Raw genomic sequence first — 56,170 nt, 5'->3', positions numbered from 1 at the left:
GGGCCCGCCGTCGTTCCCGGGGACGGGCGGTCGGGCCGGGCAGTCGGGACCGGGGGTGCGGCGGACATGGTTGCGGAACCGGGACCTGCGGGGATGGGAACGGTCGGTCGAGTCGTCGTACGCTCTGCCGGTCAGATCATGTGGAGAACCCGTGACCGCCGGAGTGAGTCGTGCCGCCCGCCCTTCGCCCCGCCGCCCCCGCCCGGGCGGCGGCCCTGCTGCTGCTCGGCGCCACCACCGGATGCAGCCTGCTGGCCGCCCCCGCCACCGGCATCCCCGGGCAGCCCGCGCCGGTGCCGCCGAAGCAGGTGGTGCTCACCGCCGCCCAGGCGCTGGACGACTCCGGCACCGCCCGGATCGACGTCGTCCAGGAGGGCCCGGCCGGCCGGCGCACCGCGAGCGGCACGCTCACCTGGGGAGCCCGGGACGAGGCCGCGCTGACCGTCACCGATGAACTCGGAGCCGGGCGGCTGACCGTCCGGGACGGCGCGGTCGACCTCGCGTACCAGGACGGCCGGGCCAAGCACGCGGACCGCGCCACGGCCGAGTCGCTCGACCCCGCCGCGGGGGCCGCCGGCGGCTGGGCGGGCGGCTGGACGACGGCGCTGATCACCAACCCGGGCAGCCGCGCGTACGCCGTCGCCCAGGCCGGCACGCTCGGCTCGCTCGGTGGCGAGGACGTCGCCGGGACGACCGCGGCGCACTACCGGGGCTCCACGCCGGTGGCCGAATACTTCGGCGCGGAAGGGGAGTTGGGGCCGGACCGGCTGGCCGCGGTGCTCGACTGGTACCAGCGGCACGGGGTGAAGACGATCGACTGGGACCTCTGGGTCGGGCCCGGCTCCCGGCTGCTGAGACTGCGCGAGACCGTCACCGGCGACACCGGGACCACCGTCACCACGACCGAGGTCTCGGGCGCCGCTTCCTCGGACCCCACCGCTGCCGCGACGGGGTGACGAGCGCCGAATTCCGGTGTCCCGGGCGGCGGTTGATCGCATAGAGTCCGCACAAGGAGCACCACCGGCTCACCGGGGGAGGGGAGTCGGGAATCCTCAGTGGGGGGAACCATGGGAATTCGTAGCAAGTCCGCCGCCGTCGTCGTGCTCGCCGCCCTGGCGCTGACCACGACGGCCTGCGACGACGAGAAGAAGGACGGCGGCAAGGCCGCGGCACCGGCCGCGACGGCCGCGGCGACCGCCGAGGACACGCCGTCCGCACCGCCGGCCAAGGTGACTCCGGCGATCTTCCTGGAGAAGGTCACGGAGAAGACCGGGGCGGCGAAGTCCGCGAAGATCGACGAGTCGATCACGATCGGCGCGACCACCATCAAGGGCAAGGGCGCGGCCTCCTGGGCCCACGGCCTCCAGGCCGACATCACCATGGACGTGTCGGGATCGCCGCTGGCCAAGACGCTCGAACCCGTGACCGGCGGCCCGAGCGTGCACTACCTGTACACCGACATCGGTATGTACATGAAGCTGGGCCCGGACGCGTCCGCCGAGCTCGGCGGACACCGCTGGCTGCGGTACACGAAGGAGGACCTGGCCAAGGCCACCGGCGCGCAGACCACCCAGTTCACCAGCATGGACCCGGTCCAGGGCGTGCGGGCGCTGATCGCCGGCGGCAAGGTGACCGAGGTCGGCCAGGACACGGTGAACGGCAAGGCCGCCACCCACTACACCGGTGAGCTCGACCTGGCTGACATGATCAAGGTGACCGGCTCCAGCGTGACCCAGGAGCAGATCGAGAAGATCAAGCAGGGCCTGACGGCCAACGGCGTCACCCACGAGACGCTCGACGTCTGGGTCGACGCCGACATGCTGGTGGTCAAGCGGGTCGAGCAGGCCGACACCAAGGCCGGGGCGCTCAACGTCACCGTGGGCTACTCCGACTACGGCACCCCGGTCCTCGCGGCCGAGCCGTACGACTACGTCGACATGAGGGAACTGCAGAAGCATTCCGAGGGGGCCACCGCGTCCTGAGGCCGGGGTGGATGGCAAGGTGGCCCGGGTGAGAGAGGAACGGACGATGGTGGGACGGCAGCGGCGGGCGGGAGTGGCCGCCGTCGCGCTGCTGGCGGTCGGGCTCACCGGGTGCGGCGGGGGCGAGGACCGGGCGGCCGTGCCGTCCGGCAGTCCGAGCGCGACCAGTGCCCCGGCCACCGTGGCCACCCCGACCGGGCCGGCCAAGCCCACCGACCGCTCTCCGCACGGCGTCCTGCTCTCCGCCGAGCTGGCCATGCAGACCGCCCGCCGGGCCAAGGTCAGCTACCGGCTGGGCGCGGACGCCGGCGCCGGCCCGCTGTTCTGGGCGCCGAAGACGGCGCTGCAGGTCAAGCGCTCGACCGCGGGCGGCCCGGAGCAGCTGATCGTCGTGGACACCGTCGCCTACCAGGGCGGCGACGCGGCCACCGCGGCCCGCCAGGGCGGCCGGCACTGGGAGCGCTTCACCGTCCCGCCGGACCCGGACGGCCGCAAGGAGGTCCCGTACGCCGGGCTGATCGACTCGCTGAACCCGGTGGAGGCGCTGGCCGCCGCCACCGCGGACGGGGTGGTGCCCGCCTTCCTCGGCGAGGAGAAGCTGGAGGACTCGACCGTCGAGCACTACCGGGTCACCACCACCGCGGAGAAGTACGCCGCCGCCCAGGCCCAGCTGACCCAGGCCCGCCGGGACGGCCTGCGGGCCGCCCTGGCCCCCGGCGGCTCGCACTCGCTGACCCTGGACCTCTGGCTCAACGACAAGGACCAGCTGGTCAAGCTGCAGCGCACCGGGAGTGGCGACGGCGGCGGCCGGGCGGACGACCTGGTGCTCTACTCGGACTTCGCCGGGGCGCTGCTCTCGGCCCAGGCCCCGGCCGAGCCGGACACCGTGGACACCGGCGTCCGGACGGTCTCCCCGCTCGCCCGCTGAGCCGCGCCGGGCCCGCCGGGCTGCTCCGTCCGAGGGCGATTTGCGTCGTACGGGTGCGTCCGTCTAATCTGGCGGAAGCCAAAGACCGCTGGTTGTCGCCGCGCCCGTCAGGGAGCAGGCGGCCGAAGGATCTGTGATTCGTCGCAGGCAGCCCGCGCAGGTGTGTCTGGAGCTTTCGATTTCCGGGTGCCGCGTCCGCGCGGAGCCCGTCGAGGTCACTGCGAGCCCCGTGCGCCCTGCGCATCGGGGCTCATTGCTTTTGCAGGAGCTTTCCTTCCGCCCTGGTGGTCCGAGGTGTGAATGGTCGACTTTCGCGGTCGGCCGGACTTCGACATCACGGAAGGAGGCGTAAGCCTATGGCCAGGCCCGACAAGGCTGCTGCCGTCGCTGAGATCACGGACAAGTTCCGTGGTTCCTCCGCGGCGCTGCTGACCGAGTACCGCGGTCTCTCGGTGAAGCAGGTCAAGACCCTGCGTCGCTCGCTCGGCGACAACGCCGAGTACGCCGTGGTGAAGAACACGCTGACCAAGATCGCGGCCAACGAGGTCGGGATCACGGAGCTGGACGACCTGTTCAACGGTCCGACGGCTGTCGCCTTCGTCACCGGTGACCCGGTGGAGTCGGCGAAGGCTCTGCGTGACTTCGCCAAGGAGAACCCCGCTCTCATCATCAAGGGCGGTGTCCTTGACGGTAAGGCGCTGTCCGCCGATGAGATCAAGAAGCTCGCGGACCTCGAGTCCCGCGAGGTGCTGCTCGCCAAGCTGGCGGGTGCCCTGAAGGCCAAGCAGTCCCAGGCTGCCGCGCTCTTCCAGGCCCTGCCGTCGAAGCTCGTCCGCACCGTGGACGCGCTGCGCGACAAGGTCGAGCAGGGCGGTGCCGGTACGCCGGCTCCCGCCGCCGAGGACGCCGCCGCCGAGTAATCGGCAGGCTCACGCCTCGCTGCGGGCCCGTACGCCCGCCAACCCGTACATCCGGCACCACCTGCCGATTTAGTGGAAGGACGCCATCATGGCGAAGCTGACCCAGGACGAGCTGCTCGCGCAGTTCGAGGAGCTCACCCTCATCGAGCTCGCCGCCTTCGTGAAGGCCTTCGAGGAGAAGTTCGACGTCACCGCTGCCGCCCCGGCCGCTGCCGTCGTCGTTGCCGGCGGTGCCGCCGGTGGCGCCGAGGCCGTTGAGGAGCAGGACGAGTTCGACGTCATCCTCGACGCCGCCGGCGACAAGAAGATCCAGGTCATCAAGGAGGTGCGCACCCTGACCTCCCTCGGCCTGAAGGAGGCCAAGGACCTCGTTGACACCGCTGGTGCCAAGGTCCTGGAGAAGGTTGCCAAGGACGTTGCCGAGAAGGCCAAGGCCGCCCTCGAGGGTGCCGGCGCCAAGGTCACCGTCAAGTGACTTCTCGCCCCCTCTGAGGGGGCCTGAGGCCGGGCCGATCACCCTTGCGGGTGGTCGGCCCGGCTTTTTCGCGTTCCGGGGGCAGGGCGCCGGAGCCGGGGGACGCCCGCCGCCCGGCCGGTCCGGACCACCGGTGTGGCCGATCGCTCACTCGGCACTGTCGGTCGCGAGGAGTAAGGTGATCACGGTCATCGACGGTGGCCCCCACCACGGCTTCTGTAACGCCGGAGGGGTCACGGGCGATGGAGAGGGCGAGGTCCGCCCCGCCGGCGGGCCCTTGACGAACCCGACGCGGCGCGCGATTCTCAAGGCGCGAGTCCGCCGGGTTGGTCCACTGCTGGATGCATAACCAGTGGCTCCGGCGGGAAATGACTCGACGTGAGTTAGAGCAGTACCCGGTGGGCGTCCGCGCTCGCCGGCTACCGGGAGGAGTCTCCGATTCGGTTTCCGAATCAGAGCTGGACAGCAGTGTGGCCTTTGGCTACACTGTCCCTTTGCGCTGCCTGTTAGCTTCTCCGTGACTCGTCGCCCGGAGTTTGCGTTGCCCTGAAGGGGTCTGGCATCGCCTCCGCAAAGCGGCTCTGACCTCGGGTTTCGACCCCGGCAGAGGCCAGTGGCGAGGGAGGCGGGACCAAGGCTCAAGCAGGCCCGGCTGGTACGCGCGTAGTGAGCTCCGAGCCCTCGGAAGGACCCCCCTCTTGGCCGCGCCGCGCAACGCCTCGAACAATTCCGCCGCATCCACCGCCCCGCTCCGCGTCTCGTTCGCGAAGATCAAGGAGCCCCTCGAGGTCCCGAACCTCCTGGCCCTGCAGACCGAGAGCTTTGACTGGCTGCTCGGCAACGCGGCCTGGAAGGCCCGGGTCGAGGAGGCGCTGGAGTCCGGTCAGGACGTCCCCACCAAGTCCGGTCTGGAGGAGATCTTCGAGGAGATCTCCCCGATCGAGGACTTCAGCGGGTCGATGTCGCTGACCTTCCGCGACCACCGTTTCGAGCCGCCGAAGAACTCCATTGACGAGTGCAAGGACCGCGACTTCACGTACGCGGCCCCGCTCTTCGTCACGGCCGAGTTCACCAACAACGAGACCGGTGAGATCAAGTCTCAGACGGTCTTCATGGGCGACTTCCCGCTCATGACCCACAAGGGCACGTTCGTGATCAACGGCACCGAGCGTGTCGTCGTGTCGCAGCTCGTCCGCTCCCCGGGTGTGTACTTCGACTCCACCCTGGACAAGGTGTCCGACAAGGACATCTACTCCTGCAAGGTCATCCCCTCGCGTGGTGCCTGGCTGGAGATGGAGATCGACAAGCGCGACATGGTCGGCGTCCGCATCGACCGCAAGCGCAAGCAGTCCGTCACCGTGCTGCTGAAGGCTCTCGGCTGGACCAACGAGATGATTCTCGAGGAGTTCGGCGAGTACGAGTCGATGCGCAACACCCTGGAGAAGGACCACACCCAGGGCCAGGACGACGCGCTGCTCGACATCTACCGCAAGCTGCGTCCGGGCGAGCCGCCGACGCGTGAGGCCGCGCAGACGCTGTTGGAGAACCTGTACTTCAACCCGAAGCGCTACGACCTCGCGAAGGTCGGCCGCTACAAGCTCAACCGCAAGCTGGGCAACGCCGAGTCGCTGGACTCCGGCGTGCTCACCGAGCCCGACATCATCGGTGCGATCAAGTACCTGGTGAAGCTGCACGCCGGTGAGACCGAGTGGCGTGACGAGACCGGCCGCGACATCGTGGTCGAGGTCGACGACATCGACCACTTCGGCAACCGCCGCCTGCGCAACGTCGGCGAGCTCATCCAGAACCAGGTCCGTACGGGTCTCGCCCGCATGGAGCGCGTCGTGCGCGAGCGCATGACCACCCAGGACGTCGAGGCGATCACGCCGCAGACCCTGATCAACATCCGGCCGGTCGTCGCCTCCATCAAGGAGTTCTTCGGCACCAGCCAGCTGTCGCAGTTCATGGACCAGACGAACCCGCTGTCGGGCCTGACCCACAAGCGCCGTCTGTCCGCCCTCGGCCCCGGTGGTCTGTCCCGTGAGCGGGCCGGCTTCGAGGTCCGAGACGTGCACCCCTCGCACTACGGCCGCATGTGTCCGATCGAGACCCCGGAAGGCCCGAACATCGGTCTGATCGGGTCGCTGGCCTCGTACGGCCGGGTCAACGCCTTCGGCTTCATCGAGACCCCGTACCGCAAGGTCGTCGACGGTGTCGTCACCGAGCAGGTGGACTACCTCACCGCCGACGAGGAGGACCGCTACGTCATCGCCCAGGCGAACGCGCCGCTGACCGCGGACCTGCACTTCGCCGAGCCGCGCGTCCTGGTCCGCCGCCGTGGCGGCGAGATCGACTACATCCCGGGCTCCGAGATCGACTACATGGACGTCTCGCCGCGCCAGATGGTGTCGGTCGCGACCGCCATGATCCCGTTCCTCGAGCACGACGACGCCAACCGCGCGCTCATGGGCTCGAACATGATGCGCCAGGCGGTGCCGCTGCTGAAGAGCGAGGCTCCGCTGGTCGGCACCGGCATGGAGTACCGCTGCGCCGTCGACGCCGCGGACGTCATCACCGCCGAGAAGTCCGGTGTCGTCCAGGAGGTCTCGGCCGACTACGTCACCGTGGCCAACGACGACGGCACGTACACCACGTACCGCGCCGCCAAGTTCACCCGCTCCAACCAGGGCACCGCCTTCAACCAGAAGGTGCTCGTGGACGAGGGCGCCCGGGTCGAGGTCAACCAGGTGCTGGCCGACGGCCCCTGCACCGACGAGGGCGAGATGGCCCTCGGCAAGAACCTGCTCGTGGCGTTCATGTCGTGGGAGGGTCACAACTACGAGGACGCGATCATCCTGTCGCAGCGCCTCGTGCAGGACGACGTCCTCTCCTCGATCCACATCGAGGAGCACGAGGTCGACGCCCGTGACACCAAGCTCGGCCCCGAGGAGATCACCCGGGACATCCCGAACGTCTCCGAGGAGGTCCTGGCCGACCTCGACGAGCGCGGCATCATCCGGATCGGCGCCGACGTCGTCACCGGTGACATCCTCGTCGGCAAGGTCACCCCGAAGGGTGAGACCGAGCTGACCCCCGAGGAGCGCCTGCTCCGCGCGATCTTCGGCGAGAAGGCCCGTGAGGTCCGCGACACCTCGCTGAAGGTCCCGCACGGTGAGTCCGGCAAGGTCATCGGCGTCCGCGTCTTCGACCGTGAAGAGGGCGACGAGCTGCCCCCGGGCGTCAACCAGCTGGTCCGCGTCTACGTGGCCCAGAAGCGCAAGATCACCAACGGTGACAAGCTCGCCGGCCGCCACGGCAACAAGGGTGTCATCTCCAAGATCCTGCCGGTCGAGGACATGCCCTTCCTGGAGGACGGCACCCCGGTCGACATCATCCTCAACCCGCTGGGTGTCCCGTCCCGAATGAACCCGGGACAGGTCCTGGAGATCCACCTCGGGTGGCTCGCCAAGCAGGGTTGGGACGTCTCCGGCCTCGCCGACGAGTGGGCCCAGCGCCTGCAGGCGATCGGCGCCGACCAGGTCGAGGGTGGCACCAACCTCGCCACCCCGGTCTTCGACGGCGCCCGCGAGGACGAGATCACCGGCCTGCTGGACAACACCACCCTCACCCGTGACGGTGAGCGCCTGGTGAACTCCACCGGCAAGGCCCGGCTGTTCGACGGCCGCTCCGGCGAGCCGTTCCCGATGCCGGTCTCGGTCGGCTACATGTACATCCTCAAGCTGCACCACCTGGTCGACGACAAGCTGCACGCCCGTTCGACCGGTCCGTACTCGATGATCACCCAGCAGCCGCTCGGTGGTAAGGCGCAGTTCGGTGGTCAGCGCTTCGGTGAGATGGAGGTGTGGGCCCTCGAGGCGTACGGCGCTGCGTACGCGCTGCAGGAGCTGCTCACCATCAAGTCCGACGACGTCCTGGGCCGCGTGAAGGTCTACGAGGCGATCGTCAAGGGCGAGAACATCCCCGAGCCCGGCATTCCCGAGTCCTTCAAGGTGCTCATCAAGGAAATGCAGTCGCTCTGCCTCAACGTGGAGGTGCTGTCCTCGGACGGCCAGTCCATCGAGATGCGGGACTCCGACGAGGACGTGTTCCGCGCCGCCGAGGAGCTCGGCATCGACCTGTCCCGGCGCGAGCCGAGCAGCGTCGAAGAGGTCTGACGGAGGCCGGGCCGGCTGCCCCGCGCAGCCGGCCCGTCCCCCAGGCCCCCCTCAGACCACAGACAAACTCTCGAATCACGAAAGAGGGCTTGACGACCAGTGCTTGACGTCAACTTCTTCGACGAGCTCCGCATCGGCCTGGCCACCGCCGACGACATCCGCCAGTGGTCGCACGGCGAGGTCAAGAAGCCGGAGACCATCAACTACCGCACCCTGAAGCCCGAAAAGGACGGACTCTTCTGCGAGAAGATCTTCGGCCCCACCCGGGACTGGGAGTGCTACTGCGGTAAGTACAAGCGCGTCCGCTTCAAGGGCATCATCTGCGAGCGCTGCGGCGTCGAGGTGACCCGCGCCAAGGTGCGTCGCGAGCGGATGGGCCACATCGAGCTGGCCGCCCCGGTCACGCACATCTGGTACTTCAAGGGCGTGCCGTCCCGCCTGGGCTACCTGCTCGACCTGGCGCCGAAGGACCTCGAGAAGGTCATCTACTTCGCCGCCTACATGATCACCTGGGTCGACGACGAGCGCCGCCAGCGCGACCTGCCGTCCCTGGAGGCGCACGTCTCGGTCGAGCGCCAGCAGATCGAGAACCGCCGCGACTCCGACCTCGAGGCCCGCGCCAAGAAGGCCGAGACCGACCTGGCCGAGCTGGAGGCCGAGGGCGCCAAGGCCGACGTGCGCCGCAAGGTGCGCGAGGGTGCCGAGCGCGAGATGAAGCAGCTGCGCGACCGCGCGCAGCGCGAGCTGGACCGCCTCGACGAGGTGTGGGCCCGCTTCAAGAACCTCAAGGTCCAGGACCTCGAGGGCGACGAGCTGCTCTACCGCGAGCTGCGCGACCGCTTCGGCACCTACTTCTCCGGCTCGATGGGCGCCGCGGCCCTCAAGGACCGCCTGGAGACCTTCGACCTGGCGGCCGAGGCCGAGCGCCTGCGCGAGATCATCCGCACCGGCAAGGGCCAGAAGAAGACCCGTGCGCTCAAGCGCCTCAAGGTCGTCTCCGCCTTCCTGCAGACCAGCAACAAGCCCAACGGCATGGTGCTGGACTGCGTCCCGGTCATCCCGCCGGACCTGCGTCCGATGGTGCAGCTGGACGGTGGCCGCTTCGCGACCTCCGACCTGAACGACCTGTACCGCCGCGTCATCAACCGCAACAACCGCCTGAAGCGCCTGCTCGACCTCGGTGCCCCCGAGATCATCGTGAACAACGAGAAGCGCATGCTCCAGGAGGCCGTCGACGCGCTGTTCGACAACGGCCGCCGCGGCCGTCCGGTCACCGGCCCGGGCAACCGCCCGCTGAAGTCCCTCAGCGACATGCTGAAGGGCAAGCAGGGTCGTTTCCGCCAGAACCTGCTCGGCAAGCGAGTCGACTACTCGGCCCGTTCGGTCATCGTCGTCGGCCCGCAGCTCAAGCTGCACCAGTGCGGTCTGCCGAAGGCCATGGCGCTGGAGCTCTTCAAGCCGTTCGTGATGAAGCGCCTGGTCGACCTGAACCACGCGCAGAACATCAAGTCGGCCAAGCGCATGGTCGAGCGCGCCCGCCCGGTCGTGTGGGACGTGCTCGAAGAGGTCATCGCCGAGCACCCGGTCCTGCTGAACCGTGCGCCCACCCTGCACCGCCTCGGCATCCAGGCCTTCGAGCCGCAGCTGGTCGAGGGCAAGGCCATCCAGATCCACCCGCTCGTCTGCACCGCGTTCAACGCGGACTTCGACGGTGACCAGATGGCCGTCCACCTGCCGCTCTCCGCGGAGGCGCAGGCCGAGGCCCGCATCCTGATGCTGTCCTCGAACAACATCCTGAAGCCGGCCGACGGTCGCCCCGTCACCATGCCGACCCAGGACATGGTGCTCGGTCTGTTCTTCCTGACCTCGGACCGCGAGAACGTGAAGGGCGCCGGCCGCACCTTCTCGTCGACCGCCGAGGCGATCATGGCCTTCGACGCCCGCGAGCTGGACGTCCAGGCCCCGATCGAGCTGCGCCTCGGCGCCGGCACCGTCCCGCCGCGCGGCTGGACCGCCCCGGTGGACGAGGACGGCCAGCCGACCTGGTTCGACGGCGAGCCCTTCCGCCTGAGCACCACCCTGGGCCGCGCGCTCTTCAACGAGCTGCTGCCCGAGGACTACCCGTTCGTCGACTACGAGGTGGGCAAGAAGCAGCTCTCCGCGATCGTCAACGACCTGGCGGAGCGCTACCCCAAGGTCGTCGTCGCGGCGACCCTGGACAACCTGAAGGCGGCCGGCTTCCACTGGTCGACCCGTTCCGGTGTCACCGTCTCGATCTCGGACGTCATCGTCCCGCCGAGCAAGCCCCAGATCCTGGAGGGCTTCGAGGCGAAGGCGGAGAAGGTCCAGAAGCAGTACGAGCGCGGTCTGATCACCAACGACGAGCGCAAGCAGGAGCTCGTCGGCATCTGGACCCAGGCGACCAACGAGGTCGCGGACGCCATGGCGGCGAACTTCCCGAAGACCAACCCGATCTTCATGATGGTCGACTCGGGCGCCCGAGGGAACATGATGCAGATGCGCCAGATCGCCGGTATGCGTGGTCTGGTGTCGAACGCCAAGAACGAGACCATCCCGCGACCCATCAAGGCGTCGTTCCGTGAGGGTCTCACCGTGCTGGAGTACTTCATCTCCACCCACGGTGCCCGTAAGGGTCTGGCCGACACCGCCCTCCGTACCGCCGACTCCGGCTACCTCACCCGTCGTCTGGTCGACGTCTCCCAGGACGTCATCATTCGTGAGGAGGACTGCGGCACCGAGCGCGGCCTGAAGCTGTCGATCGGCTCCGTGGGCGCCGACGGCGTGCTGCGCAAGGCCGACGACGTCGAGACCAGCGTGTACGCCCGCATGCTCGCCGAGGACATCACCGTCGACGGCAAGCTGCTGGCCACCGCCAACACGGACCTCGGCGACGTCCTGATGGACGAGCTGATCCGCCACGGCGTGTCCGAGGTCAAGGTCCGCTCGATCCTGACCTGTGAGTCCGCGGTCGGCACCTGCGCCATGTGCTACGGCCGTTCGCTGGCCACCGGCAAGCTGGTCGACATCGGTGAGGCGGTCGGCATCATCGCCGCCCAGTCCATCGGTGAGCCCGGCACCCAGCTGACCATGCGTACCTTCCACACCGGTGGTGTGGCCGGTGACGACATCACCCAGGGTCTGCCGCGTGTCGTCGAGCTCTTCGAGGCCCGTACCCCCAAGGGTGTGGCCCCGATCTCCGAGGCCACCGGCCGCGCGCGGATCGAGGACACCGAGAAGACCCGCAAGATCGTCATCACGCCGGACGACGGCAGCGACGAGATCGCCTACCCGGTCTCGAAGCGCGTGAAGCTGCTCGTCAGCGAGGGCGAGGCGGTCGAGGTCGGCCAGAAGCTGACCATGGGTGCCACCAACCCGCACGACGTCCTGCGCATCATGGGCCAGCGTGCCGTCCAGATCCACCTGGTCGCCGAGGTCCAGAAGGTCTACAACTCGCAGGGTGTGTCGATCCACGACAAGCACATCGAGATCATCATCCGGCAGATGCTCCGCCGCGTGACGATCATCGAGTCGGGCGACGCCGAGCTGCTCCCGGGCGAGCTCGTCGAGCGCGGCCGCTTCGAGCAGGAGAACCGTCGCGTGGTGTCCGAGGGCGGTCACCCCGCCTCCGGCCGTCCGCAGCTGATGGGTATCACCAAGGCCTCGCTGGCCACCGAGTCCTGGCTGTCGGCCGCCTCCTTCCAGGAGACGACCCGGGTCCTCACCGACGCGGCGATCCACGCCAAGTCGGACCCGCTGCTGGGCCTCAAGGAGAACGTCATCCTCGGTAAGCTCATCCCGGCCGGTACGGGCCTGCCCCGCTACCGCAACATCCGGGTCGAGCCGACCGAGGAGGCCAAGGCCGCCATGTACTCGGCCGTCGGCTACGACGACTACGACCTGTCGCCCTTCGGCGCCGGCTCCGGCCAGGCCGTCCCGCTGGACGACTACGACTACGGCCCGTACACCGGCTGAGTCGCGCGTCACTGATCGCTCGCAGGGCGGTCACCCCTCACGGGGTGGCCGCCCTGCGGCGTTTCCGGGCCCTCCTCCGTCGTGCGGGGGAGGGGGTGGAACCGCTCGGCGGAGGGAGGTGGGGGAGGGGGCCGGTGCGGGAGGCTTCTCGGTGTCGGGACGACGGGGCTGGCGAAGGGGGCCGGGGATGAAGCGGGTGCTGGGCGTGGTGGCGATCACCGCGGGGATCGTGCTGGGGATGCAGGGGTGCCTGCCGTTCGGGGACGACAAGGAGCACCGGACGGTGGACTACGGGGTGTCGGAGCCGGTGAAGGAGCTGGTGGTCGAGGGGCACACCGGCGGGGTCGTGGTGACCGGTGGCGGCGACACGGTGCACGTCACGGAGAAGCAGGACTACGAGGACGCGCCGCCGAACACCACGCACGAGGTGAAGGACGGCGTGCTGCGGCTGACGTACGACTGCGGCGGCTGCGGCGTCGGGTACACCGTGCGGGTGCCGGCCGGGACGAAGGTGCGGATCAAGGAGGAGACCGGCGGGGTGCGGCTGAGCGGGCTGGCCGCCGAGGTGGAGGCCGAGGTGGACACCGGCGGGGTCGAGGCCACCGGGCTGACCTCGCAGCAGGTGCGGCTGAGCGCCCGGACCGGCGGGGTGCGGGCCGAGTTCGCGGCCGCGCCGGTGAAGGTGGAGGCGAAGACCGAAACCGGCGGGGTCCGGGTGAAGGTGCCGGCCGACGAGGCGTACGCGGTGGACGCGAACGCCGGGACGGGCGGCGTGGACGTCGGCATCCCCTCGCAGGCGGGGGCGGCGCGCCGGATCACCGCGCGGACGGACACCGGCGGGGTGACGGTCAGCGGTGTCTGACCGGGCCGTTCCGGAGGTACTGCCGGTAGGGCATGATCTCCTCCGCGGGGGCGGCGTCCCCGGCTACGGGGGAGGTACGGCGGTGGAGCGCGTGATGCGCTGGCGGACCTGGACGGGCGGGCTCAGCCCGTACGTCCTGGACACCTTCCTTGCGGTCTGCTCGGCGGTGGTGTCGCTCTGGGCGGTCTACAACGACGACGTCGACTGGCCGTGGTGGGTCTACCTGCTGGCGGCGTCCACCGCGCTGTACCTGCCCTGGCGGCGGGTCGCCCCGCTGCCGGTGCTGCTGGCCCTGAGCGTGCCGGTCTCGCTGCTGCTGTCGGCGGTCGCGCACTCGGCCGACCCGCAGGTGCCGTTGTACGCCGTGATCGGGATGTACACGGTGGCGGAGCGCTTCCCGGACCGGCAGCGCTGGCCGATGCTGGTGGTGGCGGTGGCCGCCAACGTGCTGGGTACCCACTCGCCGAACGGCGCGCTGTTCAGCGTGCTCACCTCGGTCGGCGGCTTCGTCTTCGGCTCGCTGGTCCGCTCCCAGCGGCGGCTGGCCCACCTGGAGGCCGAGCGGGCCCGCGAGGCCGGGGAACGGGCGGCCAGCGAGGCGGCCCGTGCGGTGGCGCAGGAGCGGGCCAGGATCGCGCGGGAGATGCACGACATCCTGGCGCACGCCGTCTCCCTGATGGTGATCCAGGCCGAGGCCGGGCCGCTGGTGGTGCACGGCGACCCGGACCGGGCGGTCCGGGTCTTCGACACCATCGCCGACTCCGGCCGTGACGCGATGGTCCAACTCCGGCGTGTCCTGGGAGTGTTGAAGGAGGAGGGCGCCGGCCCGGAGCTCGCGCCGCAGCCCCGGCTGGCCGAACTCGCCGAGGTGGCCGAGCGGGTGCGTGGCGCGGGGCTGTCGATGGACCTCGAACTGCCGGACGGGACGGGTTCGTTGCCCGCGGACGTGCAGGCCTCGGCGTACCGGATCGTGCAGGAGGCGCTGACCAACACCGTCAAGCACTCCGGCGCCACGCGCGCCTCGGTGCGGGTGGTCCGCGCCGGCGACGTGCTGGAGGTGGTGGTCGCCGACAACGGGCGCGGGGTGGCGGCGGCGGCCGACCGCGCGGTGGCGGGCTGGTCCGGCGGCCGCGGACTGGTCGGCATCCGGGAGCGGGCGGCGGCCTGCGGCGGGCGGGCCGAGGCCGGCCCCGGCCCGGAGGGCAAGGGTTTCCTGGTGACCGCCCGGCTTCCGCTGGGGGCGGCGGGGGTGAGGGAGGGAGTGGGCGGATGACGCCGATTCGGGTGGTCGTCGCGGACGACCAGGAGCTGGTGCGGGCCGGGTTCGGGATGATCCTGGACGCGCAGCCGGACATCGAGGTGGTGGCCGAGGCCCGCGACGGCGCCGAGGCCGTCGAGGCGGTGCGGGAGCACGGCCCGGACGTGCTGCTGCTGGACGTCCGGATGCCGGTGATGGACGGACTGGAGGCGGCCCGCCGGGTGTGCGCCGAGTTCCCCTCCACCAAGGTGATCATGCTGACCACCTTCGACGTCGACGACTACGTCTTCGACGCGCTGTACGCGGGCGCCAGCGGCTTCCTGCTCAAGGACGTCCGGCGGGACGACCTGGCGCACGGGGTGCGGATGGTGGCCTCCGGCGAGGCGCTGCTCGCCCCCTCGGTGACCAGGCGGCTGATCGGCGAGTTCGCCGCCCGCCGCCCGGGCGCGCCGGACCGGGCGGTGCGCCCGCCGTCCCGGCTGCTGGAGCAGCTGACGCTGCGCGAGCACGAGACGCTGAAGCTGATCGCCCGCGGGCTGTCCAACGCGGAGATCGCGGCCGAACTGGTGGTCAGCGAGCACACCGTGAAGACGCACGTCAGCAACGTGCTCGGCAAGCTCGGGCTGCGCGACCGGGTGCACGCGGTGGTGTTCGCGTACGAGGCCGGCGCGGTGGTGGCGGGGGAGAGCTGAGGCGCGGCTTCGGGGAGGGCCGAGGCGCGTCTGCGGGGGAGGGCCGCCGGGGCGCGGTTTTTCGGTGGCCCCGGCCGGGTCCGGGGCCGTACCGTCCCGGGTATGAACGCGAAGCGTCCGCTGATCGCCGTGCTGACCGGCGCGGGTGTCTCGACCGACTCCGGCATCCCCGACTACCGCGGCCCGCAGGGGCTTTGGCGCAAGGACCCGAGCGCCGAGGAACTGGTCACCATCGGGCCGTACCGGGACGACCCCCGGGTGCGCGCGCGGGCCTGGCGGATGCGGCTGGAGACCGGCGCGCTGGCCGCCGGGCCGAACGCCGGGCACCGGGCGCTGGTGGACCTGGAGCGCTCCGGGCTGCCGGTGCGGGTGCTCACCCAGAACATCGACGGGCTGCACCAGGAGGCCGGGCTGCCCGCCCGCAAGGTGCTCGAACTGCACGGCAACACGCGGGAGACGCAGTGCCTGCGCTGCCGGGTGGTCGGGTCGATGGCCGAGGCGCTGGCGCGGGTCGAGGCGGGCGAGCCGGACCCGGACTGCCGGGCCTGCGGCGGCATCCTGAAGCCGCGGATCGTGATGTTCGGCGAGAACCTGGACCCGGAGGTGCTCGGGCAGGCCGACGCGATCGCCCGCGCCTGCGACCTGTTCATCGCGATCGGCACCAGCCTGCAGGTGTTCCCGGTGGCCGGGCTGCCGTACACCGCGGTGAAGAGCGGCGCGAAGCTGATCATCGTGAACGCCGAGGAGACGCCGTACGACGTGGCCGCGTCCGAGGTGATCCGGGAGCCGATCTCCACCTCACTGCCGAAGCTGGTCCGGCGGCTGGTCGTGGAACGGGCGTGAGGACCCTTTACGGACGTACCGCATGCATACGATGATCTTCCCGGCTTCCCCCCACGGCCTGGAGTGATCGAGCGATGACGACGACGGCGAAGTTCGACCCCTGGTCGGCCGCGTTCGTGGCCCACCCGTACGACGCGTACGCCGAACTGCGCGCGCAGGCGCCGGTGACGTACTTCGAGCCGACGAACCAGTGGCTCGTCCCGCGCCACGAGGACGTCAGCGCGCTGCTGCGCGACCGGCGGCTCGGCCGCACCTACACCCACCGGTTCACCCACCAGGAGTTCGGCCGCCCCGAGCCCGACCCGGCGCACGAGCCCTTCCACACCCTCAACGACCACGGGCTGCTCGACCTGGAGGCGCCCGACCACACCCGGATCCGCCGGCTCGTCTCCAAGGCCTTCACCCCGCGCATGGTCGAGGGCCTGCGCCCGACCGTCCGGCGCCTCGCCGGCGAACTGGTCGACGGGCTGCTCGCGGACGGCGGCGGCGACCTCATCGCCGCCGTCGCCGAGCCGCTGCCCGTCGCCGTGATCGCCGAGATGCTCGGCGTCCCGGAGGGCGACCGGCACCTGCTGCGGCCCTGGTCCGCCGACATCACCGGCATGTTCGAGCTCAACCCGAGCGAGGAGACCGCCCGCCGGGCCGTCACCGCCAGCACCGAGTTCTCCGATTACCTGCGCGCCCTGATCCGCGACCGCCGGGCGAACCCGGGCACCGACCTGGTCAGCGCGCTGATCCAGGCCCAGGAGGGCTCCGACGCGCTCAGCGAGCAGGAGATGGTCTCCACCTGCGTGCTGCTGCTCAACGCCGGGCACGAGGCCACCGTCAACACCACCGGCAACGGCTGGTGGGCGCTGTTCCGCCACCCCGAGGAGCTGGCCCGGCTGCGCGGCGCCGTCGACGAGCTGCTGCCCACCGCGATCGAGGAACTGATGCGCTGGGACACCCCGCTGCAGATGTTCGAACGGTGGGTCCTGGAGGACGTCGAGATCGGCGGCGTCACCGTCCCGCGCGGCGCCGAGATCGCCCTGCTCTTCGGCTCCGCCAACCGCGACCCGGCCCGCTTCGCCGACCCGGACCGGCTCGACCTCGGCCGCACCGACAACCCGCACGTCACCTTCGGCGCCGGAATCCACTTCTGCCTGGGCGCCCCGCTTGCCAGACTGGAGCTCACCGAGTCCTACGGCACGCTGCTGCGCCGGGCCCCGGGCCTGCGGCTGGTCCGCGAGCCCGAGTGGAACCCCGGCTACGTGATCCGCGGGCTCAAGGAACTGCTGGTCGAGGCGTAGGACGGGAAGAGGGGGGGCGGCCGTGGGCAAGGCGACGGGGGCACTGCTGGGGCTGGCGATCGGGGACGCGCTCGGCCGGGAGACCGAGTTCCAGGCCGTCGAGGAGATCACCGCCCGCCACCCGGACTGGCGGCGGCTCCCGCTGCCGAAGAAGGCCCTGGTCACCGACGACACCCAGATGACGCTCGCCCTCGCCCGCGGCCTGCGCACCGCCCTGGCGCGCGGGCCGCTGACGCCGCTGCGGCTGGAGCGGCCGGTCCGCGAGGAGTTCGTCGACTGGTGGCGCTCCCCGCAGAACAACCGCGCCCCCGGAATGACCTGCCTGCGCTCCTGCCAGCGGCTCAGCCGCCCCGAGTACCGCTGGCAGCAGGCCAGCGACGTCGGCTCCAAGGGCTGCGGCGCCAACATGCGGGTCGCCCCGGTCGGGCTGATCCGCGAGCTGGACGCCCGCGGGCTCTCCGGCGCCGCCCAGCTGCAGTCCGCGCTCACCCACGGCCACCCGACCGCGCTCGCCGCCAGCGACCTCACCGCGTACGCCGTCCGCCGGCTCGCCGAGGGCATCGCGCCGGCCGCGCTGCCCGCCGCGCTGCGCTCCTACGCGCTGGCCGGCCGCCACCGGTACGACGGGTTCTGGCTCGGCGACCTCGCCGACCGGTGGTACGGCCCCTCGCCGCAGGACGTCATCGCCCGCGGCTGGGACGACTGCCTCAAGGTGCTCGACCGGCTGGACGCCGCGCTCGCCTCGCCGGACGTCGAGGCCGACCCCTGCCTGGCCACCGGCGGGGGCTGGGTCGCCGAGGAGGCCTTCGGCACCGGCCTGCTCTGCTTCCTGCTGCTGCCCGACGACCCGGTGGCCGCCGTCCGCCGGGCCGCCGTCTCCAGCGGCGACTCCGACTCCCTGGCCTGCCTGACCGGCGCCTTCGCGGGCGCCCACCACGGGGAGTCGGCCTGGCCGGCCGACTGGGTCGAGCGGATCGAGCACCGGGACGAACTGCTGGAGTTCGGGGCGCTCTGGGACTGAGCCGGAACCCGGAGGCGGGGTGCCGCGTCGAAGGGCCATGACGAACAGCAGCACCGGAACCCGTCGCCGCACCGTCCGCGCCGCCCGCCGCCCGGCGACGGTGCTCCTCGCCGCCGCGCTCGCCGCGCCCCTGGTCGCCGGCTGCGGCAGCACCGGGGCCGCGACCGGCACCGAGGTGAAGGCCTCCGCGCCGGCCACCCGCCCCGCCGTCGACCCGGCCCGGCTGGCCGCCACCGCGAAGGCCACCGACGCCTTCGGGCTGGACCTCCTGCACGCCCTCACCGCGACGCCGGACGGCGCCGGGCGCAACACCGTGGTCTCGCCCGCCGGGCTGGCCACCGCGCTCGCGATGCTGCTGCCCGGGGCGCGCGGTGCGACCGCCCAGGAGCTGGCCAAGGCCCTGCACACCGACCTCGACCCGAAGCAGTACGCCCTCGCCGTCGGCGCCCTCGACCAGCGGGCGGACGGCGGGGGCAAGGCCACCCTGCGCCAGAGCGACGAGGTCTGGACGCAGCAGGGCCTCCCGGTGGAGCCCGACTACCTGGCCACCCTCGCCGCGGCCTTCGACGCCGGAGTGCACACCACCGACTTCAAGAAGGACCCGGAAGGCAGCCGCAAGGCCGTCAACGCGGCCGTGGAGAAGGCCACCGAAGGGCGGATCAAGGACCTCTTCGCCCCGAACACGATCGACCCGAACACCCGGCTGGTCCTCACCGACGCGCTCTACCTCAAGGCGAAGTGGGCCTCCGAGTTCAAGCCCGGACACACCGCCGACCGCCCCTTCCACAAGCTCGACGGCTCCACCCCGAACGTCTCCACGATGAGCCGGACCGACGACCTCAAGTACGCGGACGGCTCCGGCGGGATCGCCGGAGAGCCCTGGCAGGCCGTCGAACTCCCCTATGCGGACGGCGCGTTGGCGATGGACCTGATCGTCCCCGCGCAGGGCGGCTTCGCCGCCTTCACCAAGGGGCTGGACCAGCCCGAGCTGGACCGGATCCTCGGCGCCCTCAGCGCGCAGCCCGTCGACCTGCAGCTGCCGCGCTTCCACTTCGACACGTCCAACGAGCTCACCCCCGCGCTGCGCTCGCTCGGCGTCCACTCGGCCTTCGACGACGCCGACCTCACCGGCATCGCCGAGCAGCCGCCGCTCGCCGTCAGCACGGTGGTGCAGAAGGCCACCGTCCAGGTCGACGAGGAGGGCACCGTCGCGGCGGCCGGCAGCGGCGTCGGGGTCGGCGTCGCGGCCGCGCCCGCCCCGCAGCGGGCCGCCCAGCTGCACATCGACCGGCCGTTCCTGTTCCTGATCCGGGACACCTCGAACGGGCGGCCGCTGTTCCTCGGCCAGGTCACCGACCCGCAGGCGAAGTAGCCGCCGGGCGGGGGCGGGGGCTACCAGGCCGGGTAGCGCTCGCCGAGCGCCGGGTGGCGCGGGTCGCGGCTGCCGAACAGCACCAGCAGGTCGTCCGCGACCGTCAGCAGCTCGGCCCGGCCCTCGACCGCCCCGGCCCAGTCGGCGGGCAGCGCCGAGGCGCCGTACGCGGCCCCGACCAGGTTGCCGCAGACCGCGCCGGTGGAGTCGCTGTCCCCGGAGTGGTTCACCGACAGCAGCAGCGCGGTGCGCACCGGGTCGGGGCCGAGGGTGGCCGCCAGCAGCGAGTACACCGCGATCGCCAGGCACTCCTCGGCGATCCAGCCGAGCCCGACCCGCTCCACCGCCTCCGCCGCGGGCTCGGACTCCTGGGCGATCCGCACCGCCCGGGCCAGCGCCTGGACGGTCTCCTTCGAACTCGGCAGCTCCCGGATCTGATCCACCGTCTCGCCGACCGCCGCCCACGGCTCGGTGCCCTGGGCCAGCCGCTCGACCAGCGCCGCGAAGGCGCCCGCCGCGAGGTAGCCGGTCGGGTGACCGTGGGTCAACTGGGCGCACTGCACCGCCAGCCCGAAGGACTGCTCGGCCCCGAGCCGGGCCAGCCCGAACGGTGCCGAGCGCATCACCGTGCCGCAGCCCTTGGACCCGGGGTTGACCGGCCCCGGCCACCCGATCGCGGACGGCGCCTGGAACTCCGGGTGCTCCGACACCCCGCTCAGGCACGCGTTGCCCGGCGCCCGCCGCGCGTACAGGAACGGCTGGCGCAGCAGCCAGCCGTCGTACGGGCGCGGCTGCGGCTCGGCGTCCGGCCGCGGCTGGTACTGCGTCTGCAGCCAGCGCCGGTAGGCGCCGTGGACGGCCTCCGGCACCGAGCCGCCACCGCCCGTCCAGCCGCGGACGAAGCCGCGGATCAGGCCCTCGGCGGTGAACAGCGTCATCTGGGTGTCGTCGGTGACCTCCACCGGACCGGGCCCGGCGGGCAGCGCCGTCACCCCGTCCGGCCCGAACCGGTCCTGGATCTGGTGCAGTTGCAGGAACTCCACCGGCCAGCCCAGCGCGTCGCCGATCGCCCCGCCGAGGAGCGCCCCGCGCACCCGGTCCCGGTACCCCGACTCCGCCGTCGGCTCCGTCACGTCGAATCCCCCTTCGTTCGTGGCGGTGTACGTTCTACCAGGTTCGGAGACGGGCCCTAATCCCGGATCTCCCCGGCGCGCCCGTGCAGCGCGGCGCGGTCCGCGGCCGCCCGCCCGGCCACCCAGCCCTCGCCGTCACTGACCCGCACCCGCTGCGAGACCAGCTTCGGGAACAGCCGGCCGACCTCGTCGTCCACCGCCGCCGAGCGGGCCGCGAGCGCGGGCAGCAGCCGTGCGTCCGGCAGCAGCTGCTCCTCGGTGCCGTCCTCGCGCAGGTGCCGCCCGGCCGCCGCGTCGCTGGTGGCCCGCTCGGTGGCGGCGGTCAGCCGCTCGCGGATCCGCGCCGCGTAGGCGACCAGGAACGACTGCCGGAACGCCTTGCTGCGCGAGTCCTTCCCGGAGCCCGCCTTGTTGAGCGCGTGGGTGGCCTGCACCAGCAGCGAGGTGTAGAGCAGCTCGACGCCGTCCAGGTCGCCGTCGAAGCCGATCACGGTGCAGAAGCCGAACTCCTTCGCCCACACCACCCGGCAGCGGTTCGCCGCCGCCACCGCGTCCAGCAGCATCGTCTTCGGGCCCTCGTACGGGTTGTCCACGCCGATCCGCACCGCCGCCGGGGTGTCCCGGTCGGCGCCGGCCGCCGCCAGCAGCGCCTCGTCGATGCTGTGCTGGGCCATCAGCTGCTGCGCCTTGGCGGTCAGCGCCTCGGCCTCCTCCGGGTACTCGGTGGACTCGGCCTTCGCCAGCAGCGCCCGGATCCGGGCCAGCATCCGCGGCTCGCCGGTCGCCGGGCCGGCCGGGTGCTCGGCCCGTACGGACCGGCCGGCGGCCCGGCCGCTGTGGCCCGGCGCCGGGCCGACCGGGGCGATCGGGGGCAGCCGGCCCCAGCTGCGCAGCAGCTCCAGGGCGGCGGTGGCGAGCGCGAAGCGGTCCAGCCGGTGCCGGTGGGCGAAGGCGCCGAGGAACTGCTCGTCGTCCGGCCACCACGCGTCGGCGTCCAGCTCGCGCAGCTGCTCCCGCCAGCGCCGGTCCGGGCCCGTCGCCGGGTGCCGGCGGTTCTCGGCGGCGATCAGGTCCACGGCGAGCGCCAGGTGGACGGGCTTCAGTTCGCGCCGCACCACCCGCACCAGGTCCGCCGGGCGCCACCCGGCGGACCAGCAGCGGCCCACGGCGGTGTCCGCGTACCCGAGCAGCGCGCGGCTGACCGCCGGCCACTGCCCGGCCGAGGCGGCCAGCAGCGAGGCGCCGGTGTCCAGTGCCAGGTCCAGCGTGTCGTCCGGCGCCGTGAGCACCGACCGCACCGCCTGCTCCAGCAGCGCCCCGGCGTCCCCGCCCTGCTGCGCGCGCTCGCCCACGGTGTGTCCCTGCTCTCCTCGACGGTTCCGGCCCTCCCGCCCATGATGCCGGAGGCGCGCAGGGCGCCCCTGCGGCCGGGGGAGCGGGGGAGCGGGGTGGGTCGGCGCTCGATGGCCCTGGCCAGGATCTCCGGCAGGCGCTCCAGCAGCCGGTCGGCCGCCAGCCGGATGCCGAGCGCGGCGATCAGCGCGCCGTACGCCGGCCCGGGTGGCAGACGGCCCCCGGCTGTGGTACAGCGGGTGAAGGGTGGCCCGACACCGGCAGGTCGTGCGCGGGACACCCCCGCGACATCCGGCCGGGGGTCACGACCTGCGGCGTTGCATTTGTTTTGACCGCGCCCCATGCGCTAGGTACGCTCTGACCTTGTGCCTGGGGTGTCCCCGGGTCCTTGTGCGTGCATGCACACCGGTCGCCGCGCCGAGCCGGAGCGCCTTCCAGCGCCCCGCGCGTTGAGCGCCGTCGCTGTACATCAGCTCACGGGATTCCGTGCCGGAAAAAACCCAACACACCCGACCGCGTGGGTCGACCACGGGGCCGAGTGCGAGGGATCACCACAGGTTAGTTCCACCAAGCCTTGGCACACAGAAAACGGAGAAACGGTGCCTACGATCCAGCAGCTGGTCCGAAAGGGCCGGCAGGACAAGGTCGAGAAGAACAAGACTCCCGCGCTGAAGGGCTCCCCGCAGCGCCGTGGGGTCTGCACGCGTGTGTACACGACCACCCCGAAGAAGCCGAACTCGGCTCTCCGCAAGGTCGCCCGTGTGCGCCTCACCAGCGGGATCGAGGTCACCGCTTACATCCCGGGCGAGGGCCACAACCTGCAGGAGCACTCCATCGTGCTGGTTCGCGGTGGTCGTGTGAAGGACCTTCCTGGTGTCCGCTACAAGATCATCCGCGGTTCGCTCGACACCCAGGGTGTCAAGAACCGCAAGCAGGCTCGCAGCCGCTACGGCGCCAAGAAGGAGAAGTAAGAATGCCTCGTAAGGGCCCCGCCCCGAAGCGCCCGGTCATCATCGACCCGGTCTACGGCTCCCCGGTCGTCACCCAGCTGGTCAACAAGATCCTGCTGCACGGCAAGCGCTCCACCGCCGAGCGGATCGTCTACGGCGCCCTCGAGGGCGTCCGTGAGAAGACCGGCTCGGACCCGGTCGTCACGCTGAAGCGTGCGCTGGAGAACGTCAAGCCGGCCCTCGAGGTCAAGTCCCGCCGTGTCGGTGGCGCGACCTACCAGGTTCCGGTCGAGGTCCGTCCGGGCCGCGCCAGCACCCTGGCGCTGCGCTGGATGGTCGGTTACTCCCGCGCCCGTCGCGAGAAGACCATGACCGAGCGCCTGATGAACGAGATCCTCGACGCCAGCAACGGCCTGGGCGCTTCCGTGAAGCGTCGCGAGGACACCCACAAGATGGCCGAGTCCAACAAGGCCTTCGCGCACTACCGCTGGTAGTCCGTACCCCGTCACTAGACAGAGAGAGAACGAGCCACCATGGCTGCAACCTCCCTTGACCTCGCCAAGGTCCGCAACATCGGGATCATGGCGCACATCGACGCGGGCAAGACGACCACCACCGAGCGGATCCTGTTCTACACCGGTGTGTCGTACAAGATCGGTGAGGTCCACGATGGCGCTGCCACCATGGACTGGATGGAGCAGGAGCAGGAGCGCGGCATCACGATCACGTCGGCCGCGACGACCTGTCACTGGACGGTCGACGATGCCGACCACACCATCAACATCATCGACACCCCGGGTCACGTCGACTTCACCGTCGAGGTGGAGCGTTCGCTGCGCGTCCTCGACGGTGCCGTGACGGTGTTCGACGGTGTCGCCGGTGTCGAGCCCCAGTCCGAGACCGTGTGGCGGCAGGCTGACCGCTACGGCGTCCCGCGCATCTGCTTCATCAACAAGCTGGACCGCACGGGCGCGAACTTCTTCTTCTGCGTCGACACCATCGTGGAGCGCCTCGGCGCCACCCCGCTGGTGATGCAGCTCCCGATCGGTGCCGAGGCGGACTTCAAGGGCGTTGTCGACCTTGTCCGCATGAAGGCCCTCGTGTGGTCGGCCGAGGCCGCCAAGGGCGAGATGTACGACGTCGTCGACATCCCGGCCGAGCTGCAGGAGCAGGCGGACGAGTACCGCGAGCAGCTGATCGACACCGTCTCGACCATCAGCGACGAAATCGCCGAGCTCTTCCTCGAGGGCGAGGAGATCCCGGTCGAGCTGCTGCAGGACGTCATCCGCAAGGGCACCCTGAACTCGGACTTCACCCCGATCTTCTGCGGTACCGCCTTCAAGAACAAGGGCGTTCAGCCCCTGCTCGACGCGGTCGTCAAGTACCTGCCGTCGCCGCTGGACATCGAGTCCATCGAGGGCACCAAGCCGAACGACCCGGAGACCAAGATCTCCCGTAAGGCTTCGGACGACGAGCCGCTGGCTGCGCTGGCGTTCAAGATCATGTCCGACCCGCACCTGGGCAAGCTCACCTTCGTCCGGATCTACTCCGGCCGCCTGGAGTCCGGCACCTCGGTGCTGAACGCCGTCAAGGGCAAGAAGGAGCGCATCGGCAAGATCTACCGCATGCACGCGAACAAGCGTGAGGAGATCGAGTCGGTGGGCGCCGGCGACATCGTCGCCGTCATGGGCCTGAAGCAGACCACCACCGGTGAGACGCTGGCCGACGAGAAGAACCCGGTCATCCTGGAGTCCATGGACTTCCCGGCCCCGGTCATCCGCGTCGCCATCGAGCCCAAGTCCAAGGGTGACCAGGAGAAGCTGGGTGTCGCCATCCAGCGTCTCGCCGAGGAGGACCCGTCCTTCCAGGTCAACACGGACGAGGAGACCGGCCAGACCATCATCGCGGGTATGGGCGAGCTGCACCTCGAGGTGCTGGTCGACCGTATGAAGCGTGAGTTCAAGGTCGAGGCCAACGTCGGCAAGCCGCAGGTCGCGTACCGCGAGACGATCCGTCAGGCCGTCGAGCGCATCGACTACACCCACAAGAAGCAGACCGGTGGTTCCGGTCAGTTCGCCAAGGTGCAGATCGCGATCGAGCCGCTCGAGCAGGCCGAGGGCTACGAGTTCGTCAACCTGGTCACCGGTGGCCGCGTTCCGCGCGAGTACATCCCGTCGGTCGACGCCGGTTGCCAGGAGGCCATGGAGTTCGGCGTCCTCGCCGGCTACCCGCTCCAGGGCGTCCGCGTGAAGCTCCTCGACGGTCAGTCGCACGACGTCGACTCCTCCGAGCTCGCGTTCAAGATCGCCGGTTCGATGGCCTTCAAGGAAGGCGCCAGGAAGGCCAAGCCGGTCCTTCTTGAGCCGATGATGGCCGTCGAGGTCACCACGCCCGAGGACTACATGGGCGACGTGATCGGTGACATCAACTCTCGTCGTGGCCAGATCCGGTCCATGGACGAGCGCCACGGTGCCCGCGTCGTCACGGCGCTGGTGCCCCTCTCCGAGATGTTCGGCTACGTCGGTGACCTGCGCAGCAAGACCTCTGGTCGCGCGAGCTACTCGATGCAGTTCGACTCGTACGCCGAGGTCCCCAAGGCCGTGGCTGAGGAGATCATCGCCAAGTCCAAGGGTGAGTGACGTCCCGACTTCCGGGATGATTCCGACCCTTTAGGCTATTAGGAGGCGACCTGGGAGGATCCGGACGGATTCTCCCAGGGCCTCCGGCCCCCACCCATGGGACGGTACGAGGTGCTTCCGGCACCCGGACCAAGCCCGATCAAAGACCAACTGACGTCAGCACGGCGTACAGGAACTGTCCTCAGGAGGACTCAGTGGCCAAGGCGAAGTTCGAGCGGACGAAGCCCCACGTCAACATCGGCACCATCGGTCACATCGACCACGGCAAGACCACGCTGACCGCGGCCATCACCAAGGTGCTGCACGACGCGTACCCGGACCTGAACCCCTTCACGCCGTTCGACCAGATCGACAAGGCCCCGGAGGAGCGTCAGCGCGGTATCACCATCTCGATCGCGCACGTCGAGTACCAGACCGAGGCGCGTCACTACGCCCACGTCGACTGCCCGGGTCACGCTGACTACATCAAGAACATGATCACCGGTGCCGCCCAGATGGACGGCGCCATCCTGGTGGTCGCCGCCACCGACGGCCCGATGCCGCAGACCAAGGAGCACGTCCTCCTGGCCCGCCAGGTCGGCGTTCCGTACATCGTCGTCGCCCTGAACAAGGCCGACATGGTGGACGACGAGGAGATCCTGGAGCTCGTCGAGCTCGAGGTCCGCGAGCTGCTCTCCGAGTACGAGTTCCCGGGCGACGACCTGCCGGTCGTCCGCGTCTCCGCGCTGAAGGCCCTCGAGGGCGACAAGGAGTGGGGCGAGAAGCTCGTCGGCCTGATGCACGCCGTCGACGAGAACATCCCCACCCCGGCCCGCGCCGTGGACCAGCCGTTCCTGATGCCGATCGAGGACGTCTTCACGATCACCGGTCGTGGCACCGTCGTCACCGGCCGCATCGAGCGCGGCATCCTCAAGGTCAACGAGACCGTCGACATCATCGGCATCAAGGAAGCCAAGACCACCACCACGGTCACCGGCATCGAGATGTTCCGCAAGCTGCTCGACGAGGGCCAGGCCGGTGAGAACGTCGGTCTGCTGCTCCGTGGCATCAAGCGCGAGGACGTCGAGCGCGGCCAGGTCATCATCAAGCCGGGTTCGGTCACCCCGCACACCGACTTCGAGGCCCAGGCCTACATCCTGTCGAAGGACGAGGGTGGCCGCCACACCCCGTTCTTCAACAACTACCGCCCGCAGTTCTACTTCCGTACCACGGACGTGACCGGCGTCGTGACCCTCCCCGAGGGCACCGAGATGGTCATGCCGGGCGACAACACCGCCATGACGGTCGCGCTGATCCAGCCGATCGCCATGGAGGAGGGCCTGAAGTTCGCCATCCGTGAGGGTGGCCGCACCGTGGGCGCCGGCCAGGTCACCAAGATCCTCAAGTAATCGAGGCTCTGACCTGCCCGCCTCGTAGAGGCTGAGCCGAAGGGCCCCGCACACCTCCGGGTGTGCGGGGCCCTTCGGTGTGTCAACTGTGGTGCTCCCGTCTGCTTCTGGTAACGGCCTGTTGAAGGTTTGTCCAGAACCGACTGCTATCCTGGCGGCTCATTGGGCTCTCCCGCGTTGTCGTCCGCAGCTTCCAGGGCGTTGGGAGAGGCTCCGGTCGGTGTCGTCTCCCGGCGGAGCACCTTCTCGATCGCACTCGATACATGGGGACGGGCAAGCACGATGTTCAACGAAGCATCCGGGAACGGCCCGGCCGGGGGGCCCGCGCCGCTGTTGTCGGTCGTCATGCCGATCTACAACGAGCAGGAGGCGCTGCCTCTGACCGTCCAGCGGCTGCGTCCGATCCTCGACGGCCTCGGCATCAGCTACGAGGTCGTCGGCATCGACGACGGCAGCACGGACGCGACCCCCGCGCTCATGCAGAAGATCCACCAGGACTGGCCGGAGTTCCGGATCGTCCGCTTCGCCCGCAACTCCGGGCACCAGGCCGCGCTGACCGCCGGCATCCACCGGGCCTTCGGCGACTACGTCGTGTCGATCGACGCCGACCTGCAGGACCCGCCGGAGAAGATCCCCGAGATGCTCGCGCTGGCCCGCGAGCAGAACCTCGACATCGTCTACGGCGTGCGCGGCGACCGCGGCACCGACACCGTCTTCAAGCGGCGCACGGCCGGCGCCTACTACTGGCTGATGCGCAAGCTCGTCGGCAAGAAGATGCCCAACCAGGCCGGTGACTTCCGCCTGCTCAGCCGGGCCGCCGTCGAGGCGCTGAAGGCGCTGCCCGAGCACCAGCCGGTCTACCGCCTGCTGGTGCCGTGGCTGGGCTTCCCCAGCGGCGAGGTCGTCTACGTGCGCGAGGAGCGCGTGGCCGGCAGCACCCACTACCCGCTGTCGAAGATGCTCCGGCTGGCCGTCGACAGCATCACCAACTTCTCCGCCGCCCCGCTGCGGCTGGCGACCTGGCTGGGCGTGCTGAGCTTCGTGCTCTGCTTCGCGCTGGGGATCTACACCACCGTCGAGTACGCGCTCGGCAAGACCGTGCCCGGCTGGTCCTCGCTGTTCATCGGCATGCTCTTCCTCGGTGCCGTCCAGCTGATCTGCATCGGCCTGCTCGGCGAGTACGTCGGCCGGATCTACTCGGCGTCCCAGGCCCGCCCGGCGTACTTCGTCGGCTACGACTCGGCCGAGGACAACGACCGCACGACCCGCCGGACCGTCACCTACGCCGGCTGAGCAACGCCGCCGTCCGCGGCCGGGGCCGAGCGCCCCGGCCGCGGACGGCGGCCGTCCCACGGCGCCGCCGGCGCGAGGGGCCAGACCAACGGAATGGACAGCATGGGGAGCACCGACAGCACCGGGACCTCGTCGGGGCCGGGCGACGTGCGCCTGCGGGACGCGCCGTCCCGCGCCACGGCGGTGACGGCCGGCGGGCCCCGGGAAACGGTGCTCCGCCGGCTGCTGCGTTTCGCCCCCGCCGCTGCCGCCTACCTGCTGCTGGTCGCCCTGCTGCTGGCCGCGGACACCCGGCCCGGCGACATCGCCCGCTACACCTTTTATGCGGCCTGGGCCGTGCTGTTGCCCGGCACCCTGGTGTTCCGGTCGCTGCGGCGCCGCCCGTACACGTTGGTCGAGGACCTGGCGCTCGGCGCCGCCACCGGCCTGGTGCTGGAGCTGGCGGCCTGGGCGGTGCTGATGCCGCTCGGGCTGCAGAAGGCGGCGATCGCCTGGCCGCTGCTGGTGGTCGTGCCGTTCCTGGCGGTGCCCGGGCTGCGCCGGCACTGGCGGCCGCGCGGCTACCGGCGGCAGTCGGCGGGCTGGTCCTGGTCGGTGGCCGGGGTCGTCGCGCTGACCTCGGTGTACTACTACGAGGTCTTCCTCTCCCGCTTCCCGATCCTGCCGGACAGCGACACCACCCGGCAGTACGGCGACCTGCCGTACCTGCTGTCGCTCGCGGGCAACGCCAAGCACGACTTCCCGCCCACCCTGCCGCAGGCGGCGGGGGAGCCGCTGCACTACCACTGGTTCACCTTCGTCCACATGGCGATGGGCGACCTGGTCGGGCACATCGACCTGACCGTGATCGAGATGCGGCTGATGGTCCCGGCGCTGGCCGCGCTGGGCATCCTGGTGACGGCGGTGGTCGCCCAGCGGCTGAGCGGCCGGGCCTGGGCCGCCCCGGTGGCGGCGGTGCTGGTCTTCGCGGTGGGCGAGTTCACCGCGGCCTACCCGAACAACGTCAGCAGCTGGACCTTCGGCGCGCCCGAGGTCCGGCTGATGTCCTTCGTCAGCCTGTCGCTCACCTACAGCCAGCCGCTGCTGATCGCGCTGATCGGCGTGGTCGGCGACGTGCTGCGGCGCGGCCGGGCGGACGGCGGGCCCCTGGACGACGACGGGCGGGCGGACGACGGGCGGGCGCCGGCGCTGGGCCGCGGCGCCTTCGTGCTCACCGCCCTCTTCGCGCTCGCCTCCAGCGCCGCCAAGGCGAGCTCGCTGCCGGTGACCCTGGCCGGCCTGGCCTTCGCCGGGCTGATGGTGCTGATCGGCACCCGGCGCATCCCCTGGCCGATCGTCGGCCTCGGCGCGGTGATCGGCGCCGCGCAGCTGTTCGCGACGGCCGTCATCTTCGACTTCGAGAGCTACGGCCTGGAGGTCATCCCGTTCGGCAACGTCCAGCAGTACTGGGCCGATCCGCAGCACAGCCGGACGGCGGCGGTGCAGGCCGTGGTGGTCGCCGCGACCCTGGGCGCCTTCCTGCTGAACCACCAGCTGAAGGTGGTCGGCGCGCTGCCGCTGATGTGGCGCCGGCGGTTCCGGCTGGAGCCGGTGCAGTGGTTCCTGCTCGGCGGCGCGATCGCCGGGCCGGCCGCCTACCTGGCCGTGAACGGCTTCAACTCCAGCTACTTCACCATCGCCGGCCTGCCGTTCGGCGCGCTGCTGTCGGCCTGGGGCTACTGCGAGGCCGTCGAGCGGGCCGCGCTGCCGCGCCGGGCCGTGGCGGCACTCCTGGCCGGCGCGCTCGCGCTCGCGGGCGGCCTGACGTACCTGATGTACCGGTACTCCGCGGACTGGGCCAAGTGGGCGGTCGGGCTGTTCGGCCACGAGAAGGCCTGGCACTCGTACGACCCGCTGCTGCCCGCGCTGGTCGCCGCCGGCGTGCTGGCCGCGATCGCCGCCGTCTGCGGGCTGCTGTGGTGGGCGGCGGCCCGGGCGGTGCCGGCCCTGCGGCGGCGCGGCGGCGTGGTGCTGCTGACGGCCACCCTGGCGATCGGCCTGCCCGGCCTCGGGCTGGACGTCCTGCAGGCCCGGCACGTGGTCTGGGAGGGCTCCTGGATCCTGCCGAAGACGCAGATCGACGGTGCCCGCTGGGTGCGCGCGCACAGCGACCCGAAGGACGTCCTGGCGACCAACGGCCACTGCTGGGAGTTCGAGGACTACAAGAACGGCCCGACCTGCACCAACTACCGTTCGCACTGGCTGGGGGCGTACTCGGAGCGGTCCGTCCTGATCGAGGGCTGGGCGTACGCGCCGCGGCTGATGGCGACCTCCGGCGGCGCCGCGGCGACCACCGCGCCGTTCTGGGACGCGGCGCTGCTCAAGCTCAACGAGGACGCCTTCTACCACCCGACCGCCGACATCCTGCGCCGGCTGCACGACGACCACCGCGTCCGCTACCTGGTGGTCCAGCGCAAGGCGGGCCAGGAGTCGCCGCTGCTGGCGAGGCTCGCCCCGAAGGTGTTCGACAACGGCCGGGTGGCCGTGTACGAGCTGTCCTGACCACCGACCCGACCCGACGACGAAGCATGGGCACAGACATGGTCTCCACCGACAAGCGGGCCGTAGGAGCCTCGACCGACGAGCCGGGGGCCGCGGAGCGGTCCGGCTCCACGGCCAAGCGACAGCTCCCGTCCTTCGCGATCATCGGGGTGCTGAGCACGCTCTTCTACCTCGGCCTCTACGTGGCGGCGCGGCAGGTGGTCGACCCGCAGGCCGCCAACCTGATCGCGCTCGCGGTCAGTGCCGTCGCCAACACCGCGGCCAACCGCCGCTTCACCTTCGGCATCACCGGCTCGGAGGGGGCGCTCAAGCACCAGCTGCAGGGCGCGGTGGCCTTCGTGATCGGGCTGGCCCTGAGCGCCGGCGTGCTGGCGCTGCTGCACTACGCGGCGCCGCACGCCTCCAAGGTGGTCGAGGTCGGCGGCCTGATCGTGGCCAACGGCCTGGCCACCGTGGTCCGCTTCCTGCTGATGAAGGTGTGGGTCTTCAAGGACTGAGCCCCGCAGGACACGGCAGAACACCGGAACGGCGGAGCGCCCGGTGCCTCGGGCACCGGGCGCTCCGCCGTTCGTCGTGCGGTCGTCGCTACGCGGAGACGGTGGGCGGCCGGACGGCCTCCGCCTCGCGGCGCTCGGTCGGTGCCCCAGCGGTGTCCTGCGCGGTGTCCTGGGCGGCCGCCGGGGCGGCCTTGCGGGCCTTGAGCCGGCGGATCGGCCCGGGCGTCCAGTCCTTCAGCTTCATCACCGGCGACTCGATCAGGTGCCACGACAGCGCGGCCAGCACGACCGTCCCGGCCAGCGCGCAGGCGAGGAAGCCGAGCTTGCCGTACTTGGCGTAGCCGAGCATCGCCAGCGCCTGCTCGACGGTGAAGCCGTAGATGTAGATGCCGTACGAGTAGTCCCGCTTGCGCCCGATCCGCTGGAACGGGCCGGGCAGCCGGATCGCCAGCCACAGCAGCAGGTAGGCGAAGGCCGGGTAGCCGATCACGAAGACGCCGCCCCAGCGCAGCGTGGCCAGGAAGGCCACCGCGGACGCCAGTGCCAGGGCGTCGTTGATCGGGATGCGCTCGCGGTAGAGCTGGAAGGTCGCGCCGATCAGGAAGACGAAGCCCAGGTGGACGATGAAGTGGATGCTCAGTGAGCCCAGGCCCGGGAGGTTGACGCCGGAGCCCATGTCGCCGGGGATGCCGCGCCAGCCGGGCGCCTCGATCCAGTCGTTGAGGATCAGCACCCACAGCGCGACCGCGGCCAGCGGGACGAAGCGGCGGGCCCGCAGCAGCACCCCGCCGGCGGCCAGCAGGCCGACGACGATGTAGCAGAGGATCTCGTACTTGAGCGACCAGAGCGCGCCGTTGACGCTGCCGTCGAAGTTGGTGCCGCGCCGGATGCCCTCGTGGATCACGCCGGAGACGTCCCAGCCGCCGGTCAGCGAGGTGTTCCAGGTGCCGAGCAGGTAGGTCTTCGGGCCGTTCGGGTCGTTCCAGAAGCCGTTCAGGGTGTGGTGCTGCCAGCGGTACAGCAGCGGCATGATCACCAGGGTGGAGATCACCAGCGAGCCCCAGAGACCGGGGAGGATGCGCAGCGCCCGGTGCCAGGAGTAGCGGCCGATGGTGCTGCGCCGGCCGCTGCCCGTGATCATGAACCCGGAGAGCACGAAGAAGCCGATCACGGCCATCTTCCCGATGTCGGTCTGCTGGCCGCTCTTCTCCCACAGCGGGTCCAGGTGGCCCCAGGCGAGCGGGTAGACGTGCGAGACCACCACGGAGGAGGCCAGCAGCAGGCGCAGCAGGCCGAAGCTGTTGGCACGGCCGGAGAACAACTCGGCCAGGGTGCCCCGGGATCGGAGCAGACTGCGCGGTCTCATGGGGGTTCCTCAGGGGCTGGTGGGTGCTGCCGCGATGGCGGAGGCGCCGGACGGGTGGGTCCGTCCGGCGCCGGTGCTGCTCTGTCGGGCGCGGCCCTACGCGGCCGGGTCGGCGGTCTGGGCGAGCCAGAGCTCGCGGACGGCCTCGCGCAGGGTGCGGCGGGGGGTCCAGCCGAGGCTCTCCCGGGCGACGGTGACGTCGAGCTGCTGCCACTCGGTCTCGGGGCCGGTGCCGTCCGGCGCCGGGACCTCGGTGATCTCGGTCGGCACGCCGCTCTCCTCGATCAGCAGCTCGACCAGCTGCCGGGCGGTGGAGGCGGAGCCGGTGCCGACGTTGACGACGGCCGGGGCCGAGCGGTCGGCGGCGGCCAGCAGGACGGCGTCGAGGGTGTCGGTGAGGTCGACGAAGTCGCGCAGGGCGGTGAGCGGCTGGAGCGACAGCTGGGCGGTCTCGCCGGCCCGGCGGGCGGCGTCGAGCTTGCCGGCCATCACGCCGAGCAGGCTGTGGCCGGGCTGGCCGGCGCCGACGACGTTGCCGAGGCGCAGCACGACGCCGCTGATCCGGCCGGCCTCGACGGCGCGCACGACGGCCTCGGTGGCGGCCAGCTTGAGCTTGCCGTACTCCATCACCGGGGCGGCCGGGTCGCTCTCGCGCTGGCTGGTGCCGACCGGGGCCATGCCGTACTCGTGCACGGTGCCGAGGTGGACGAGCCGGGCCGGGGCGGCCATCGCGGCGACGGCCTCGACCAGCCGCTCGGTGAGGACGACGTTGGCCTGGTACATCTGCTCGTCGTTCAGGCCCCACATGCCGCCGGCCGCGTTGACGACGGTGTCGATCCGCTCGCGCTCCAGCAGCGCGGTGAGCTCGGCCGGGTCACCGGTGGAGAGGTCGAAGGCGAGGAAGCGGCCGGGGGCCGGCTCGGCCGGGGCCTTGCGGGCGAGGCTGACCACCTCGGCGCCGCGCTCCAGCAGGCGGGCGCCGAGCACCCGGCCGATGAAGCCGGTGCCGCCGAGGACGGCCACCCGGGCCGGTGCCGTGTGCGGTGCGCTCATTGCGGAGGACTCCAAGGGGAGGACGAAGGGTCAGCGGGGCCGGCGGGCCGTGCTGGTGGCGTTGCGCAGCAGGGTCTTCGCGCCCTGCCACTGGCCGGCGCGCATCGCGCCCGGGACGAGGGTGAGGGCGTGGATGCGGGCGGACAGGTGGAGCCGGGAGGCGCGTGCCGCCCGCGGCCAGCCCTGGGCGTCGAGGCGGTCGGCGGCGTCCAGGAAGTAGCGCCGGGCCTCGGTGAAGCGGGTGCCGCTGAACGCGGACGAGGAGGAGATGCTGACGGCGTGCCGGCGGTACTGGAAGACCCGCTCGTCGTCGACGACCATCTGCTCGCCGGCCTGCAGCAGGTCGATGACCAGGGCGAGGTCCTGGATGATCTCCAGGTTGTCGCGGAAGCCGGTGGTCTTCACGGCCTCGGTGCGCCAGCAGATCGACGGGAAGTACAGCCAGTTGCCCTTGAGCAGGCTGACCGCGAGGTCCTCGCCGCCCATCAGCACGCGGCCGCGCTGCTTGGGCGCGTAGATGCGGCGCTTGGACTCGTCGGCGAGCGAGGTGCTGGGCCGGCCGTCGCTGCCGATGACCTGGACGCCGGGCTGGATCATCGCGACGCCGGGATACTGGGTGAGGATCGAGCGGACGGTGGCGACGTAGCCGGGCAGCATGACGTCGTCGGTGCCCATGAACACCAGGTGCTCGTACTCGGCCAGGCCGAGGCACTTGCGGTAGTTGCCGGTGACGCCGAGGTTCTGCTCGTTGCGGAAGTACCGCACCCGGGAGTCGCCCAGCTCGGCGAACCACTCGGGGACCCCGGGCTCCTTCCCGTCGTCCACGACGGTGAGCCGCCAGTCCGGGTCGGTCTGGGCCAGCACGCTGCGGACGGCTTCCTGCATCAGTGCGACGTCGCCGTAGTACGGCAGCAGGATTTCCAGGGTGGTCATGGTGGAGGCACATCCGGAGGTCGGTTCGGGCCGGCGGGCGGGGCGGGGCCCCGCGGCGGGCCCATCATACTGAGCCGCGAGCGGGCCCCCACCGACGGTGATGCCCGGACCACCGGCCCTGCGGGCGGCGGTCCGGGCATCGGTCGGGCTCAGGCCGTGCGCAGGCTCTCGGTGTAGGCGCGGCACTTCTCGTAGTCCGGCAGCAGGCCGCTCGCGATCGCCTCGGCGAGCGAGGGCGCGGCGGCGTCGCGGGCGGACAGCTGCGGGGCGTCGGTGGGCCACTCGATGCCGAGGTCCGGGTCGAGCGGGTGCACCGCGTGCTCGCCGGTCGGGTTGTAGGTCTCGGAGCAGACGTACGACAGGGTGGCGTCGTCGGTCAGGGCGCAGAACCCGTGGCCGAGGCCCTCGGCGATGTAGACCGCCTTGCGCTCGACGTCGTCGAGCCGGACGAACTCCCACGTCCCGAAGGTGGGGGAGCCCACCCGCAGGTCGACGATCACGTCCAGGACGGCGCCGCGCACGCAGCTGACGTACTTGGCCTGGCCGGGCGGGACGTCGGCGAAGTGGATGCCGCGCACCACGTCCTTGGCGGACACCGACAGGTTGCCCTGGGCCAGCCGCAGCGGGTGGCCGACGACCTCCTGGAGGTGGTCGAAGCGGTACCACTCCATGAACAGGCCGCGGGGGTCGCCGTGCAGCTGCGGGGTGACCTCGACGGCGCCATCGATGGACAGCTCGCGGAACTTCACTTGGCCGCCTCCTCGTCGAGCAGCGCGATCAGGTACTGGCCGTAGCCGCTCTTGCACAGCGGCTCGGCCAGCTCGCGCAGCTGCGCGTCGTCGATCAGGCCGGCCCGCCAGGCGGCCTCCTCGATGCAGCCGATCTTGAAGCCCTGGCGCTCCTCGATGACCCGGACGAACTCCGAGGCCTGGACCATCGAGACGAAGGTGCCGGTGTCCAGCCAGGCGGTGCCGCGGTCGAGCACGGTGACGTGCAGCTCGCCGAGCTTGAGGTACTCCTCGTTGACGGCGGTGATCTCCAGCTCGCCGCGGGCGCTCGGCGTCAGGTCGCGGGCGATCTCCACCACGCGGTTGTCGTAGAAGTACAGGCCGGGCACCGCGTAGCGGGACTTGGGCGCGGTCGGCTTCTCCTCGATGGAGATGACCTGGCCGGCCTCGTCGAACTCGACGACGCCGTAGGCGGTCGGGTCGGCGACGGGGTAGGCGAACACCATGCCGCCCTGCGGGGAGGTGCGCTCGGCGAGCCGGGTGCCCAGGCCGCTGCCGTGGAAGATGTTGTCGCCGAGGATCAGTGCGACGGGCTCGTCGCCGATGAAGTCGGCGCCGAGGACGAAGGCCTGGGCGATGCCCTCGGGCTTCTCCTGGACGGCGTACTCCAGCTTCAGCCCGAACTGGGAGCCGTCGCCGAGCAGGCGCTGGAACTGGTCCTGGTCCTGGGGGGTCGTGATGATGAGGATCTCGCTGATCCCGGCCATCACCAGGGTCGACAGCGGGTAGTAGATCATCGGCTTGTCGAAGACCGGGAGGAGCTGCTTCGAGACAGCCCGGGTCAGCGGCCAGAGTCGGGAGCCGGTGCCGCCGGCCAAGAGGATTCCACGCATGCCCCGCAGCTTATGTGAGGTCCGCGGGCCCCTGCCGGGGCGGGGCGGAGGGTTCTCCGCGCCCCGGTAGACTTCCCGCACTATGCGCATCCTCGTCACCGGCGGCGCCGGCTTCATCGGTTCAGAGTTCGTCCGCCAGCTGCTCGGCGCCGGCGCCACGGACCGGATCACCGTCTTCGACAAGCTCACCTACTCCGGTGTCGAGGCCAACCTGGCCCCGGTCGCCGACCACAGCGGCTACACCTTCGTCCGCGGCGACATCTGCGACGCCGAGGCCGTCGACCAGGTGATGCCCGGGCACGACGTGGTCGTGCACTTCGCGGCCGAGTCGCACGTCGACCGCTCGATCGAGGGCGCCGGCCCGTTCGTGGTGACCAACGTCCTCGGCACCCAGGTGCTGCTGGACGCGGCCCGCAAGCACGGCGTCGGCCGCTTCGTCCACGTCTCCACCGACGAGGTGTACGGCTCGATCTCCGAGGGCTCCTGGACGGAGGAGTGGCCGCTCGTGCCGAACTCCCCGTACTCCGCCTCCAAGGCCGGCTCCGACCTGCTGGCGCTGGCCTACCACCGCACCCACGGCATGGACGTCGTGGTGACCCGCTGCTCCAACAACTACGGGCACTACCAGTTCCCGGAGAAGGTCATCCCGCTGTTCACCACGAACCTGCTGGACGGCAAGAAGGTGCCGCTGTACGGCACCGGCGGCAACATCCGCGACTGGCTGCACGTCTCCGACCACTGCCGCGGCATCGACCTCGCGATGCGCAAGGGCCGGGCCGGCGAGGTCTACAACATCGGCGGCGGCACCGAGCTGACCAACAAGGAGCTGACCGAGCTGCTGCTGCAGGCCGCCGGCGCCGACTGGTCGATGGTCGAGCCGGTCGCCGACCGCAAGGGCCACGACCTGCGCTACTCGCTCGACATCACCAAGATCGGCGAGGAGCTGGGCTACGCCCCGCAGGTGCGCTTCGAGGACGGCCTCGCGGCCACCATCGCCTGGTACCGCGAGAACCGCGCCTGGTGGGAGCCGCTGAAGGCCAAGGCCGCCCTGCGATGACGAACCCGGTGGCCAAGCTGCTGGGGGCGCTGCCCCCCGGTGTGCGGCTCGTCGCGGGGGGCACCGTCGTGCTCGGTGCCTCCTCGTACATCTTCCTGGCGCTCGCCGGGCACGGCTTGGACACCACGCAGGTGGCCGGGGTCTCGATGCTGTGGACCCTGGTCATGTCGGTCGGGTACGGCCTGTTCTCGCCGGTCGAGCTGGAGCTGAACCGGCTGGTGGCCGCCCGTGACGTGGCCGGCCAGGGCCCCGGGCCGGCCATCCGGCGGGTGCTGCTGGCCACCGTCGTGGTGCTCGCCGTGGTGCTGGCCGGCGTCGCGGCCGCGGCCCGTCCGATCGCCGACCGGTTCTTCTCCGGCGACCTCGGCCTGGTGGTCGGCATGGGCGGCGCCCTGGTCGGCCTGGCGGTCAGCTCGGTGGCCCGCGGCGCGCTGGCCGGCCTCGGCCGGTTCGGCTCGTACGGCCTGCAGCTGGGCGTCGACGGCGGTCTGCGGATCGGTCTGGCCGCGCTGATCCCGCTGTTCGGCGTGCACTCGGCGTTCGCGTTCAGCCTGATCCTGGTGATCTCGCCGCTCGCCGCCTCGGCGATCGGGATGCGCTCGGTGCTCGCCGACCGGCGCGGCGGCCCGGCGCCGGCCTGGCGCGACGTCGTCACCGGCCTCGGCCTGCTGACCGGCTCGACGCTGCTGGCGCAGCTGATGGTCAACGCCGCGGTGGTGAGCGTCGGCGTGCTCTCGCCGTCCTCCAAGGCGCTGATCGCGGCGCTGCTCAACGCGGTGGTGCTGGCCCGCGTGCCGCTCTTCGCGTACGCCGCCATCCAGGCCTCGCTGGTCTCCTCGCTGTCCGGCGCCGCGGCGGCCGGCAACCACGGGGAGTTCCGCAAGGTGCTGCTGCGCACCGGCGGCATCGTGGTGCTGATGTGCACCGCCGCCGGGCTGCCGACCGTGCTGCTCGGCCCGTGGGCCATCCGCGTGTTCTTCAAGGCGCAGGACGTGCTCGGCCCGGCCGACTTCCTGTGGCTCTCGCTCGGCACGCTCTGCTACATGCTCGCGACGGTCTTCGGCCAGGCGCTGCTCTCGCTCGGCCGCCACCAGCGGCAGTTGGCCTCCTGGCTCGCCGGCACCGTGGTCCTGGTCGCGGTCACGCTGGTGCCCGGTGCGATCGCCACCCGGGTCGAACTCGCCTACCTGGCTGGTGCCGCCGTCAGCGCGGCTGCCATGCTATGGGCGCTGAACCGCTCCCTGGCCGCTCCGGCCGGGTCCGTGACGGATCAGCGGGCAACCGCGGCGGCCTCCCGGTCGTCCCAGGTCTGAGACCCCGGTCGACCCGGGGTTACCACAACCGGCGGCGGCAGGCACGTCACGCCACGCCTTTTACACTGTGATCTCTTGGCCACGCCACTGTCGCTGAAAGGCGCTCTCAGTCGTGCATCTCACCGTCATCACCTCGATCACCGGCGTGCTGGTGCTCGTCTACATCCTGGAACTGCTGCGTCGCCAGCAGCTCCGGGAGAAGTACGCGGCGATCTGGCTCGCGATCGGCGTCGTCGTCGCGCCGCTCGGCTTCTTCCCGACGATCCTGGACTCGACCGCCCGGAAGCTCGGCATCGCCTCCGGCGTCAGCCTGGTCCTGTTCGCGGGCTTCGTCCTGCTGCTGCTGGTCTCGCTGCACCTGAGCTGGGAGGCCTCCCGGCTGGAGGCCGAGACCCGCACGCTGGCCGAGGACGTCGCGATGATGCGCGCGTACCTGGCCGAGCACCACGACTACCCGATCGCGCGCAGCAACAACGACGCCGCCAAGGCGACCGACCCCGGGGTGACGGCATGATCGACGGCAAGCGGGTACTGATCATCCTCCCGGCCTGGAACGAGGCCGAGGGACTGCCCAAGATCCTCCGCGAGATCCAGCAGAAGCTGCCGGGCGTGGACACCCTGGTCGTCGACGACGGCTCGGTGGACGACACCGCGGCCGTCGCCGCGGCGCACGGCTCCAAGGTCGCGCAGCTGCCGTACAACCTGGGCGTCGGCGGCGCCATGCGCTTCGGCTACCGCTACGCGCACCTGCACGACTACGACATCGCGCTGCAGTGCGACGCGGACGGCCAGCACGACCCCTCGTACGTGCCGTCGCTGATCGCCAAGCTCGACGAGGCCGACCTGGTCATCGGCGCCCGCTTCGCCGGCGAGGGCGAGTACCGGGTGCGCGGCCCGCGCTCCTGGGCGATGAAGCTGCTCTCGGTGGTGCTCTCCCGGATCGCCCGCACCCGGCTGACCGACACCACCTCGGGCTTCAAGGCCTGCAACAAGCCGATGATCGAGTTCTTCTCGCAGTGGTACCCGGTCGAGTACCTGGGCGACACGATCGAGAGCATGGTCGGCGCGGCCCGCTGCGGCTTCGTCATCCGCCAGGTCCCGGTCGCGATGCGCGAGCGGACCACCGGCACGCCCAGTGCCTCCCCGATCAAGGCGACCATCTACCTCGCCCGGGCCGGCCTGGTCCTGCTGCTCGCGATGATCCGCAGGATGCCCAAGCACATCAAGGCGATCCAGCCCGCCACCAAGAAGGCGGCGGCTCCCGCTCGGCAGTTCGCCGGGCGGAGCTGAACCGGGCCGGGTACCCGGGGCGTCAGGAGGATGGGGGAGGTTGGACAGCCCGCGTTCGTGCACGGGTTCTGTGCGACTTGTTAGCGTGAGCTCCACGAACGGCCGTCTCCGTCGGCGCCTCCGGGCGGCCGCGCGGCCGCGATCGGGGCCGAACGGCCTGCCGGGTTTCTCGTAGACCGGACCATCCAGGGGAAGAGTCGGACTTCAGTGCAGACAACAGCAGACACCGTCGGCGAGCGCCGCGGCGCCCAGGAGAGCAGACGACCCGAGCCGGGGGACGGGCGGACGGACCGCCTGGTGCGGCGGTTCGACGAGATCCGGACCCGCCGGTGGTTCTGGCCGGTGGCGCTGGTCGTCGGCTACGCGTTGGAGGTCGCCTTCCGCCTCGTGCTCGTGCGGGGCCTGGACTTCCCCTCGGTCCACCCGGACGAGGACACCTACCTCGTGCTGTCCCGGGTCCTGGCCGGCCGCTCGGCCACCGAGGTCCCGGTCGGCGTGGTCATCCCGGGCGGCTACCCGCTGCTGATCTCCCCGGCGATGCGGCTCTCCTCCGACCCGACCACGGTCTACCACCTGATCCTCGGCATCAACGCGCTGCTCAACGCGCTGGTGTTCCCGCTGGCCTACCTGGCGCTGCGCCGCCTGGGCGTGCGCCGGCTGCTCGCCTACGTGTTCGGCGGCGTCACCGCGCTGCTGCCGCCGGTGATCTTCTACTCGCAGTTCGCGATGGCGGACACCGTCCTGCCGGTGCTGATCCTGGCCTGGCTGCTGTGCATGCACGGCTGGCTGACCGAGGGCACGGTCAAGCGGCGCGCCTGGTGCGCGGTCGGCATGGGCCTCGCGGCCGGCTACTCGATGGCCACCCACGACCGCGGCGGCGTCGTGGTCGCGGTGACCGGCGTGGTCCTGGTCGGCGTGCTCGTGCTGCGCTGGGCGCCCTGGCGCACCACGCTGGCCGGGCTCGGCGCGCTCGGCGTCGGCGCGGGCGCCGCGAAGGCGCTCGCCTGGTGGCTGGAGCGGCAGTTCACGGTGCCGCCGAGCCAGGTCGGCACCTTCCTCATGGACGGCCTGAAGGACTTCAGCATCCTCCGGCGCACCCTGACCCGTACGGTCGGCCAGGTCTGGTACTTCATCGTCTCCACCTGGGGCATCGGCGGGCTGGCCATCGTGGTCTGCATCGTCGCGGTGTTCAGCAGCCGCTTCCGGCGGCCGGACCGGATCGTCGGCGGCGTCATGGTGGCGCTGCTCTTCGGCACCGCGCTGGCCTCCGCCGCGGCGCTGCCGGACGACGCCCGGATCGACGACTGGGTGTACGCCCGGTACACCTCGTACCTGATCCCGGCCGCCTTCGTGGCGGGCACCGCGCTCCTCGCCCGGCTCCCGCGCCGGCGCCTGGGGTACGCGGCGGTCGCCACCGCCGCCTTCACGCTGCTGCTGGCGCAGGGCGTCATCTGGTCGGCCGGCTCGAAGCTGCGCACCCAGGTGTTCGTGCTGTGGGGCATGCCGGACGTGGCGTTCCTGAGCGCGGACTGGACGAAGCTCAACATGATGCGGGCGACGGCCGCCGCGTTCGTGGTCCTGGCGGGCGTCGTGCTGCTGCTGCTCGCGGGCGGCCGCAAGGTGATGTGGGCGATCGGCATCACGCTGGCGTTCTTCGCCTGCTTCTCGATCTCGACGATCACCGAGCACGTCTCCAAGCCGTTCTCGCATTGGCGCAAGTCCGCCGCCACCGGGTTCACCAAGACCGCCGGGATCAAGCCCAAGGACAACCTGGTGATCGCCTGGGACGTGGACTGGGGCCTGCGGGCCACCCAGACCTACGAGGTCTACCCGGGCCGGGTCTGGTACCGGGACCCGCGCTGGCAGCCCGTCCCGGAGGGCGCGACGGCCGTCCTGACGCCGCTGCCGTCCGACCCGAAGGCCGCGCCCGAGTCCTACTGGCCGACCCACCCGGCGAACTGGTACGTGGACCGGACGGACAAGCAGGGCGGCTGGGTCATCTGGCGCCAGCGCTGACCGCCTGAACGGCGCGAGGGCCACCCGATCGGGGCCGGTGAGGAGCACCTCACCGGCCCCGATTGGCATCCGGGCTGCTCCATGTGGCAGTATGTCCAAGTTGCTCGGTTGAGTGCCGATGCTGCGCGCCTCCCGCCGGGAGGACCGGAAGCGAGTCCCATGTACTCGTCGTTCCCGTGATGGCCGTCAAGCGTGAGTTCTACGCCACGGCAGCTGCGGGGCGGACGTACGGGAATCTTCCGGGAAGCGTGTGCGGGGCCTCGGCCCGGCGCCCCCCTCCCCGAAAGTTCGAAACCGACGAAGTGCTTCGCCGGTTTTTTGCAAGCGCGAAGGCGACACGCCCGAGCGCGGGGGTCGGAGGGGGAGTCGTGAAGTGACTAAGGACAAAGGACTACTGAGTAGCCATGGCGGGACAGAAGATCCGCATCCGGCTCAAGGCCTACGACCACGAGGTCATCGACTCCTCGGCGAAGAAGATCGTCGAGACGGTGATCCGTACTGGTGCGCAGGTCGCGGGCCCGGTGCCGCTGCCCACTGAGAAGAACGTGTACTGCGTCATCCGCTCGCCGCACAAGTACAAGGACTCGCGCGAGCACTTCGAGATGCGTACTCACAAGCGTCTGATCGACATCCTCGACCCCACGCCGAAGACGGTTGACTCGCTCATGCGTCTCGACCTGCCGGCGGGCGTCGACATCGAGATCAAGCTCTGAGAGGCGCACCGAAGATGGCTAAGCAGATTAAGGGCATCCTGGGCGAGAAGCTCGGCATGACCCAGGTCTGGGACGAGAACAACCGGGTCGTTCCGGTGACCGTCGTCAAGGCTGGGCCGAATGTCGTGACCCAGGTCCACACCGCCGACAGCCCGGCCGGCTACGACGCCGTCCAGATCGGCTTCGGCGAGATCGACCCCCGCAAGGTGAACAAGCCCCTCGCGGGCCACTTCGCCAAGGCCGGTGTCACCCCGCGCCGCCACCTGGTCGAGCTCCGTACCTCGGACGCCTCCGAGTACACCCTGGGCCAGGAGATCACCGCCGAGCTGTTCGAGGCGGGTGTCAAGGTCGACGTGACCGGCACCTCCAAGGGCAAGGGCTTCGCCGGTGTCATGAAGCGTCACAACTTCAAGGGTCTCGGCGCCGGTCACGGCACCCAGCGCAAGCACCGCTCGCCCGGTTCCATCGGTGGCTGCGCCACCCCGGGCCGCGTGTTCAAGGGCCTGCGCATGGCCGGTCGGATGGGCCACGAGCGTGTGACCACCCAGAACCTGACCGTGCACGCGGTCGACGCGGAGAAGGGTCTGCTGCTCATCAAGGGCGCCGTCCCGGGCCCGAACGGCGGCCTCGTCCTCGTCCGCACCGCGGCGAAGGGGCTGTGAAGGATATGAGCACCATTGACATCCTGTCGCCGGCTGGCGACAAGACCGGCAGCATCGAGCTGCCGGCCGAGATCTTCGACGCGAAGGTCAGCGTTCCGCTGATGCACCAGGTCGTCGTGGCGCAGCTCGCTGCGGCCCGTCAGGGCACCCACAAGACCAAGACTCGTGGCGAGGTCCGCGGTGGCGGCAAGAAGCCGTACCGCCAGAAGGGCACCGGCCGCGCCCGTCAGGGCTCGACCCGTGCGCCGCAGTTCGCCGGCGGTGGCGTCGTGCACGGTCCCGTGCCGCGTGACTACTCGCAGCGGACCCCGAAGAAGATGATCGCCGCCGCCCTGCGCGGTGCGCTCACCGACCGGGCCCGCCACAACCGCATTCACGTCATCACCGACGTGACCGCGACCGAGGCGCCGTCGACCAAGGCCGCCAAGAGCCTGTTCGGCAAGATCACCGAGCGCAAGAACGTCCTCCTGGTCGTCGAGCGCGAGGACGAGCTGGGCCTGAAGTCCGCTCGCAACCTGCCGAACGTGCACATCCTGGACGCCGGTCAGCTGAACACCTACGACGTGCTCGTCTCCGACGATGTGGTCTTCACCCAGGCCGCCTTCGAGCGTTTCGTGGCCGGTCCGGCCGCGTCCGCCAAGGCCGTTGCCGCTGAGGGCGAGCTCGAAGGGAGCGCCGCCTGATGAGCGACGTTACGAGCAAGACGTTCACGGACCCCCGTGACGTCCTGGTGAAGCCGGTCATCTCCGAGAAGAGCTACAGCCTTCTCGACGAGAACAAGTACACGTTCATCGTGTCGCCGGGCGCCAACAAGACCCAGATCAAGCAGGCCGTCGAGGCGGTCTTCTCGGTCAAGGTCGAGGCTGTCAACACGATCAACCGTCAGGGCAAGCGCAAGCGCTCCAAGACGGGCTTTGGCAAGCGCAAGGACACCAAGCGCGCCATCGTGACGCTGGCCGAGGGCAACCGCATCGACATCTTCGGTGGTCCGGTCTCCTGAATCAGGGGATCGTGATCGTCGATTAGGACGAGGACGAGAGAGCCAAATGGGCATCCGCAAGTACAAGCCGACTACGCCGGGCCGTCGCGGCTCCAGCGTGGCCGACTTCGTAGAAATCACGCGGTCCACTCCGGAGAAGTCGCTGGTTCGCCCGCTGCACAGCAAGGGCGGCCGTAACAACGCCGGTCGTGTCACCGCTCGCCACCAGGGTGGCGGTCACAAGCGCGCCTACCGCGTGATCGACTTCCGTCGTCACGACAAGGACGGCGTGCCGGCCAAGGTCGCGCACATCGAGTACGACCCGAACCGCACCGCGCGCATCGCGCTCCTGCACTACGCGGACGGCGAGAAGCGCTACATCATCGCGCCGCGCGGCATCGCGCAGGGTGACCGGATCGAGAACGGCGCTGGCGCCGACATCAAGCCGGGCAACAACCTGCCGCTGCGCAACATCCCGGTCGGTACCACCATCCACGCGGTGGAGCTGCGTCCCGGCGGCGGTGCCAAGCTGGCCCGCTCGGCCGGCTCCGGCATCCAGCTGCTGGCGCGTGAGGGCAAGATGGCGCACCTGCGCATGCCCTCCGGTGAGATCCGCCTGGTCGACGCCCGCTGCCGCGCCACCGTCGGCGAGGTCGGCAACGCCGAGCAGTCGAACATCAACTGGGGCAAGGCCGGCCGCATGCGCTGGAAGGGCGTCCGCCCGACCGTGCGTGGTGTCGCCATGAACCCGATCGACCACCCGCACGGTGGTGGTGAGGGTAAGACCTCCGGTGGTCGCCACCCGGTCTCGCCGTGGGGTAAGCCCGAGGGCCGTACCCGTCGCCCGAACAAGGCGTCGGACAAGCTCATCGTGCGCCGCCGCAAGACCAACAAGAAGCGCTAGGAGCAGGTCAGATGCCGCGCAGTCTCAAGAAGGGCCCCTTCATCGACGGCCACCTCATCAAGAAGGTGGACGCTCAGAACGAGGCGGGTACTCAGAACGTCATCAAGACCTGGTCCCGTCGTTCCGTGATCTCGCCGAGCATGCTCGGTCACACGATCGCGGTCCACGATGGCCGCAAGCACGTCCCGGTGTTCGTCACCGAGTCGATGGTCGGCCACAAGCTCGGCGAGTTCGCTCCGACCCGCACCTTCCGTGGCCACGTGAAGGAAGACCGGAAGTCGAAGCGTCGCTAGGTGTCCCTTCTGCGGCTCCGCCGCAGAGGCACTGAGCTTTAGCGCCAGAACGACTCAATGACTTACTCCATTAAGGGGACAACCATGGAAGCCAGGGCACAGGCGCGGTACATCCGCGTGACGCCCATGAAGGCCCGCCGCGTGGTGGACCTCATCCGTGGCATGAATGCCACGGAGGCCCAGGCCGTCCTGCGTTTCGCTCCGCAGGCCGCCACCGTGCCGGTCGGCAAGGTGCTCGACAGCGCCATTGCCAACGCCGCGCACAACTACAACCACTCCAACGTGGACGACCTCTACATCTCCGAGGCGTACGTTGACGAGGGCCCGACCCTGAAGCGGTTCCGTCCGCGTGCCCAGGGCCGCGCCTACCGGATCCGCAAGCGGACCAGCCACATCACCGTGGTCGTCAGCAGCAAGGAAGGGACCCGGTAATGGGCCAGAAGGTTAACCCGCACGGGTTCCGCCTCGGCATCAGCACGGACTTCAAGTCCCGCTGGTACGCCGACAAGCTGTACAAGGACTACGTCAAGGAAGACGTCGCGATCCGTCGTCTCATGACGAAGGGCATGGAGCGCGCCGGCATCTCGAAGGTTGAGATCGAGCGCACCCGTGACCGCGTCCGCGTGGACATCCACACCGCCCGTCCGGGCATCGTGATCGGCCGCCGCGGCGCGGAGGCCGACAAGATCCGGGGCAACCTGGAGAAGCTGACCGGCAAGCAGGTCCAGCTGAACATCCTCGAGGTCAAGAACCCCGAGCTGGACGCCCAGCTCGTGGCTCAGGGCGTCGCGGAGCAGCTGTCCTCGCGCGTCTCCTTCCGTCGTGCCATGCGCAAGTCGATGCAGGGCACCATGAAGTCCGGCGCCAAGGGCATCAAGGTCCAGTGCTCCGGTCGTCTCGGCGGCGCCGAGATGAGCCGTTCGGAGTTCTACCGCGAGGGCCGTGTGCCGCTGCACACCCTGCGCGCGAACGTCGACTACGGCTTCTTCGAGGCCAAGACCACCTTCGGCCGCATCGGCGTGAAGGTCTGGATCTACAAGGGCGACGTCAAGAACATCGCCGAGGTCCGCGCTGAGAACGCCGCTGCCCGCTCGGGCAACCGCCCGGCCCGTCCCGAGGGTGGTCGTCCCGCCCGCGGTGGCGAGCGCCGTGGTGGCGAGCGCGGTGGCCGCGGCCGTCGTCCCGCCGCTGCCGAGGCTCAGGCCCCGGCTGCCGTCGAGGCTCCGGCTGCCGAGAACACCGGAACGGAGGCCTGACCCCAATGCTGATCCCCCGTAGGGTCAAGCACCGCAAGCAGCACCACCCGAAGCGCCGCGGCGCTTCGAAGGGTGGCACCGAGCTGGCGTTCGGCCAGTACGGCATCCAGGCCGTGACCCCGGCCTACGTGACGAACCGTCAGATCGAGTCCGCTCGTATCGCGATCACCCGTCACATCCGTCGTGGCGGCAAGGTCTGGATCAACATCTACCCGGACCGCCCGCTCACCAAGAAGCCGGCCGAGACCCGCATGGGTTCCGGTAAGGGTTCGCCGGAGTGGTGGATCGCGAACGTGCACCCGGGTCGGGTCATGTTCGAGCTGTCGTACCCGAACGAGAAGACTGCGCGCGAGGCGCTCACCCGTGCCGCGCACAAGCTTCCGATGAAGTGCCGGATCGTCCGGCGCGAGGACGGTGAAAGCTGATGTCGGCCGCTACCAAGGCTGCTGAGCTTCGTCAGCTGGACAACGAGGCCCTCGTTGCCAAGCTCCGCGAGGCCAAGGAGGAGCTGTTCAACCTCCGCTTCCAGGCGGCGACCGGGCAGCTCGACAACCACGGCCGGCTCAAGCTGGTCCGTAAGGACATCGCGCGGATCTACACCCTGATGCGCGAGCGCGAGCTGGGCATCGAGACGGTGGAGAACGCCTGATGACTGAGAACACCAACGAGACGCGCGGTTTCCGCAAGACCCGTGAGGGTCTCGTCGTCAGCGACAAGATGGACAAGACCGTCGTCGTCGCCGTCGAGGACCGCGTCAAGCACGCGCTGTACGGCAAGGTCATTCGCCGTACCAACAAGCTGAAGGCGCACGACGAGCAGAACGCGTGCGGTGTCGGCGACCGTGTCCTCCTGATGGAGACCCGGCCGCTGTCCGCGACGAAGCGCTGGCGCGTCGTCGAGATCCTCGAGAAGGCCAAGTAACGAAGCCGATGTGGTACGGCCGTATGTGCAGCGGGTCCCCCCGGGACGCCGGTGTGAGCAGCGGCCGGCCCGTCGACTCTCGTTGACGATCAGGAGAAAGCTGTGATCCAGCAGGAGTCGCGACTGCGTGTTGCCGACAACACTGGTGCCAAGGAGATCCTTTGCATCCGTGTTCTCGGTGGCTCCGGTCGCCGCTACGCCGGAATCGGGGACGTCATCGTCGCGACCGTCAAGGACGCGATCCCCGGTGGTTCGGTCAAGAAGGGTGACGTCGTCAAGTGCGTCGTCGTCCGCACCGTCAAGGAGCGTCGTCGTCCGGATGGCTCGTACATCCGCTTCGACGAGAACGCCGCTGTCGTGCTGAAGAACACCGAGGGTGACCCCCGTGGTACCCGCATCTTCGGCCCGGTGGGCCGCGAGCTGCGCGACAAGAAGTTCATGAAGATCATCTCGCTGGCGCCGGAGGTGCTCTAACCCATGGCGAACAGCATGAAGATCAAGAAGGGTGACCTGGTCCAGGTCATCACCGGCAAGGACAAGGGCAAGCAGGGCAAGGTCATCCAGGCCATGCCGGCTGAGAACAAGGTCCTGGTCGAGGGTGTCAACCGGGTCAAGAAGCACACCAAGCCGGGTCCGGGTACCCAGGGTGGCATCGTGACCGTCGAGGCCCCGGTGCACGTCTCCAACGTCCAGCTGGTCGTGGAGAAGGACGGCAAGAAGGTCGTCACCCGCGTCGGCTACCGCTTCGACGACCAGGGCAACAAGATCCGCGTTGCCAAGCGGACCGGTGAGGACATCTGATGTCTGAGACGACTGTTGAGAAGGTGGCCCCCCGCCTCAAGGAGCGTTACAACTCCGAGATCAAGGGCCAGCTGCAGGAGCAGTTCTCGTACGAGAACGTCATGCTGATCCCCGGCCTGGTCAAGGTCGTGGTCAACATGGGTGTCGGCGAGGCCGCCCGTGACAGCAAGCTGATCGAGGGCGCGATCCGCGACCTGACCGCGATCACCGGTCAGAAGCCGGCCGTGACCAAGGCTCGCAAGTCCATCGCGCAGTTCAAGCTGCGCGAGGGCCAGCCGATCGGCACCCACGTCACCCTCCGTGGTGACCGCATGTGGGAGTTCCTGGACCGTCTGGTGTCGCTGGCTCTGCCGCGTATCCGCGACTTCCGTGGCCTCTCCCCGAAGCAGTTCGACGGCCGTGGCAACTACACCTTCGGTCTGACCGAGCAGGTTATGTTCCACGAGATCGACCAGGACAAGGTCGACCGTCAGCGCGGTATGGACATCACCGTCGTGACCACCGCTCAGACCGACGACGAGGGCCGGGCGCTCCTGCGCGCTCTGGGCTTCCCGTTCAAGGAGGCGTGAGCCAATGGCGAAGAAGTCCCTCATCGCGAAGTCCGAGCGCAAGCCGAAGTTCGGCGTCCGGGCCTACACCCGGTGCCAGCGCTGCGGCCGTCCGCACTCGGTGTACCGCAAGTTCGGCCTGTGCCGTGTCTGCCTCCGTGAGATGGCGCACCGCGGCGAGCTGCCGGGCGTGACCAAGAGCTCCTGGTAATCAACCCAGCGCTCTAGGCACAGCCAGCGAAGCAGAGGTGCCCGATCCCACATCGGCCCGTTTTGGGCCTGCCGTACGGATTCCCGTAAGGTAGTGGGGTCGGGCCCCCTGCCACGGCTTCCCCATGGATGTCCGTGGCCCTCTTGGGGAGGGCTCGCACCCAGTCTTACTACGTCGTAGGTCCCCTGCGCTTGTGCCCTTTCCGCACTCTCCGGAGTGCGGCGAGGGGACCTGGTGCGGAGAAACCACGGCGAGAGAGGCCTGAGGCCATCATGACCATGACCGACCCCATCGCAGACATGCTCACGCGTCTGCGTAACGCCAACTCGGCGTACCACGACTCCGTGGCGATGCCGTCGAGCAAGATCAAGGCGCACGTCGCCGAGATCCTGCAGCAGGAGGGTTACATCTCCTCCTACAAGGTTGAGGACCTGGAGGAGGTGGTCGGCAAGACGCTGACCATCGAGCTCAAGTTCGGCCCCAACCGTGAGCGCTCCATCGCCGGCATCAAGCGCATCAGCAAGCCGGGTCTGCGTGTTTACGCAAAGTCCACCAACCTGCCGAAGGTTCTCGGCGGCCTGGGCGTGGCGATCATCTCCACGTCCTCCGGCCTCCTGACCGACAAGCAGGCCGCCAAGAAGGGCGTAGGCGGAGAAGTTCTCGCCTACGTCTGGTAATTCGGGAAACGGAGGTACAGCAATGTCGCGCATTGGACGGCTGCCCATCCAGGTCCCCGCTGGCGTGGACGTCACCATCGATGGCCAGACGGTCTCGGTGAAGGGCCCCAAGGGCTCGCTCACCCACGTCGTCGCTGAGCCGATCGAGATCGGCAAGGGCGAGGACGGCACCGTGCTCGTCACCCGCCCGAACGACGAGCGTCGCTCGAAGGCCCTGCACGGCCTGACCCGCACGCTGGTGGCGAACATGATCACCGGTGTGACCGCGGGCTACCGCAAGTCGCTGGAGATCAGCGGTGTCGGCTACCGCGTCAACGCGAAGGGCTCCGACATGGAGTTCGCGCTTGGCTACAGCCACCCGATCCTGGTCACCGCGCCCGAGGGCATCTCCTTCGTCGTCGAGTCCCCCACCAAGTTCCACGTGGACGGCATCGACAAGCAGAAGGTCGGCGAGGTCGCCGCGAACATCCGCAAGCTGCGCAAGCCCGACCCGTACAAGGCCAAGGGCGTCAAGTACGCGGGCGAGGTCATCCGCCGCAAGGTCGGAAAGAGTGGTAAGTAAGCGATGAGTGTCTCTGTCAAGATCGGCAAGGGCAACGCCTACAAGAGCGCCGCTCGCAAGCGCCGCGCGATCCGCGTTCGCAAGCGCGTCGTCGGCACCGAGGTGCGTCCGCGTCTCGTCGTGACGCGCTCGAACCGTCACATGGTCGCCCAGGTCATCGACGACGCGAAGGGTCACACCCTGGCGTCGGCGTCCACCCTCGACGTGTCCATCAAGGGCGCCGAGGGCGACAAGACCGAGCTGGCCAAGAAGGTCGGGAGCCTGGTCGCCGAGCGCGCCAAGGCCGCCGGCATCGAGTCGGTCGTCTTCGACCGCGCGGGCAACCGGTACGCCGGCCGCATCGCCGCCCTGGCGGACGCGGCTCGCGAGGCCGGGCTCGACTTCTAAGCCGCTCGTCGACTCTGTCGACGGACGTAAACGAGAGAGGTAATTCCAATGGCTGGACCCCAGCGCCGCGAAGGCGGCGCCGGTCGCGGCACGGGTGGCGAGCGGCGCGACCGTAAGCGTGACGGTCAGGGCAACGCCCAGGCCGTCGAGAAGACCGCTTACGTCGAGCGCGTCGTCGCGATCAACCGTGTCGCCAAGGTTGTCAAGGGTGGCCGTCGCTTCAGCTTCACCGCGCTCGTCGTGGTGGGCGATGGCGAGGGCACCGTGGGTGTCGGTTACGGCAAGGCGAAGGAGGTTCCGGCCGCCATCGCGAAGGGTGTCGAGGAGGCCAAGAAGAACTTCTTCAAGGTCCCCCGTATCCAGGGCACCATCCCGCACCCCATCCAGGGTGAGAAGGCCGCCGGCGTCGTGCTGCTGAAGCCCGCCGCCCCCGGTACCGGTGTTATCGCCGGTGGTCCGGTGCGCGCCGTCCTGGAGTGCGCCGGCATCCACGACATCCTGTCGAAGTCGCTCGGCTCGGACAACGCGATCAACATCGTGCACGCCACCGTGGTGGCTCTGAAGGGCCTCGTCCGCCCCGAGGAGATCGCCGCCCGTCGTGGCCTGCCGCTGGAGGACGTGGCTCCCGCCGCCCTGCTGCGGGCTCGTGCTGCTGGGGTGAGCGCCTGATGGCTCGCCTGAAGATCACGCAGACCAAGTCGTACATCGGCAGCAAGCAGAACCACCGTGACACCCTGCGTTCGCTTGGTCTCAAGCGCATGCACGATGTCGTGGTGAAGGAGGACCGTCCCGAGATCCGCGGGATGGCCCACACGGTCCGTCACCTGGTGACGGTTGAGGAGGTGGACTGATCATGGGCGACAACCCGATCAAGATCCACAACCTGCGTCCCGCCCCGGGTGCCAAGACCGACAAGATCCGCGTGGGTCGTGGTGAGGGTTCCAAGGGTAAGACCGCTGGTCGTGGTACCAAGGGCACCAAGGCCCGCTACCAGGTTCCGCAGCGCTTCGAGGGTGGCCAGATGCCGCTCCACATGCGTCTGCCGAAGCTGAAGGGCTTCAAGAACCCGTTCAAGATCACGTTCCAGGTCGTGAACCTGGACAAGCTGGCCGAGCTCTACCCGCAGGGTGGCGAGGTCACGGTCGAGGACCTGGTCGCCAAGGGCGCGGTTCGCAAGAACTCCCTCGTCAAGGTGCTCGGCACCGGCGAGGTCTCGGTCGCGCTGCAGGTGACGGTGGACGCCGTCTCCGGCTCCGCCGCCGAGAAGATCAAGGCCGCCGGCGGTACGGTCACCGAGCTCGTCTGAGCTCCCTGACCCCGCCGACCACCGGCTTCGAGCCCCGCACCTCCTCCGGGAGGTGCGGGGCTCGTGCTTTTACCCGGGCTTTCACCGCGGGGCCGAAATCAGCCGGTGCCGACCCTCGTTCTTTTGTGTGGCAAACCCGGGCATCCCGTACCCCGTGAGTGGGGGAGTCCCGGCTCACGCTTCTTCGGAGTGGCCGCGCACTGTTAGAGTCCGTGGAGTTCCCTTGTAGGCTGCGCGTAGGCTCGCCTGTGCCGTCTGTACGGGAGCCCGAACCGCAAACTCCCCCAATCAGGACCGACCCTCCCGCCGACGACGCGCGGGAGGCGCAGGAGGCACCGTGCTCAGTGCGTTCGCGCGGGCGTTCCAGACGCCCGACCTGCGCAAGAAGCTGCTGTTCACGCTGGGCATCATGGTGCTGTTCCGGCTGGGCTCGCACATCCCGATCCCGGGAGTCAACTTCCAGGCGGTCAACGTCTGTGTGAGCGACAGCAAGAGGAACGGCCTGTTCGGGCTGGTCAACCTCTTCAGCGGTGGCGCGCTGCTGCAGCTGACGATCTTCGCGCTCGGCATCATGCCGTACATCACGGCGAGCATCATCCTCCAGCTCCTCACGGTCGTGATCCCGCGACTGGAGATGCTGAAGAAGGAGGGTCAGGCCGGCCAGGCGAAGATCACCCAGTACACCCGCTACCTGACCATCGCGCTCGCCGTGCTCCAGGGCACCGGCATCGTCGCGACGGCCTCCAGCGGCGCGCTGTTCTCGGGCTGCCCGGTGGCCAACGAGATCGTTCCGGACACCGGCGTGTTCCGGATCGCCGTCATGGTCATCACCATGACCGCCGGCACCACCGTGATCATGTGGCTCGGTGAGCTGATCACCGACCGCGGCATCGGCAACGGCATGTCGCTGCTGATCTTCACCTCGATCGCCGCGCAGTTCCCGTCGCAGCTGTGGAACATCAAGCAGTCGGGCACCATCGGCGGCGGCTGGGTCGAGTTCCTGTCCGTGATCGCGGTCGGCATCATCGTCGTGATGCTGGTCATCTTCGTCGAGCAGGCCCAGCGCCGGATCCCGGTGCAGTACGCGAAGCGCATGATCGGCCGCCGGTCCTTCGGCGGGACCTCGACGTACATCCCGCTCAAGGTGAACCAGGCCGGTGTCATCCCGGTCATCTTCGCCTCGTCGCTGCTGTACATCCCGGCCCTGGTGGTCCAGCTGACCAACAGCCAGGCGGGTTGGGCAGTGTGGATCAACCGGCACTTCGTCAAGGGTGACCACCCGATCTACATGGCCACCTACTTCCTGCTGATCGTCTTCTTCGCCTTCTTCTACGTCGCCATCTCCTTCAACCCCGAAGAAGTTGCCGACAATATGAAGAAGTATGGTGGGTTCATCCCGGGCATCCGGGCCGGCCGCCCGACGGCCGAGTACCTGAACTACGTGCTGACCCGAATCACGTGGCCGGGTTCCCTCTACCTGGGCCTGATCGCGTTGATTCCGATGATCGCCCTGGTCGCCTTCGGACAGCAGTCCAGCTTCCCGTTCGGCGGTACCAGCGTGCTCATCATCGTCGGCGTCGGACTCGAAACTGTGAAGCAGATCGAGAGCCAGCTCCAGCAGCGCAATTACGAAGGGTTCCTCCGCTGATGCGTATCGTCCTCGTTGGTCCTCCCGGGGCCGGGAAGGGTACTCAGGCGCACCTGCTCGCCAAGACCCTGTCCATTCCCCACATCTCGACCGGAGACCTGTTCCGCGCCAACATCGGTCAGGGCACCCCGCTGGGGCTCGAGGCCAAGAGCTACATGGACGCGGGTCGCCTGGTTCCGGACGAGGTCACCATCGGGATGGCCAAGGACCGCATGCTCCAGCCCGACGCCGCCAACGGCTTCCTGCTCGACGGCTTCCCCCGCAACCTGGGCCAGGCCAAGGCGCTGGACGAGTTCCTCGCCGAGCAGGGCATCAAGCTCGACGGCGTGCTGGACCTGGAGGTCCCCGAGGACGAGGTCGTCCGCCGGATCGCCGGCCGCCGGCTGTGCCGCAACGACGGCGGCCACGTCTTCCACGTGGACTACAACCCGCCGAAGGTCGAGGGCGTCTGCGACGAGTGCGGCGGCGAGCTGTACCAGCGCTCGGACGACACCGAGGACAAGGTGCGCACCCGGCTGGAGGTCTACCACACGGAGACCGAGCCGATCATCGACTACTACGTCCAGCAGGACCTGGTGGCGACGATCTCCGCCCTCGGCAAGGTGGACGAGGTCACCCAGCGCGCGATCGAGGCGCTGAAGCAGAACGGCTGAGGTTCCTCAGCGAGTACGCACGTACGGCCGGGTCGCCCGTGGAGCGGGCGGCCCGGCCGTTTTCGGCGTCGTACGGTGGTAGGCAGTGGTAATCCGGACTTGGAAGGCGTGACCTGATGGTGGAGATCAAGACCCCCGAGCAGATCGCCAAGATGCGAGCGGCCGGCCTGGTCGTCGCCGAGGCGCTGAAGGCCTGCCGCGAGGCGGTCGCTCCCGGGGTGACCACCCAGGAGCTCAACGACATCGCGGACAAGGTGATCACCGACCACGGCGCCACCTCGAACTTCCGCGCCCACCACGGCGGCCTGTGGTTCCCGGGCGTGATCTGCGCCTCGGTGAACAACGAGGTCGTGCACGGCATCCCGGGCGACCGGGTGCTGCAGGAGGGCGACCTGATCTCGATCGACTGCGGCGCCATCCTGGACGGCTGGCACGGCGACTCGGCGATCACCGTGGCGGTCGGCGAGGTCCGTCCCGAGGTCGAGATGCTGAGCCGGGTCACCGAGGGCTCGATGTGGGCCGGCATCGCCCAGATGAAGAAGAACAACCGCCTGGTCGACGTCTCGAAGGCGATCGAGGGCTTCATCCGCCGCCAGCCGCTGCCGCCCAAGGGCAAGTGGGGCATCACCGAGGGCTACGGCGGCCACGGCATCGGCACCGCGATGCACATGGAGCCGCACGTGCTGAACTACGTCGAGCGCGGCCGCGGCAAGGGCCCGAAGCTCGTCCCCGGCACGGTGCTGGCGATCGAGCCGATGGTCTCGCTGGGCACCCCGCACACCACCGTGCTGGAGGACGACTGGACGGTCGTCACCAACGACGGCACCTGGGCCTCGCACTGGGAGCACTCGGTGGCCGTCACCGAGCAGGGCCCGCTGGTGCTGACCGCCTTCGACGGCGGCAAGGCCGAGCTGGCCAAGCTGGGGATCACCGCCGCTCCGGACCCGCTCGCGTAGTGGCGGAGGCGGCCAACTGCCGCTCCTGACAAGGGATCAGAGCCCTGGAGGTTTGGACCTCCAGGGCTTTTGTCCTATTTTTAACGGCTGGCAGAGGCAGTTCGAGCTTCCGAGCGTTCAGGAGAGAGCACGTGCTCAAGGGATTCCGCGACTTCATGATGCGCGGCAACGTCGTCGACATGGCGGTCGGTGTCGTCATCGGTGCCGCGTTCACCGCGGTGGTGACCGGCTTCGTGTCCGCCTTCCTCACCCCGCTGGTCGGTGTGGTGGTCGGCGCGGCCGGCGACTTCAGCTCGTACACGGCGACGATCGCCGGGGTGAAGTTCCCGTACGGCCAGTTCCTGAACGTGCTGATCGCGTTCGTGATGACCGCGGCGGTGCTGTACTTCTGCATCGTGCTGCCGATCGGCAAGGCCACCGCGCGCTACCTGCCGAAGAAG

At 70.0% G+C, this 56,170-nt stretch carries 58 protein-coding genes (1 of these 58 only partly in view); 51 read left to right on the top strand and 7 right to left on the bottom strand.

What is annotated here, in order from left to right; translation table 11 throughout:
• The first annotated feature begins 170 nt into the window (after window positions 1-170).
• From VM95_RS06535 to VM95_RS06470, 14 genes are all read left to right on the top strand, one after another.
• On the top strand, window positions 171-956 hold the full coding sequence (locus tag VM95_RS06535) for a hypothetical protein (protein WP_045693071.1): 786 nt from the start codon (window positions 171-173) through the stop codon (window positions 954-956).
• 111 nt (window positions 957-1,067) lie between these two features.
• A complete protein-coding gene (locus tag VM95_RS06530; RefSeq protein ID WP_045693070.1) occupies window positions 1,068-1,982 on the top strand; it encodes an SCO4651 family lipoprotein in 915 nt (304 codons plus the stop codon).
• Between the two features lie 46 nt (window positions 1,983-2,028).
• Complete coding sequence (locus VM95_RS06525) at window positions 2,029-2,910, top strand: SCO4651 family lipoprotein (protein ID WP_157882002.1); 882 nt, start codon at window positions 2,029-2,031, stop codon at window positions 2,908-2,910.
• Window positions 2,911-3,266: 356 nt separating this feature from the next.
• The gene (gene rplJ, locus VM95_RS06520; RefSeq protein WP_045693068.1) at window positions 3,267-3,830 is read left to right on the top strand and encodes a 50S ribosomal protein L10; all 564 of its coding nucleotides are present in this window, start codon (window positions 3,267-3,269) and stop codon (window positions 3,828-3,830) included.
• An 88-nt stretch (window positions 3,831-3,918) separates the two neighbouring features.
• Window positions 3,919-4,305: a 50S ribosomal protein L7/L12 gene (gene rplL / locus VM95_RS06515; protein WP_045693067.1), complete on the top strand. Its 387-nt coding sequence runs from the start codon at window positions 3,919-3,921 to the stop codon at window positions 4,303-4,305.
• 698 nt (window positions 4,306-5,003) lie between these two features.
• Entirely contained in the window at window positions 5,004-8,480 is a 3,477-nt protein-coding gene (rpoB, locus tag VM95_RS06510; RefSeq protein WP_045693066.1) for a DNA-directed RNA polymerase subunit beta, read from the top strand.
• Window positions 8,481-8,579: 99 nt separating this feature from the next.
• A complete protein-coding gene (locus VM95_RS06505) occupies window positions 8,580-12,473 on the top strand; it encodes a DNA-directed RNA polymerase subunit beta' (protein ID WP_045693065.1) in 3,894 nt (1,297 codons plus the stop codon).
• A gap of 187 nt (window positions 12,474-12,660) precedes the next feature.
• On the top strand, window positions 12,661-13,335 hold the full coding sequence (locus VM95_RS06500; RefSeq protein WP_045693064.1) for a DUF4097 family beta strand repeat-containing protein: 675 nt from the start codon (window positions 12,661-12,663) through the stop codon (window positions 13,333-13,335).
• 82 nt (window positions 13,336-13,417) lie between these two features.
• Window positions 13,418-14,608, top strand: coding sequence for a sensor histidine kinase (locus VM95_RS06495; protein ID WP_052707177.1), 1,191 nt, complete (start codon window positions 13,418-13,420; stop codon window positions 14,606-14,608).
• Window positions 14,605-15,285: a response regulator gene (locus VM95_RS06490; RefSeq protein WP_045693063.1), complete on the top strand. Its 681-nt coding sequence runs from the start codon at window positions 14,605-14,607 to the stop codon at window positions 15,283-15,285. The genes VM95_RS06495 and VM95_RS06490 overlap by 4 nt, the downstream gene beginning before the upstream one ends.
• 102 nt (window positions 15,286-15,387) lie before the next feature.
• Window positions 15,388-16,128, top strand: coding sequence for an SIR2 family NAD-dependent protein deacylase (locus VM95_RS06485; RefSeq protein WP_045693062.1), 741 nt, complete (start codon window positions 15,388-15,390; stop codon window positions 16,126-16,128).
• A 74-nt stretch (window positions 16,129-16,202) separates the two neighbouring features.
• The gene (locus VM95_RS06480; RefSeq protein ID WP_045693061.1) at window positions 16,203-17,417 is read left to right on the top strand and encodes a cytochrome P450; all 1,215 of its coding nucleotides are present in this window, start codon (window positions 16,203-16,205) and stop codon (window positions 17,415-17,417) included.
• 22 nt (window positions 17,418-17,439) lie between these two features.
• Window positions 17,440-18,438, top strand: a complete 999-nt coding sequence (locus VM95_RS06475) for an ADP-ribosylglycohydrolase family protein (protein WP_045693060.1) — start codon at window positions 17,440-17,442, stop codon at window positions 18,436-18,438.
• A 37-nt stretch (window positions 18,439-18,475) separates the two neighbouring features.
• Window positions 18,476-19,810, top strand: coding sequence for a serpin family protein (locus VM95_RS06470; RefSeq protein WP_052707176.1), 1,335 nt, complete (start codon window positions 18,476-18,478; stop codon window positions 19,808-19,810).
• A 20-nt stretch (window positions 19,811-19,830) separates the two neighbouring features.
• Here the strand turns inward: VM95_RS06470 and VM95_RS06465 are convergent, their stop codons facing one another.
• Together VM95_RS06465 and VM95_RS06460 are read right to left on the bottom strand one after the other, a co-directional pair.
• Window positions 19,831-20,943, bottom strand: coding sequence for an ADP-ribosylglycohydrolase family protein (locus tag VM95_RS06465; protein ID WP_045693059.1), 1,113 nt, complete (start codon window positions 20,941-20,943; stop codon window positions 19,831-19,833).
• 56 nt (window positions 20,944-20,999) lie between these two features.
• Window positions 21,000-22,295 (bottom strand): DUF2786 domain-containing protein, encoded by a 1,296-nt coding sequence (locus VM95_RS06460; RefSeq protein WP_244178648.1) that lies wholly within the window; start codon window positions 22,293-22,295, stop codon window positions 21,000-21,002.
• A gap of 600 nt (window positions 22,296-22,895) precedes the next feature.
• Between VM95_RS06460 and rpsL the strand changes: the two genes are divergently transcribed.
• The 7 genes from rpsL (at window position 22,896) to VM95_RS06425 (ending at window position 31,604) form a co-directional block, all read left to right on the top strand.
• Window positions 22,896-23,267: a 30S ribosomal protein S12 gene (gene rpsL, locus VM95_RS06455; RefSeq protein WP_014144289.1), complete on the top strand. Its 372-nt coding sequence runs from the start codon at window positions 22,896-22,898 to the stop codon at window positions 23,265-23,267.
• Between the two features lie 2 nt (window positions 23,268-23,269).
• Window positions 23,270-23,740 carry a 30S ribosomal protein S7 gene (gene rpsG / locus VM95_RS06450; RefSeq protein ID WP_030055803.1) on the top strand — a complete coding sequence of 157 codons (471 nt, stop codon included), beginning with the start codon at window positions 23,270-23,272 and terminating at the stop codon, window positions 23,738-23,740.
• A gap of 39 nt (window positions 23,741-23,779) precedes the next feature.
• Window positions 23,780-25,885, top strand: coding sequence for an elongation factor G (gene fusA, locus VM95_RS06445; protein WP_045693058.1), 2,106 nt, complete (start codon window positions 23,780-23,782; stop codon window positions 25,883-25,885).
• A gap of 194 nt (window positions 25,886-26,079) precedes the next feature.
• Window positions 26,080-27,273, top strand: coding sequence for an elongation factor Tu (gene tuf / locus VM95_RS06440; protein WP_045693057.1), 1,194 nt, complete (start codon window positions 26,080-26,082; stop codon window positions 27,271-27,273).
• Between the two features lie 282 nt (window positions 27,274-27,555).
• Window positions 27,556-28,566, top strand: coding sequence for a glycosyltransferase family 2 protein (locus tag VM95_RS06435; protein WP_045693056.1), 1,011 nt, complete (start codon window positions 27,556-27,558; stop codon window positions 28,564-28,566).
• Window positions 28,567-28,668: 102 nt separating this feature from the next.
• A complete protein-coding gene (locus tag VM95_RS06430; protein WP_045693055.1) occupies window positions 28,669-31,107 on the top strand; it encodes a hypothetical protein in 2,439 nt (812 codons plus the stop codon).
• 26 nt (window positions 31,108-31,133) lie between these two features.
• Window positions 31,134-31,604 (top strand): GtrA family protein, encoded by a 471-nt coding sequence (locus tag VM95_RS06425; RefSeq protein WP_078859641.1) that lies wholly within the window; start codon window positions 31,134-31,136, stop codon window positions 31,602-31,604.
• 88 nt (window positions 31,605-31,692) lie between these two features.
• Here the strand turns inward: VM95_RS06425 and VM95_RS06420 are convergent, their stop codons facing one another.
• The 5 genes from VM95_RS06420 to rfbA all read right to left on the bottom strand — a co-directional run bounded on the left by VM95_RS06420 (window position 31,693) and on the right by rfbA (window position 36,577).
• On the bottom strand, window positions 31,693-32,970 hold the full coding sequence (locus tag VM95_RS06420; protein WP_052707175.1) for an acyltransferase family protein: 1,278 nt from the start codon (window positions 32,968-32,970) through the stop codon (window positions 31,693-31,695).
• 96 nt (window positions 32,971-33,066) lie between these two features.
• Window positions 33,067-34,023, bottom strand: coding sequence for an NAD-dependent epimerase/dehydratase family protein (locus tag VM95_RS06415; protein ID WP_045693053.1), 957 nt, complete (start codon window positions 34,021-34,023; stop codon window positions 33,067-33,069).
• 30 nt (window positions 34,024-34,053) lie between these two features.
• Window positions 34,054-34,956: a glycosyltransferase family 2 protein gene (locus VM95_RS06410; RefSeq protein WP_045693052.1), complete on the bottom strand. Its 903-nt coding sequence runs from the start codon at window positions 34,954-34,956 to the stop codon at window positions 34,054-34,056.
• 149 nt (window positions 34,957-35,105) lie between these two features.
• Window positions 35,106-35,705 carry a dTDP-4-dehydrorhamnose 3,5-epimerase family protein gene (locus VM95_RS06405; RefSeq protein ID WP_045693051.1) on the bottom strand — a complete coding sequence of 200 codons (600 nt, stop codon included), beginning with the start codon at window positions 35,703-35,705 and terminating at the stop codon, window positions 35,106-35,108.
• Window positions 35,702-36,577 (bottom strand): glucose-1-phosphate thymidylyltransferase RfbA, encoded by an 876-nt coding sequence (gene rfbA / locus VM95_RS06400; RefSeq protein WP_045693050.1) that lies wholly within the window; start codon window positions 36,575-36,577, stop codon window positions 35,702-35,704. The genes VM95_RS06405 and rfbA overlap by 4 nt, the downstream gene beginning before the upstream one ends.
• Before the next feature lie 82 nt (window positions 36,578-36,659).
• On the opposite strand from rfbA, the gene rfbB reads away from it, so the two are divergent.
• From rfbB to mscL, 30 genes are all read left to right on the top strand, one after another.
• Window positions 36,660-37,634 carry a dTDP-glucose 4,6-dehydratase gene (gene rfbB / locus VM95_RS06395; protein WP_045693049.1) on the top strand — a complete coding sequence of 325 codons (975 nt, stop codon included), beginning with the start codon at window positions 36,660-36,662 and terminating at the stop codon, window positions 37,632-37,634.
• On the top strand, window positions 37,631-38,947 hold the full coding sequence (locus tag VM95_RS06390; protein WP_052706392.1) for an MATE family efflux transporter: 1,317 nt from the start codon (window positions 37,631-37,633) through the stop codon (window positions 38,945-38,947). The genes rfbB and VM95_RS06390 overlap by 4 nt, the downstream gene beginning before the upstream one ends.
• Window positions 38,948-39,059: 112 nt before the next feature.
• Window positions 39,060-39,461 (top strand): DUF2304 domain-containing protein, encoded by a 402-nt coding sequence (locus VM95_RS06385; protein ID WP_063773458.1) that lies wholly within the window; start codon window positions 39,060-39,062, stop codon window positions 39,459-39,461.
• Window positions 39,458-40,237: a glycosyltransferase family 2 protein gene (locus VM95_RS06380; RefSeq protein ID WP_045693048.1), complete on the top strand. Its 780-nt coding sequence runs from the start codon at window positions 39,458-39,460 to the stop codon at window positions 40,235-40,237. Before VM95_RS06385 ends, VM95_RS06380 begins: the two co-directional genes overlap by 4 nt.
• A 207-nt stretch (window positions 40,238-40,444) precedes the next feature.
• Window positions 40,445-42,253: a phospholipid carrier-dependent glycosyltransferase gene (locus tag VM95_RS06375; protein WP_157882001.1), complete on the top strand. Its 1,809-nt coding sequence runs from the start codon at window positions 40,445-40,447 to the stop codon at window positions 42,251-42,253.
• A 404-nt stretch (window positions 42,254-42,657) separates the two neighbouring features.
• Entirely contained in the window at window positions 42,658-42,966 is a 309-nt protein-coding gene (rpsJ, locus tag VM95_RS06370; protein WP_012785157.1) for a 30S ribosomal protein S10, read from the top strand.
• A 14-nt stretch (window positions 42,967-42,980) separates the two neighbouring features.
• Window positions 42,981-43,628, top strand: a complete 648-nt coding sequence (rplC, locus tag VM95_RS06365; protein WP_031063055.1) for a 50S ribosomal protein L3 — start codon at window positions 42,981-42,983, stop codon at window positions 43,626-43,628.
• A 5-nt stretch (window positions 43,629-43,633) separates the two neighbouring features.
• On the top strand, window positions 43,634-44,311 hold the full coding sequence (gene rplD, locus VM95_RS06360) for a 50S ribosomal protein L4 (protein WP_045693046.1): 678 nt from the start codon (window positions 43,634-43,636) through the stop codon (window positions 44,309-44,311).
• Window positions 44,311-44,628, top strand: coding sequence for a 50S ribosomal protein L23 (gene rplW, locus VM95_RS06355; RefSeq protein ID WP_030280768.1), 318 nt, complete (start codon window positions 44,311-44,313; stop codon window positions 44,626-44,628). The genes rplD and rplW overlap by 1 nt, the downstream gene beginning before the upstream one ends.
• Window positions 44,629-44,674: 46 nt before the next feature.
• Entirely contained in the window at window positions 44,675-45,511 is an 837-nt protein-coding gene (gene rplB, locus VM95_RS06350) for a 50S ribosomal protein L2 (protein ID WP_030232466.1), read from the top strand.
• Window positions 45,512-45,522: 11 nt separating this feature from the next.
• Entirely contained in the window at window positions 45,523-45,804 is a 282-nt protein-coding gene (gene rpsS / locus VM95_RS06345; RefSeq protein WP_030280772.1) for a 30S ribosomal protein S19, read from the top strand.
• A gap of 84 nt (window positions 45,805-45,888) precedes the next feature.
• Complete coding sequence (gene rplV / locus VM95_RS06340) at window positions 45,889-46,236, top strand: 50S ribosomal protein L22 (protein ID WP_030280773.1); 348 nt, start codon at window positions 45,889-45,891, stop codon at window positions 46,234-46,236.
• A complete protein-coding gene (gene rpsC / locus VM95_RS06335) occupies window positions 46,236-47,060 on the top strand; it encodes a 30S ribosomal protein S3 (RefSeq protein ID WP_045693045.1) in 825 nt (274 codons plus the stop codon). Before rplV ends, rpsC begins: the two co-directional genes overlap by 1 nt.
• Window positions 47,061-47,065: 5 nt before the next feature.
• Window positions 47,066-47,485: a 50S ribosomal protein L16 gene (gene rplP, locus VM95_RS06330; protein WP_045693044.1), complete on the top strand. Its 420-nt coding sequence runs from the start codon at window positions 47,066-47,068 to the stop codon at window positions 47,483-47,485.
• Window positions 47,485-47,709, top strand: a complete 225-nt coding sequence (gene rpmC / locus VM95_RS06325; RefSeq protein ID WP_031063040.1) for a 50S ribosomal protein L29 — start codon at window positions 47,485-47,487, stop codon at window positions 47,707-47,709. Before rplP ends, rpmC begins: the two co-directional genes overlap by 1 nt.
• Entirely contained in the window at window positions 47,709-47,981 is a 273-nt protein-coding gene (gene rpsQ, locus VM95_RS06320) for a 30S ribosomal protein S17 (RefSeq protein WP_014136278.1), read from the top strand. The genes rpmC and rpsQ overlap by 1 nt, the downstream gene beginning before the upstream one ends.
• Before the next feature lie 102 nt (window positions 47,982-48,083).
• Complete coding sequence (gene rplN, locus VM95_RS06315; protein ID WP_030232481.1) at window positions 48,084-48,455, top strand: 50S ribosomal protein L14; 372 nt, start codon at window positions 48,084-48,086, stop codon at window positions 48,453-48,455.
• A gap of 15 nt (window positions 48,456-48,470) precedes the next feature.
• Entirely contained in the window at window positions 48,471-48,782 is a 312-nt protein-coding gene (rplX, locus tag VM95_RS06310; RefSeq protein ID WP_030263484.1) for a 50S ribosomal protein L24, read from the top strand.
• The gene (gene rplE, locus VM95_RS06305; protein WP_030280779.1) at window positions 48,782-49,351 is read left to right on the top strand and encodes a 50S ribosomal protein L5; all 570 of its coding nucleotides are present in this window, start codon (window positions 48,782-48,784) and stop codon (window positions 49,349-49,351) included. Before rplX ends, rplE begins: the two co-directional genes overlap by 1 nt.
• Window positions 49,352-49,355: 4 nt before the next feature.
• Window positions 49,356-49,541 carry a type Z 30S ribosomal protein S14 gene (locus VM95_RS06300; protein ID WP_030055830.1) on the top strand — a complete coding sequence of 62 codons (186 nt, stop codon included), beginning with the start codon at window positions 49,356-49,358 and terminating at the stop codon, window positions 49,539-49,541.
• A gap of 272 nt (window positions 49,542-49,813) precedes the next feature.
• Window positions 49,814-50,218: a 30S ribosomal protein S8 gene (rpsH, locus tag VM95_RS06295; protein WP_045693043.1), complete on the top strand. Its 405-nt coding sequence runs from the start codon at window positions 49,814-49,816 to the stop codon at window positions 50,216-50,218.
• A gap of 22 nt (window positions 50,219-50,240) precedes the next feature.
• Complete coding sequence (gene rplF / locus VM95_RS06290) at window positions 50,241-50,780, top strand: 50S ribosomal protein L6 (RefSeq protein WP_045693042.1); 540 nt, start codon at window positions 50,241-50,243, stop codon at window positions 50,778-50,780.
• Between the two features lie 3 nt (window positions 50,781-50,783).
• A complete protein-coding gene (gene rplR / locus VM95_RS06285) occupies window positions 50,784-51,167 on the top strand; it encodes a 50S ribosomal protein L18 (RefSeq protein WP_030280785.1) in 384 nt (127 codons plus the stop codon).
• 48 nt (window positions 51,168-51,215) lie between these two features.
• Entirely contained in the window at window positions 51,216-51,836 is a 621-nt protein-coding gene (gene rpsE, locus VM95_RS06280; protein ID WP_045693041.1) for a 30S ribosomal protein S5, read from the top strand.
• Window positions 51,836-52,018: a 50S ribosomal protein L30 gene (rpmD, locus tag VM95_RS06275; RefSeq protein ID WP_030055835.1), complete on the top strand. Its 183-nt coding sequence runs from the start codon at window positions 51,836-51,838 to the stop codon at window positions 52,016-52,018. The genes rpsE and rpmD overlap by 1 nt, the downstream gene beginning before the upstream one ends.
• Window positions 52,019-52,020: 2 nt before the next feature.
• Window positions 52,021-52,473 carry a 50S ribosomal protein L15 gene (gene rplO, locus VM95_RS06270; protein WP_030280790.1) on the top strand — a complete coding sequence of 151 codons (453 nt, stop codon included), beginning with the start codon at window positions 52,021-52,023 and terminating at the stop codon, window positions 52,471-52,473.
• Window positions 52,474-52,810: 337 nt separating this feature from the next.
• Window positions 52,811-54,121 carry a preprotein translocase subunit SecY gene (gene secY, locus VM95_RS06265; RefSeq protein WP_045693040.1) on the top strand — a complete coding sequence of 437 codons (1,311 nt, stop codon included), beginning with the start codon at window positions 52,811-52,813 and terminating at the stop codon, window positions 54,119-54,121.
• Complete coding sequence (locus VM95_RS06260; RefSeq protein WP_045693039.1) at window positions 54,121-54,774, top strand: adenylate kinase; 654 nt, start codon at window positions 54,121-54,123, stop codon at window positions 54,772-54,774. Before secY ends, VM95_RS06260 begins: the two co-directional genes overlap by 1 nt.
• A gap of 116 nt (window positions 54,775-54,890) precedes the next feature.
• On the top strand, window positions 54,891-55,730 hold the full coding sequence (gene map, locus VM95_RS06255) for a type I methionyl aminopeptidase (RefSeq protein WP_045693038.1): 840 nt from the start codon (window positions 54,891-54,893) through the stop codon (window positions 55,728-55,730).
• Window positions 55,731-55,861: 131 nt separating this feature from the next.
• Window positions 55,862-56,170, top strand: partial view of a large conductance mechanosensitive channel protein MscL gene (gene mscL, locus VM95_RS06250; RefSeq protein ID WP_045693037.1) — the 5' portion only. 117 nt of this gene lie beyond the right edge of the window; the window shows 309 of its 426 coding nt (coding positions 1-309); its start codon is at window positions 55,862-55,864; the stop codon falls past the right edge of the window.

It is taken from the genome of Streptomyces rubellomurinus (genome assembly GCF_000961885.1).
GTDB classification, from domain to species: domain Bacteria; phylum Actinomycetota; class Actinomycetes; order Streptomycetales; family Streptomycetaceae; genus Kitasatospora; species Kitasatospora rubellomurina.
The sequence above is the reverse complement of the archived record's forward strand: the minus strand, read 5'-3'. Positions and strand labels throughout refer to the sequence as shown.

Excerpts from the sequence above, each read along its gene's own strand:
- rpsE (WP_045693041.1), top strand. The coding sequence starts at position 51,216 with ATGGCTGGACCCCAGCGCCGCGAAGGCGGCGCCGGTCGCGGCACGGGT.
- VM95_RS06485 (WP_045693062.1), top strand. The coding sequence starts at position 15,388 with ATGAACGCGAAGCGTCCGCTGATCGCCGTGCTGACCGGCGCGGGTGTC.
- rplV (WP_030280773.1), top strand. The coding sequence starts at position 45,889 with ATGGAAGCCAGGGCACAGGCGCGGTACATCCGCGTGACGCCCATGAAG.
- rfbA (WP_045693050.1), bottom strand. The coding sequence starts at position 36,577 with ATGCGTGGAATCCTCTTGGCCGGCGGCACCGGCTCCCGACTCTGGCCG.
- VM95_RS06435 (WP_045693056.1), top strand. The coding sequence starts at position 27,556 with ATGTTCAACGAAGCATCCGGGAACGGCCCGGCCGGGGGGCCCGCGCCG.
- rpsG (WP_030055803.1), top strand. The coding sequence starts at position 23,270 with ATGCCTCGTAAGGGCCCCGCCCCGAAGCGCCCGGTCATCATCGACCCG.
- rplE (WP_030280779.1), top strand. The coding sequence starts at position 48,782 with ATGTCTGAGACGACTGTTGAGAAGGTGGCCCCCCGCCTCAAGGAGCGT.
- rplL (WP_045693067.1), top strand. The coding sequence starts at position 3,919 with ATGGCGAAGCTGACCCAGGACGAGCTGCTCGCGCAGTTCGAGGAGCTC.
- VM95_RS06490 (WP_045693063.1), top strand. The coding sequence starts at position 14,605 with ATGACGCCGATTCGGGTGGTCGTCGCGGACGACCAGGAGCTGGTGCGG.
- rplO (WP_030280790.1), top strand. The coding sequence starts at position 52,021 with ATGGGCGACAACCCGATCAAGATCCACAACCTGCGTCCCGCCCCGGGT.
- rplW (WP_030280768.1), top strand. The coding sequence starts at position 44,311 with ATGAGCGACGTTACGAGCAAGACGTTCACGGACCCCCGTGACGTCCTG.
- VM95_RS06390 (WP_052706392.1), top strand. The coding sequence starts at position 37,631 with ATGACGAACCCGGTGGCCAAGCTGCTGGGGGCGCTGCCCCCCGGTGTG.
- VM95_RS06380 (WP_045693048.1), top strand. The coding sequence starts at position 39,458 with ATGATCGACGGCAAGCGGGTACTGATCATCCTCCCGGCCTGGAACGAG.
- rpmD (WP_030055835.1), top strand. The coding sequence starts at position 51,836 with ATGGCTCGCCTGAAGATCACGCAGACCAAGTCGTACATCGGCAGCAAG.
- rplB (WP_030232466.1), top strand. The coding sequence starts at position 44,675 with ATGGGCATCCGCAAGTACAAGCCGACTACGCCGGGCCGTCGCGGCTCC.
- rplD (WP_045693046.1), top strand. The coding sequence starts at position 43,634 with ATGAGCACCATTGACATCCTGTCGCCGGCTGGCGACAAGACCGGCAGC.
- VM95_RS06410 (WP_045693052.1), bottom strand. The coding sequence starts at position 34,956 with ATGACCACCCTGGAAATCCTGCTGCCGTACTACGGCGACGTCGCACTG.
- map (WP_045693038.1), top strand. The coding sequence starts at position 54,891 with ATGGTGGAGATCAAGACCCCCGAGCAGATCGCCAAGATGCGAGCGGCC.
- rfbB (WP_045693049.1), top strand. The coding sequence starts at position 36,660 with ATGCGCATCCTCGTCACCGGCGGCGCCGGCTTCATCGGTTCAGAGTTC.
- rplX (WP_030263484.1), top strand. The coding sequence starts at position 48,471 with ATGAAGATCAAGAAGGGTGACCTGGTCCAGGTCATCACCGGCAAGGAC.
- rplP (WP_045693044.1), top strand. The coding sequence starts at position 47,066 with ATGCTGATCCCCCGTAGGGTCAAGCACCGCAAGCAGCACCACCCGAAG.
- VM95_RS06430 (WP_045693055.1), top strand. The coding sequence starts at position 28,669 with ATGGGGAGCACCGACAGCACCGGGACCTCGTCGGGGCCGGGCGACGTG.
- rpsS (WP_030280772.1), top strand. The coding sequence starts at position 45,523 with ATGCCGCGCAGTCTCAAGAAGGGCCCCTTCATCGACGGCCACCTCATC.
- rplF (WP_045693042.1), top strand. The coding sequence starts at position 50,241 with ATGTCGCGCATTGGACGGCTGCCCATCCAGGTCCCCGCTGGCGTGGAC.
- rplR (WP_030280785.1), top strand. The coding sequence starts at position 50,784 with ATGAGTGTCTCTGTCAAGATCGGCAAGGGCAACGCCTACAAGAGCGCC.
- VM95_RS06260 (WP_045693039.1), top strand. The coding sequence starts at position 54,121 with ATGCGTATCGTCCTCGTTGGTCCTCCCGGGGCCGGGAAGGGTACTCAG.
- VM95_RS06530 (WP_045693070.1), top strand. The coding sequence starts at position 1,068 with ATGGGAATTCGTAGCAAGTCCGCCGCCGTCGTCGTGCTCGCCGCCCTG.
- rpmC (WP_031063040.1), top strand. The coding sequence starts at position 47,485 with ATGTCGGCCGCTACCAAGGCTGCTGAGCTTCGTCAGCTGGACAACGAG.
- VM95_RS06415 (WP_045693053.1), bottom strand. The coding sequence starts at position 34,023 with ATGAGCGCACCGCACACGGCACCGGCCCGGGTGGCCGTCCTCGGCGGC.
- rplJ (WP_045693068.1), top strand. The coding sequence starts at position 3,267 with ATGGCCAGGCCCGACAAGGCTGCTGCCGTCGCTGAGATCACGGACAAG.
- rplC (WP_031063055.1), top strand. The coding sequence starts at position 42,981 with ATGGCTAAGCAGATTAAGGGCATCCTGGGCGAGAAGCTCGGCATGACC.
- fusA (WP_045693058.1), top strand. The coding sequence starts at position 23,780 with ATGGCTGCAACCTCCCTTGACCTCGCCAAGGTCCGCAACATCGGGATC.
- rpsC (WP_045693045.1), top strand. The coding sequence starts at position 46,236 with ATGGGCCAGAAGGTTAACCCGCACGGGTTCCGCCTCGGCATCAGCACG.
- VM95_RS06470 (WP_052707176.1), top strand. The coding sequence starts at position 18,476 with ATGACGAACAGCAGCACCGGAACCCGTCGCCGCACCGTCCGCGCCGCC.
- VM95_RS06480 (WP_045693061.1), top strand. The coding sequence starts at position 16,203 with ATGACGACGACGGCGAAGTTCGACCCCTGGTCGGCCGCGTTCGTGGCC.
- VM95_RS06420 (WP_052707175.1), bottom strand. The coding sequence starts at position 32,970 with ATGAGACCGCGCAGTCTGCTCCGATCCCGGGGCACCCTGGCCGAGTTG.
- rpsJ (WP_012785157.1), top strand. The coding sequence starts at position 42,658 with ATGGCGGGACAGAAGATCCGCATCCGGCTCAAGGCCTACGACCACGAG.
- VM95_RS06525 (WP_157882002.1), top strand. The coding sequence starts at position 2,029 with ATGGTGGGACGGCAGCGGCGGGCGGGAGTGGCCGCCGTCGCGCTGCTG.
- VM95_RS06300 (WP_030055830.1), top strand. The coding sequence starts at position 49,356 with ATGGCGAAGAAGTCCCTCATCGCGAAGTCCGAGCGCAAGCCGAAGTTC.
- VM95_RS06425 (WP_078859641.1), top strand. The coding sequence starts at position 31,134 with ATGGGCACAGACATGGTCTCCACCGACAAGCGGGCCGTAGGAGCCTCG.
- rpsH (WP_045693043.1), top strand. The coding sequence starts at position 49,814 with ATGACCATGACCGACCCCATCGCAGACATGCTCACGCGTCTGCGTAAC.
- rpsQ (WP_014136278.1), top strand. The coding sequence starts at position 47,709 with ATGACTGAGAACACCAACGAGACGCGCGGTTTCCGCAAGACCCGTGAG.
- VM95_RS06500 (WP_045693064.1), top strand. The coding sequence starts at position 12,661 with ATGAAGCGGGTGCTGGGCGTGGTGGCGATCACCGCGGGGATCGTGCTG.